Below are 56,759 nucleotides of genomic sequence, written 5' to 3'. Positions count from 1 at the left end.
CTTCGTCTGACGGGCCTACACCGACGCGAACAGCGCCTTGAACTTCTCCAGTGACTGGTGGATGTCGGACCGCAGTGCAGCCGCCACCACCATGCCGATGGGGCCGAACAGGGCCGGGCCACCGAGGTGGATGTCGAACGCCACGTTCGAACCGTCGCCGGCCGGCGTGATCTTGGCCATCAACTTGACCCTGACGCCACCCTTACCGACGCCGTTGAGGGTCAACGATCCCGGCGGGTTGTAGTGCACGATGGTCCAGTCGACCCGGTTCAGCATGCCCTTGACCTCGACGACGGACGAGATCTGCGTGCCCTTCCCCAGGGTCTCGGGCAACGGGCTGCGCCACATCCGGTGGATGGACAGCCAGTCGTCATACCGGGAGAGGTCCGACGCTGCCTCCCAGGCCTTTTCGGGCGACAGCGGTACTTCGATGGAACTTGCGAGTTTTGCCATGACTACTGCTGTTCTTGCGTCCCCTCGGCAGGAGCCTCAGCAGCAGGCTGGTCTCCTGCGACGGCCTTCTTCGCCGCTTCCTGGGCGCTGTCGACAGCGCCCTTGAACTTGCCTTCGGTCTTCTCGTCGACGATGTCGCCGACCTTCTCGATAGCGGCCTCGACCTTGTCGGCGTTCTGCGCCGCCAGGTCCTTCACCTTGTCCAGAAATCCCATGATTCCCACCCTATCTATTGCCGGATTGTCCGGTGAACGTGCTCATTCTTCATTGCTCTTCGGTTCGCCACAACCGTCGCGGCTCGCCCAGCCAGCGGCCCTGCAGCCACCACAACACCTCGATCGCACCGGCGCCCACCAGCCCGATTCCGACGGCCGCCGAGGTCAGCGCCAGGTTCGACGGGTCGAGCATGAACTGTTGCTGCGCCCAGGGAATCGAAAAAATCACCACATATGCCAACGCCGACGCGGCGACCAGCGCGACACGCCACCACTGGTACGGCCGTGCCACCACCGCCAGCACCCACACCGCCGACACCAGCAGCGTGATCAGCGCCGCGGTGGACGCCTGGTTCTGCTCGACCGCGTCCGCGTACTTCCCGTGATAGGCCAGCAGGTAGGAGGCGAACGTCGCGGCACCCACCACCAGGCCCGACGGCAGCGCGGCCGTCATCACCCGGCGCACGAAACCATGGTGTGCGCGTTCATTGTTCGGCGCCAGCGACAGGATGAACGCCGGAATGCCGATGGTGAACCACGCCGCGATGGTGACGTGAATGGGCTGGAACGGATACAGCACGGGCTCGGTGCCGAAGAACCTGGCGGACAGACCCGCCAGGCCCACCAGAACCGCCAACAGCACCGAGTAGACCGTCTTGGTGAGGAACAGGTTCGAGACGCGCTCGATGTTGCCGATCACCCGGCGGCCCTCCCCCACCACATACGGCAGGGTGGCGAACTTGTTGTCCAGCAACACGATCTGCGCGACGGCCCGCGTCGCCGAGCTGCCCGATCCCATCGCGACACCGATGTCGGCGTCCTTGAGGGCCAGCACGTCGTTGACGCCGTCGCCGGTCATCGCGACGGTGTGGCCACGCGACTGCAGGGCATGCACCATGGCGCGCTTCTGGTCCGGCCGGACCCGGCCGAACGTGGTGTATTCACTGACGGTTTCGGCCAACTGTTCCGGATCGTCCGGGAGCCGACGGGCGTCGAGGGTCTCGCCGTCCAGCCCCAGCGAACCGGCCACCGCACCCACCGACACCGCGTTGTCGCCCGAGATCACCTTGACCGAGACATGTTGCTGCGCAAAGTAGTCCAGCGTTTCACCGGCATCGGGACGGACACGCTGCTCCAGTGTCACCAGCGCCGCGGGAGTGACGGCACCGGGCGCGTCGGGGGCGTCGACGGAGCGGTCCGAGGAGCCGAGCAGCAACACCCGCAGGCCCTGCGCGCCGATCTGTTCGGCCTGCTCGGCTTCGGGGGAACCGGCCTCGAGCAGGACGTCGGGCGCGCCGAGCACCCAGTTGCCGTGCTCGCCGTAGGACACCCCGCTCCATTTGGTCGCCGATTTGAACGGCGCGCTGGCGGTCTGCGTCCAGCCCGGCGGCAGCTTGTACGCCTCGGCGATGGCGGCCATGCTGGCGTTGGGCCGTACGTCGTCGGCCGCCATCTGCGCGAGTACCGACGCGGCGTCGTCCGTGGTGAAGGTGCTGAGATCGCTTACCCGCATACCGTTTTCGGTCAGGGTCCCGGTCTTGTCGGCGCACACCACGTCGACGCGGGCCAGACCTTCGATGGCCGGCAGCTCCTGCACCAGGCACTGCCGCCGGCCCAGGCGGACCACGCCGACGGCGAACGCCAGCGACGTCATCAGCACCAGGCCTTCGGGCACCATCGGCACCAGGGCGCCGACCGTCCGCAGCACCGACTCCTTCCAGCCCACGCCCGTGACGGTGAACAGCTGGGTGTAGATGATGAGCGCCCCAGCCGGCCAGAGCAGGTAGGTGATGAACCGCAGAATGGTGTTGATACCGCTGCGCAGCTCGGACTTGACGAGAGTGAATTTGCTTGCCTCGGCGGCCAATTGGGCTGCGTATGCCGCGCGTCCGACCTTCGTGGCGCGGTAGGAACCGCTACCGGCGACGACGAAGCTGCCCGACATGACGGTGTCGCCGGTGCCCTTGTCGATGGCGTCGGCCTCACCGGTGAGCAGTGACTCGTCGACCTCGAGGTTGGCCGCTTCCAGCACGACGCCGTCGACCACGATCTGGTCGCCCGGGCCGAGCTCGATGACGTCGTCGAGCACCACCTCGCCCGCGGGTCGTTCCTGGGTACCGGACTGCCTGCGTACCAACGGTTTTGCCTGCCCGACGATGGCCAGCCGGTCGAGGGTCTGCTTGGCCCGCAGCTCCTGGATGATGCCGATGGCGCTGTTGGCGACGATCAGCAACCCGAACAGCCCGTTGATGACCGAGCCCGTCGCCAGGACGATCAGGAACAGCGTGCCGAGAATCGCGTTGATTCGCGTGAAGACGTTGGCGCGGATGATCTCCGAGACACTGCGGGCCGCCCGCGTCGGGACGTCGTTGGTCTGGCCGGCGGCGACGCGCTGGGCGACGTCGGCATCCGACAGACCGGCGAGATCCGTCGTGACGCTGCGTTCCGGATCGTCGACAGTCACCCGTCATCCCCCTTTTACGTCGGGATTTGTGCACGAAAATCCGCGGCAGGCGCGGAAAATCGTGCACAAATCGCTATTGAGACGGCCGCCACCACTCATCAAGGCCCGGCAACCGCGCCGGCTCCACCCGTTGGCCCGGCATCGGGACGGCCACGTCCACCGATTCGTCACGGGCGGCGATGATCATCCGCTCGACCGGCTCGGACCACGGGTGTGGCGCCAGGCGGAACGTCGCCCAGTGGATCGGCACCAGCAGGCCGCTGTCGGTCACGTCGCGATGCGCCCGCACCGCGAACTCGGGATTCATGTGGATGTCCGGCCAGCCCGGGTGGTACGCGCCGATGGGCATGAGGGTCAGGTCGAACGGCCCGTGGTCGGCGCCGATGTCCCCGAAGCTCTTGGTGTAGCCGGTGTCGCCGCCGAAGAACGCCCGGTGCTGCGGGCCGATCAACGCCCACGACGCCCACAGCGTGGTGTTGCGCGTCAGGAACCGTCCCGAGAAGTGCCGGGCCGGGGTGCAGACCAGGGTCAGCTCGCCGAGCGTGGCGCTCTGGTTCCAGTCGAGTTCGACGATGCGCGCGGCCGGGATGCCCCAGAACCGCAGATGCGCGCCGATCCCCAGCGGCACGAAGAACTTGGCCCGCTGCATGCCGGCCAGTTGTGTGACGGTGTCGATGTCGAGGTGGTCGTAGTGGTCGTGGCTGATGATCACCGCGTCGACGGCCGGCAGTGCCTCCAGCGGCGCCGGCACCTCGTGGAGCCGCTGCGGACCCACCCGGCGCGACGGCGAGCAGCGTCGGCTCCACACCGGGTCCGCCAGCACGCGGTAGCCGTCGATCTCGATCAGCGCCGAGGAGTGCCCGTACCAGGTAACCGCGAGGTCCCCGGCGGGGAGCCCGGGATCGGGCACCACCAGCGGGATGGGCATCGGCGGACGCTGGACCGCGCTGCTGGTCAGCAGTTCACGGACCAGGCCGGCCTGCTGTTCGCGCGTCAGCTCGGTACCGGACGGCGGCTCGAGGTTGACGAACACGCCGTCGTGATAATTGGGCGAATCGGCGGCCACCGCGTTGATGTCCGCGGGGCCGGCGCCGAGTGCGGCCGGCGTGCCGTTGAGCGCCCGCAAGACCCAGCCACCGGCTGCCAGCGCCGCCGTTCCCCACATCAGCCGCAGTGCCCGTCGTAGCATCAGGCGCCCTGGAACCGCGGCGCCCGCTTCTCGAACCGGGCCACCTGCGCCTCGATCACATCCGGGCTGGCCCAGGCCTTGTTGAACATGCGGGTGTGTTCGCCGCGCACGTTGTCGTAGGCACCGTCGTCGTTCAGCACGCGCTTGGAGTGCGCCAGCGACAGCGGCGCGTAGCCGGCGATCTCGGCGGCCCAGGCCTGGGCGTCGGCCAGCGTGCCGGTGCGGTTGACCATGCCGGTCTGCAGCGCGGTCTCCAGTTCGAGACGCTCGGCGGCGAGCAGCATGGCGCGGGCGCGGCCGTGGCCGACCAGGGACGTCAGCCGGCGGATGCTCCAGTTGTCCAGGGCCAGACCGTATTTGGCGATGGGGAACTGGAAGAACACGCCCGGCGCGGCAACCCGCAGGTCGCAGATCATGGCGAGAATGACGCCGGCGCCGATCGCAGGGCCGTTGAGCGCCGCGATGATCGGGATCGGGCTCGCGTCGATCGCCAGGTTCAGGGCCAGGGCCTTGTCCGGCAGTTCCTTGGCCACGCCCTCGGCATCGGACAGGTCGGCGCCCGCGCTGAACACGGTGCCCTGCCCGGTCAGCACGATCGCGCGGGTATCCGACGGCGAGGCCTTCTCGATTTCTTCGCGGACGCCGTCGACGAGCGCGGCGTTCAGCGCGTTGCGCCGCTCCGGGCGCTGCATTTCCAGGGTCAGGACATTGCCGTCCCGCGTCACTCCGATCATTGGGCCAGCCTATGCGGTGCCACGATCGAGCGCCGAGCCGCGTTGCGGAGTGCCGCCGGTGTTCAGGTGCGACGATGGGGCGCGTGCCGCCCACTGCGCCCGAACAACCCAGGGCGAATCAGTTCGCTCATCTGTTGACGCTCGTCGCGGCCAACGCGATTCCCGCGGTCGGCTGGTTCACGCAGGAGTGGTCCGCGGCGACGACGTTGATCGTCTACTGGTTCGAGACCGTCGCCGGGTTGCTGTTCATCTACGCCCGCGGCGTCCTGCAGCAGCGGTGGAACCCGCGCCGCGGCCATTTCCGGTACGAAGCGCCGCAGTCGAAGGGGCCCGTGCGGACGCGAGGAGCAATCGAGTCACGAGCCAAGCCCGGTTCCTTCATCAAGGGGTTCTTCTTCATCAACGCGGTGTTCTGTGCGGCGCACGGCGTCTTCATCGCCGTGATCCTGTTGATCCTCACGCACAACGGGAACGCCGAGCTGGTGGGCCTCGACTGGCGCAGCGCGGGCATCGGCTGCCTGCAGATGCTCGTCATCGTCGCGGTCGATTTCCTCGTGGATGTGCCGTACCTGCGGCGCTGGTCGTTCGGTCTGCTCGAGCAGACCGCCAACCGCAGCTTCGGGCGGGTCGGCGTGGTGCATCTCGCGCTGATCTTCGGCATCTTCGCCGCCGCGGTGACCAACTCACCGGCCCGCATGTTCGGGGTGTTCGTCGTGCTGAAGACGCTGTACTCCCTGGCCTCGGCACTGCCGATGTACGAGCCGGCCACCCCGCCGAAGTGGCTGAGCGGGGCGATGAACCGGATCCGGCGCGAGCCCGAGGGACAGCGGTTCGAAGACATGTGGGTGAAGGATCAGGCCGCCGAGGTCAGGCGCCGGACACGAAACGACGAAGTGTGGACCGGGGCCGGACGGTAGCCGACTAGCCTGACCCGGGTGAGTCGGACCGGAGCCCGTCAGTTCTTCGACGCCATCCTCGACGACGGATCGTTCCGCAGCTGGGACGGACCGCCCCTGGAGGTGGCCGTCACCGACGATTACCGCGCCGAACTGGCCGACGCGACGCTGCGCACCGGACTGGACGAGTCCGTCCTGACCGGCGAGGGCACCGTCTCCGGCCGGCGGGTGGCCGTGGTGGCCTGCGAATTCGACTTTCTGGCCGGCTCGATCGGGGTGGCCGCGGCCGAGCGGATCACCGCTTCCGTGCAGCGCGCGACGGCGCTCGGATTGCCGCTGATCGCCTCGCCGTCGTCGGGTGGGACGCGCATGCAGGAAGGCACCGTCGCGTTCCTGCAGATGGTGAAGATCGCCGCGGCCGTCGAGCTGCACAAGAAAGCGCACCTGCCGTACCTGGTGTATCTACGGCACCCGACGACCGGCGGGGTGTTCGCGTCCTGGGGATCGCTCGGGCACCTCACCGCCGCCGAGCCGGGCGCGCTCGTCGGGTTCCTCGGGCCGCGGGTGTACGAGCACCTCTACGGCGAGCCGTTCCCCGAAGGGGTGCAGACCGCCGAACACCTCTTCGCCCACGGTGTCATCGACAGCGTCGTGCCGCTCGAGAAGCTGCGCGGTGTCGTCAATCGCGTGCTGACGGTGGTCGCCGACCCGCCCGACCCAGGGATTTGTGCACGAAAATCCGCGGTGGGCGCGGAAAATCGTGCACAAATCCCTGAGGTGCCGGCGTGGGAGTCGGTGGCGGCGTCGCGGCGCGCGGACCGGCCCGGCGTGGACTACCTGCTGGCGCACGGGGCCACGGACCGGGTGCTGTTGTCCGGGACCGGGCGCGGCGAATCGGGGACGACGCTGCTGGCGCTGGCCCGGTTCGGCGGGCAGCCCGCCGTGGTGGTCGGTCAGCGTCGCGTGATCGGCGGCCTCGTCGGGCCGCGCGCGCTGCGGGAGGCCCGCCGCGGCATGGCGCTGGCGGCCGGCTTGCAACTGCCGCTGGTGCTCGTGATCGACACCGCCGGCCCCGCACTGTCGCAGCAGGCCGAGGAGGACGGGCTCGCCGGGGAGATCGCGCTGTGCCTCGCCGAACTCGTCACGCTCGATACGCCGACGGTGTCGGTGCTGCTGGGTCAGGGCAGCGGTGGCCCGGCGCTGGCGATGGTGCCGGCCGACCGGGTGCTGGCCGCCCAGCACGGCTGGCTGGCTCCGCTGCCACCGGAAGGCGCCAGCGCCATCGTCTACCGCGACGTCGACCATGCCCCGGAACTTGCTGCCGCCCAAGGGGTTCGGTCGGCCGATCTGCTCAAGACCGGCATCGTCGACGTCATCGTGTCCGAGGAAGTCGACGCCGCCGACGACCCGGCCGGGTTCACGGAGCGGATGTCTGCCGCCATCGCCGCCGAACTGCATGCGCTGCACACCGTGCCCGCGGCCCAGCGGCTCGGGGTGCGGCTGCAGCGCTACCGGCGGATCGGCGTCCCCGACAGCTGATCAGGCCTCGTCGAGATAGCGCTGCAGCGTCGGTGCGAGCCAGTGGACGAGGTCGTCGTCACTCATCGCGACGATGGGTGGCAGCTTCAGCACGAAGCGGCACATCGCCATGCCGAGCACCTGCGTGGCGATCAGCCCGGCGCAGCGTGCGGGATCGGTGGGCCTGAGCCGCGCAATGGCGGGGCGCAACTGGTCGGCGAAGATGCTCTGCATGCGCTGCGCCGCATCGGCATTCGTGGTCGAGGAGCGCAGCAGCACGATCAGTCCCTCGTCCTGCGTCCAGCGGTCGAGGAAATGCGCGACCAGCGCGGCCCCGAGTTCGGTCTTCGGGACGTTGGACAGGTCGGGGAAGCGCAGGTCGAATTCGGCTGCGGCGGCGAACAATTGGTCCTTGTTGCCGAAGTACCGCATCACCATCGACGGGTCGATGTGCGCGTCGGCGGCGATGGCCCTGATGGTCGCCGCCTGGTAACCGGTCGTGGCGAACCGCTCCCGGGCGGCGGCCAGGATCACGGCCTTGGTCTCTTCTGACGATCTGCGCATGCCAACAACTGTATGCCAACACATGTTGACTTCGGTGCCGAAACGCGTAACCATGGTTATGCCAACAACTGTTGGCATACGCGGAAGGAGACGCAGATGACCGACACCGATGTCCTGATCGTCGGAGCAGGCCCCACCGGACTGGCCCTTGCCGCCGCGCTGCAGGCCCGCGGTGTCGACGCCCTGGTGGTCGACCGCCTGGCCGCGGGCGCCAACACGTCACGCGCCGCAGTGGTGAACGCCCGCACGCTGGAGGTGCTCGAAGAACTGGCCGTCTCCGAACGCCTGGTTGAGCTGGGCATTCCGGCTCCGCGGTTCACCATCCGCGATGGCCACCGGACCCTGATCCCGGTCGACTTCAGCACGCTGCCGACCCGCTACCCCTACAGCCTGATGGTGCCGCAGTGCACCACCGAGCAGGTGCTGCTCGACCGCCTGGCCGAGCTCGGCGGCAAGGTGATCCGGCCGAAGACGCTGACCGGCGTGACGCAGGACGCCCGCGGCGTCACGGCGCAGTTCGAGGACGGCGACGTCATCCGGGCGCGGTACCTCGTCGGCGCCGACGGCATGCACAGCGTCGTGCGGGAGCAGGCTGGAATCGGGTTCAGCGGCGGGCAGTACGGGCAGTCGTTCGCCCTGGCCGACGTCCGCCTCAGCGGCGACGTCACCGACGACGAGGTGATCCTGTTCTGGGCGTCCACCGGGCTGACGGTCGTCGCGCCGCTACCCGGCGGCACGTACCGGATCGTGGCGCCCGTCGACTCGGCGCCCGAGGAACCGTCGGTCGCCTTCGTCCAGAACCTGCTCGACACCCGCGCCTTCGGGCCCGGCCGGGTGACGGTGACCGGCGTCGAGTGGGGCTCCCGGTTCCGGGTGCACCACCGGGTCGCCGACAGCTACCGGGCCGGCCGGGTACTGCTCGCCGGCGACGCCGCCCACGTCCACAGCCCCGCCGGCGGCCAGGGCATGAACCTGGGTATCCAGGACGCGCTCGCGTTGAGTGCAGCCCTGGCAACTGCTTTGGCGACGGGACGCGACGCGGTACTCGACGACTACAGCGCGGCCCGACGCCCCCTGGCGCAGCAAGTCGTGACGCTGACCGACCGCCTGACCCGGCTGGCCACCTTGCCCGCACCGGTCCGCCCCATCCGGAACCTGGCGATCGGGCTGGCGGGCCGCGTTCCTGCCGTGCGAAATCAGTTGGCGTGGCGGCTTTCCGGGCTCTCCAACCGCTGAGCGGTCCCCGACAGCGGAAAGCCGGGCCTGGTCTTCGGGGGTGACCAGGCCCGGCAGCTCATTTCCCGCTCAGCCGTTGCAGCAGTGCGACTTCTTCGGTGACGGCGGCACATTCAGCGCCGGATTGCGATCGAAGAAGCTGACCGGCTTGAGCTTGAATCCGGCGTAGTCCACCGGCATCACGGGCCAGTCCTCGGGCCGCGGGAAGTGCGTCAGCCCGAAGGTGTGCCACACCACGATGTCCTCGCCCTCGATGTTGCGGTCCTGCGCGACGTACGACGGCAAGCCGGCATCGCCCGGGTGCTGGTTGACGAACTGACCGGCCGGATACCGCTCTGCCGGATCGTATTTCGTCACCCACAGGTGCTTGGTCGCGAAGGCCGCGCGCTTGGCGATGGAGCTCGACGGATCGGCCAGCAAGGTGGGCTGCCCCTCGGGATGCAGCGCATAGCCGACGTTCTGGCCCAGCCGGTTCTGCTTGGTCGGGTTCGTGATGTGCCAGACCCGGGCCTTGAGGTTGTCGGCGGTGCGCATGGCTTCGAGCTCGTGCGTCAGCTTGGTCTTCTGCGGGCGGAAGGCGTTGCCCCACGGGTTCTCCGGTCCCATCGGGACACCGACGGCGTCCACTTCCTCGACAGTGTTGGTCAGTCCGTCGACCGCCATGTCCAACCGTGCCGAGAACATGTGCTGATGGAACGGCGCGCCCAGGCCCGGCGCCATCTCGGTGGAAAAGCCCTCCGGCCCACGGTAAGCCGATGCGAACACGATGCCGGTGGCCTTGGCCTCCAACTCGATGGTGCCGTCGAGGTAGAGGTACCAGTAGAAGCCGTAGTCGTAGTTGCCGATGGTCAGAAAGAACGAGATCACCAGACGCCGCGACCGCCGGACCTCGGCCATGCCGTTGAACATGTCGGTGTGCTTCCACAGCACGCCGTAGTCCTCCTCATGCAGGCAGATCGCGTTCTTCATCAGCTTGGGCTCGCCGTTCTCGTCGGCGATGGTGACGTCGAAGTACTTGATCTCGCCGAGGCAGTCGCAGCCCAGTTCGAGGGCATTGGTGTACCGGCCGAACAGGTACTCCCCCTGGTCGAAGTAGTTCTGCCAGTAGCGGACCGGTGACGGATCGGCATACGGCACCACCATCTCGGCGATGGACGCGCGGTACACCACCGGCCGCCCGTCGATCGACAGCTGGTGCAGCGTCAGGCCCTCACGCACATCGAAGCCGAAGCGGAAAGACCAATCGGCCCAAGTGATCTGGTTGCCGTCGACGGTGAAGCTCGCGCCCTCGGGCTGGGTGATCTCGATGGGCTTGAGGTCGGTGCGGGCCGGGACGGCATGCGGCGCGGCATCCCACTCGCCGCGTTCGGTGGGCAGCGGCAGCTCGATCTCGTCGATCACCTTGACGACCTTGCGGCCCGTGAGGTCCACGTAGGCGACGACGCCGTCGATCGGGTGCGCCCACGGCAGGTCGGCGGCGTCGTACTGGTAGAACGCCAGCACCCGGACGATGCGCCGGCCGACCTCGTCCTCGTGACCGAAGACGCCGGCCGACAGCGGAACCGCCCGCACGTCAGCCGGATTCAGCTTGCGTTTGGTCATGGCCTCGATCCATTCGGGACAGTCGAGCAGGAACGCCTCGATGTCCTCGAACTCCTGGTCCAGGATCGGCACATGGCCGTCGCAGGTGCTGTCGATCGCCACCTCACTGACGACGCGGCCCTCGGTCACCGACACCACCAGATCGGAGCCCTGGCCGGTGGCGCGGTCCAGCAGCAGCACCCGGGCGCGGCGGTCCATGGCGGCACCGGGGCGGAAGGCCAGCACCTCGCTCTTGTGCGGCTCCTCCAGTGCGACGAACACGAAGCGGACGCTGTCACCGAGCAGGCCGTGCGCGTCGACGATGCGGCGTGCGGCGCGGATCTCGTCGGCGCTCAGCGGGGTGAGCGGGTGGTCCGGAACTGTGGTCACCTGCGGTTCAATAGTGGCAGTCATCGTGCGATCTCCTTTGCGATATCAGGGTTTTCGTTCTGTTGAGCTCCGGCGTGCGGTCGCATCACCGCGACCGCGATGCCGCCGGCGAAGGCACCGACCAGCAGGACGCCGATGATCGCGGCCAAGGTTCCGGAACCACCGACCAGCAGCGGCAGGTTGACCGCGGTCATCACCGACAGCACTGCCAGACCGGCGAAGCCGAGGCTCGGCGCGATCACGGTGTGCCACGGCCGGGTGTCGAGTCGGGTGCGGCGGAAGTAGACGACGACGGCCGCGGATGTCAGGGTCATCAGCACGACGATCCCCACCGACGCGGCGCCCACGAACCACGTGAACACCTGGGTCACCGGGTCCAGGCCGGCCAGGACCGAGGCCGCGACCAGCACCAGCGCCGAGAGGGTCTGGGCGAACGAGGCGACGTGCGGGGAATCGTGCCGCGGGTGGGAGCGGCCGCAGCGCCCGGGCAGTGCCCGGCTGTTGCCGAGCGAGAAGATGTAGCGGGCCAGCACATTGTGGAAGGACAGCAGCGCCGCGAAAAGGCTGGTGATCAAGAAGATCTGGACCAGGTCGCCGGCCACCGCACCGACGTAGTGGGTCGCGGTCTCGGTGAGCATGGTCGCGGGATTCTTCGTCGCCTCGTCGACCGCGCCGGCGTCACCCCACGCGCTGACGAGCGCCCAGCTGCTGAGCGCGTAGAAGCCACCGATCAGCAGCAGCGCGGCGTACGTCGCCCGCGGGATGGTCCGCACCGGGTCACGGGCCTCGTCGCGGAACACCGCCGTCGCCTCGAAACCGATGTAGCCGGCCAGCGCGAAGATCAGGGCGATGCCCGGCGCCCCGGAGAAGAAGTTGCCCGAGTGCAGCACGGCCGTCGAAAGCCCTTGTGCGCCGCCATGTCCGATGACCGCGGCGTTGATCACCAGCACGATGCCGACCTCGCAGACCAGGAGGACACCGAGCACCTTGCCCGACAGCTCGATGTGCCGGTAACCCAGGAATCCGGTGACCGCCATCATCAGCAGCGCGTAGAGATACCACGGCACGACGGGTCCGCCGTGGGCGGTGACGAGCTCGTTGATGGACGCACCGATGTAGCCGTACACCCCGACCTGGACCGCGGTGTAGGAGAGCAGCGCCAGGAACGCGGCACCGAGCCCGGCATGCCGGCCGAAGCCGTGCGCGATGTAGGTGTAGAACGCGCCGGCGCCCGAGATGTGGCGGGCCATGGCGGTGAACCCGACCGCGAACAGCAGCAGCACCGCGGTGCAGACGACGTACGAACCCGGGTAGGCCGCCCCGTTGCCGGCGGCGATGCCGATCGGGAAGGTGCCGGCGACGACGGTCAGCGGAGCGGCGGCGGCGACGACCATGAACACGATCGCCACCGGGCCGAGCCGGCCCGTCAATCGATTGGGCTGAGCACCGGTGCTTCGACCGGCATCGAGAACTGCGTCAGTTGTCATGACAGCACCTTCGCTGGAATTGAATGTAAATTGGTTGCGGTGCGGTAAGGCTTGAGTGAGTTCAAATGAGAATTGCCGAATGGGCGAATTCTCATTTGGCACCCGAATTCACAGCGCGATGTTGATGGCCTTCGTCTGGGTGTATTCGGCAATGGCGCCCTCACCGAGTTCACGGCCCCAGCCCGATTGTTTGTAGCCGCCGAACGGCAGCGCCGTATCGAACGCGTTGTGGCAGTTGACCCACACCGTGCCGGCCTTGATCTGCTGCGCCACCCGGTGCGCGGTCGAGACGTCGCGCGTCCACACGCTGGCGGCCAGCCCGTAGGGGGTGTCGTTGGCGGCTTCGCGCACGCCGCGGTCGCGGTTGAAGGGCACGGCCACGGCGACCGGCCCGAAGATCTCCTCCTGGTAGACGTTGAAGTCGCGGTGCACGTCGACCAGCAGCGTGGGCTGCACGTAGAAGCCGCTCTCGCCGTGCCGGCCGCCGCCGGCCAGGGCCCGTGCGCCCTGCGCGATGCCGTCGTCGAGGTAGCCGGTGACCTTGGTGAGCTGCTCGCGCGAGACCAGCGGGCCGATGTCGTTGGTGGGGTCCAGCCCGGGCCCGATCCGCAGGCCGGCCGCGTGCTCGGCGACGCCCTGGGTGAACTCGTCGAAGATGGCGTCCTCGACCAGCAGCCGGGTGCCGGCCGTGCAGGTCTGGCCGTGGTTGAACAGGAAGCCGCCGGCCACGCCGGGAATCGCGGCTTCGAGATCGGCGTCGGCGAACACCACCTGCGGGCTCTTGCCGCCCAGTTCCAGCGAGACCTTCTTGAGGTTGCCCGAGGCGGCGTTGACGATCTTCTTGCCCACCTCGGTGGAGCCGGTGAAGGCCACCTTGTCGACGCCGTCGTGTGCCGAGAGTGCCGCGCCGACGTCACCGAAGCCGGTCAGCAGGTTGAACACCCCGGCCGGGACGCCGGCCTCGGCGATGACCTCGGCAAGCAGCACCGCGGTCAGCGGGGTCTGCTCGGCGGGCTTGAGGATGACGGTGTTCCCGCAGGCCAGGGCCGGTGCGACTTTGAACGCGGCCATGACCAGCGGGAAGTTCCATGGGGTGATCTGGGCGCAGACGCCGACGGGCTCACGCAGCGTGAAGGCGTGGAACTTGGCGCCCGGCGCCCACGGCACCGATACCGGCACGGTGCGGCCCTCGATCTTGGTGGCCCAGCCGGCGTAGTAGTAGAAGATCTCCGCGGCCCAGGTGACATCGACGGCTTTCGCGACGGCGACGGACTTGCCGTTGTCGATGCTCTCGAGTTCGGCGAACTGATCGGCCCGGGCCGTGATGCCCTCGGCGATGCGCCAGATCATGCGCTGCCGCTCGGCGGGCGTCATGGTCGGCCACGGGCCGTCCTCGAAAGCCCGGCGTGCCGCCCGCACTGCCCGCTCGACGTCTTCGGCGTCGCTGTGCGGGACCGTCGTGATGACCTGCTCGGTGGCGGGGTCGACGGTGTCGAACCGCCGGCCGGACGCCGATTCGACCCACTGTCCGTCGACGTACATCTGCTGCGGACGGGAAATGAAATCGGCGGTCCGCGGGTCCAGATAGGTACTGAGCGTGGCTGTCATGGAAATCATGTTTACGCACTGATGTGGTGCGCGTCACCACTAATTCCGAATGGGTATTTCGCGAATTCGGATTCTCATTTGAAATGGCTCCGGCATTCTCATTCGGGCCGCTCGATAATCGCAGTTCGTGTCGATTTCCGGACCCGCTGTCGGCCGCACCGAGGCCGGCCGGGCCTCCGATTCTCATTTGAAGATTTTCGATGTTTACCCGACAACGCTGCCGAGGTCGGCGGCCATCGGCTACCTTCCGACAAATGGGCCCCACCCGAACCATCCGGAGCCGCTCGCCGGTCGCCGGGCTTCAGCGCGCGCAGCTGACGTTCACCCAGGTTCTCGGGCAGTCGGTGTCGGCGGTGGCGCCGTCGGCCGTGATGGTCACGCTGCCCGCGCTGGTCCTGCCGGCGGCCGGCCACACCACGATCGCGGTGTTCATCCTGACCGCGCTCATGATGACCGCGGTCGGGTACTGCATCACGCAGTTCTCCACGCGCATGGTCGCGGTGAGCGGGCTGTACAGCTACACCGTCAAGGGCCTCGGCCCGGTTCCCGGTGTCGCGGCGGGCTGGTCGCTGGTCGTCGGCTACGCCGCGGCCGCGATGGCGAGCGCGCTCGGCGCGGCCGGCTACCTGGCGACGCTCTTGGGCCGCGTCGGGGTGCCGGCAGGCAAACCCGTCATCGCCGGCCTGACCGTACTGGTCGGCGCCGCGGCACTGATCCTCATGGTGCGGGGCATCAGGCTGTCGGCGCGCATCTCGCTCGCCGTCGAGCTGTTCGCGATCGTGGTCGCCGGGGTGGTGTTGATGATCGCCTTCGGCGGGGCCGTGACCGGTAGCTCCGCATCACCGAAAGCCGTTGCGGATGCGCCACATTCCGCGCTGGGGTTCGCGCTGCTGCTCGCGATCACCTCGTACGTGGGCTTCGAGAGCGCCAGTACCGTGGCCCGCGAGGCGCAGCGCCCGTTCGTCACCGTCAGCCGGGCCATCCGTTGGACGCCGCTGGCCCTGGGGGCGCTGTACACGTTCGCCGCCGTCCTGCAGACCACCGGCACGATCCAGACCCGCACCGGGTCGACACCCATCGTGCTCTCCCTCCCCGACTCGGCCGACACCTTGGCCGGCGCGCTGTCCGTCGCGATGGAAGTCGGCATCACCGCGTCCTGGATCGCATGCGTGATCGGCTCCACCACCGCGCTGTCCCGGACGCTGTTCGCGATGGGACGCGAGGGCCTGCTGCCGGACGCCCTCGGCCACGCTCACCCGCGCTATCGCACCCCGCACGTCGCGCTCACCGTCGCGATGCCGGTGATCGTCGCGGTGCCGGTCGCCTATCTGTTCGCCGCAGAGTCCAGCCGTGACGTCCTCGTCGGGCTGCTGGCGGTGTCGGCCCACGGCTACATCGTGGCGTATCTGCTGGTGTGTCTGGCCACTCCGGCATTTCTGCGCCGGATCGGCGAGCTCACCACCGTGCCACTGGTCGTCGGACTGGCCACCGCCGCCACCATGATCGCGATCATCGTCTGGGCCGCGCTGACCGTGGCATCGCCGGTGTGGATCGCCACCGCCGTCTACTCCGCGCTGCTGGCACTGGGTTTGGCGGCATTCCTGGCCCGCCGCCGCCAGATTCCCGATCTCGCCGAACGGGTCGGGGTGTTCGACGAAACGGTCGCCGGTGACGTCTTCGCCGACTACAACCCGTGGGAGGTGCGCCGGTGAGCCCCGCCGACGGTGCGCTGTCGGGTCGCCAGCCCAAGGCCGTCCAGAGCGCCCTTCAGGTGCTCGAGGCCGTGGCGCTGGCGGGCACCGGGGTCACCGCGAAAGACATCGCCGAGCACCTGTCCATGCCGTCGGCCACCACCTACCGGCTGCTGAATCTCCTTGTCGCCGACGGCTACATCGTTCGGCTGCCGGACCTGTCGGGGTTCGCGCTGGGCCCGCGGATGGGCCTGCTGATCGATGCCGCGGTCTCCCCCACCGTGTGCACCAAGGCCCGCGAGACGCTGGCCGAGCTGCGGCTGTCGGTGCGCTTCGGGGTGCACCTGTTCTACTTCACGAACACCTCGGTGCGCCTCGCCGACGCCGACGGCGAATACCCGCCGCCCGCAGACGAATCGGTGCTCAACCGGCACCTGCACGCCAGTGCCGTCGGCAAGCTGCTGCTCGCGGAGAAGCACGATGCCGAGACGCTGCTCGCCCTCAACCCGGCGACGCTCACCGACCGCACCATCACCTCGAAATCCGCTCTGGCCGAACAGCTCGCCGAGGTCCGGGAGCGCGGCTACGCCGTCCAGACCGGGGAGCTGCGGGCCGATTCGGCGTGTGTCGCGGTGCCGGTCCGGTCGACCACCGCCACCTTGGTGGCCGCGGTGGCCATGTCGGGACGGGCCGAGCAGGAGCAGCTCCTGCGGAAGCAGATTCCGGTGTTGCAGGACTGCGCAACCCAATTGGCGCCGCTGCTGGCGTGAGGCCGATCAGAAAGGAATCGCGGCGATCATCGCCCCGGCCCCGGTGACCAGGCTGTCCTTCTTCAGCGTCGTGCCGAAGTACTTCGCGTGCGGGTCGACCACCACCCGCTGGTCGTCATGATGCAGCGCCAGCACCTCCCGGGCCATCCGGGAGAACGGGATCTTCTCTGGTCCACCGATATTGATCACATGGTTGCGCGGCGGCTCGATCGCGACCTCGGCCAGGTAGGCCGCCACCTCGTCGGCCGCGATCGGTTGAATCAGCGCATCCGGCACCCGCACATCGTGCTCGTCGCCCTCATCGGTGTCGATCTCGACGACCATCGACTCGACGATCGCCTTCGCGAACTCATGGAACTGCGTGGCACGGACGATCGTGTAGGGCAACCCGGACGCCTCGATGATCCGCTCTTGCGCGACCTTCGCCCGCATGTAGCCGCTGTCCGGCAGGGCGTCGACGCCCACGATCGACAGTGCGACATAGTGGCCGACCCCCGCCGCCTGTGCCGCGGCCACCAGATTGGTGGTCGACCGGACGAAGAAATCCATCACGTCCTCGTCGGCGAAGGACGGCGAGTTCGTGACGTCGACGAGGGCGTCGGCGCCCGCCAAGGCCTTGGCGAGGCCTGCCCCGCTGAGCACATCGACACCGGAGCGCCGGGATGCGGCGACCACGTCCTCGCCTTCCCGCGTCAGGAGATCGACGAGCAGGGTCCCGATGAGGCCACTGGCCCCGATCACTGTCACCTTCACTGTGCCAACACCTTTCGCCGTCGCCACGCCGACACGGGAGCCGGACCTGTCAGCCTACGTCGCATGCCGTGCCGCAGGTTGTGAAACCGGCATCCGGGGACATCTCGGCGGTCTGCGCGCTGGGCACGGCGCGGATCCGCCACCGCTGCGGCCGGCTCCCGTATTGCGGAACGACGCAACACAATTGGTGCCCCCGCTCATGTGACAGCGCCCGGCACCGGCTGCGAGGCCACACCTGAGCGTTTGCGGTATTGACGCACGCGTCGGTACTGTGCGACAGTCGGCGAGGACGAATCGGGATACGCACAGCAATGCAATGCATCGGACGGTCAGCGTGGTAAATCGGCTGTTTACAGTGCATCAATTGGTCGTTCTGCTGCAGTCCGCAAATCAAGTCGAGTTGCTGCTCACCGCGGCGGCGGGGACGGCGTCGATCGTCACGGCGGTACGCGGCCCGGCGGACGATGTTGCTGGCATCGCTCCGGAACGTCGGCACACGGCCTTGTGTACCTGCAAGGACGGCGACACCTCGCACTGCCCCGCACGCGATTCACTGTGAGCCGTAGGTGGGCGCGGCACCACCGGCACCGCGCCCACTTCTGTCAGCCGCTGATCGCCTCGGCGACCTTCACCCCGACCAGCACCACAGCCACCAGCAGGTAACCGCGCAATGCGACCATGCCGGCCACCCGCAGCGGCGACCAGGCGGGCCGGTCCAGGGTGTCCAGCGCGGGCGTGCGGAAGCTGTCCCGCTCCTGGTTCCGCAGCGCCTTCCGGACGGTGCGGTCGTCGGGTTGGTCGTCCAGATCCTCCACCTGCTCCGGGTCCAGACCGCCCAGCTCCGCGGCCACGTCGACAGCGGCCTGCTTCCGTTGCCGGTGCCGCGACCGCGCCGTCGCACCGGCGATGACCCCGCCGCCGAGCATGCCGACGCCGACTCCGACCCCGAAGCCCCACTCGAGTTGCGCGGCAGTCAGATTCGGGAAGAACGTCGCCGCCGTCAGGGCCAGCGACAGCAGCACCAGCGCCCACACGATCACGCCGGCCATGATGTTCTGCCGCATGGTGTTGACCCACGGGCCCAGCACCGCCTTGTCGTTGCACAACAGCACCAGGAACACCGTCGCCGACGGCAGCAGCACCCCGGCCAGCGCCTGCACACCCTGGGTCAGCAGACCCAGCACGTGATCCGGGCTGAACGACACCGCGGCCGCCACCGCGAGCAGTGCCGCGTAGCCCAGATAGAAGGCCGGCGCCTCGCTGACTTTCCAGTGCAGCGAGTGCCGCTTGCCCATGGTGTCGCCCAGGGCGTAGGTGGTGGCGAGGCCGACGGCATTGGCCCCGATGAGCGAGGCGTCCAGCAGCAGGATGGCGAAAAGCGCACCCGCGGTGGGCGACACGTGCCGGCCCAGCTGAGTTGCCACGTCACCGGCGTCGGTGAAGTTGCCGGCCGCGGCACTGCCGGCGAGCCCGAACGCGGCGGCGGCCATGATCGCGACCGCACCCACCATCACCACGACGATGCCGATCCACAGATCGATCCGCTCGTAGCGAATCCACTTGGGGGTCAACCGCTTGTCGACGATGTTGGACTGCTGGAAGAACAGCTGCCACGGCGCGACGGTGGTGCCGACGATGGCCACGATCAGCAGCAAGAGCGTCGAGTTGAGGCCGCCCGGGAATGACGGGATCAGGCCCTTCGCGGTTTCGGTCGCGGACGGGTGCACGATGAACGCCAGCGGGAAGATCACGATGTTGATCGCGATCAACGCGAAAATGAAACGCTCCCAACGGCGGAACGAACCACCGGCCACCACGGCGAACAGCAGCACCGCCGCGAGCGGCACCGAGATCGCCTTGGGCAGCCCGAAGTAGTTCAACGCCATGGACACCCCGACGAATTCGGTGACGATGGTCAACGCGTTGACGATGAACAGATCGCCGACGCTGAAGGCGCCCCAGAACTTGCCGAACCGCGCGAAGATCAGGCGGGCGTGCCCCACCCCGGCGACGGCGCCGAGCCGGACCACCATCTCCTGGTTGACGTACAGCACCGGAATCAGCAGCGCCAGTGTCCACATGAGGGCCATGCCGTAGTTCTGGCCGGCCTGTGCGTAGGTCGCGACGCCGCCGGCGTCGTTGTCGCCGACCATGACGATGAGGCCGGGTCCCATCACCACGAGCAGCATCTTCAACCGCTGCAGGCGGCCGCGACCGGTCGCGGTCTCGTCGGTGCGGATGGTGCCGAGGGCGCCGACGATGTCGCCGACGTGCGCGGTGTCGAGCACCGCGGTGCTCGGTGAATCACGTTGCCGCGCTGACGTTTCGCCGGCGGGCCGCGGGGTACGGGCAAACAGGGCCATGTCGAGATTCCTCCCGGGAAAATGGCAGCACAACAGGGGTCCGCCCACCGGAATCGGTGGGCGGACCGTGCGGCCGAACGGATCAGAAGTTGGGGTGCGCCCCGAGAGACGCCGAGATCACCGCGAGCGGCGTGTGCGACAACTGCAGGTTGTGCCGTTCCTGCGGGGTCAGGTGCGTGCGGCTGTGCACCAGCCGGGCAATGCGGCGGACGGTGCGGTTGCGGAATACGGTCATGACAGAGCTCCTGTCGGGATCGGACTCCCGTGGCCTGTCGGTCAGGCGGAACCGGCCGGTCGGCAGGATAACGGGAGTGCTCGGATGCTGGTGTCTACGTGGTGTTTTCGTCCCAAACTGGAACTGTCGCCATCGCCAGATCTCACGTCGTACCTCACCTCCTAGCCGTCGGGCCCACCTCGGGGCAGCTATCCCATGACAACACAAAAGGGAGATGGCAGCGAACCTATACCCATTAAAAGGCTGTTAAAACCATGCGCTGCCGCACCCCTCTCGTCAGAGCTTCGGCACTGGACGACGTAATCCACCGCGGTGGATAGCCACTTTGGGTAACCCCTTAATCCGGGGAGACCTGTCCTGACCCTGGGCGTCTCTCGACGTCGTCGGATCAGTGGCTTCTGTTCGTCCAGGAGCCTCGCCTAGCGAGGTGCTGACGTAGCCAAGGTAACCCGGGCGCGTAGACCCGTCAACTCGATTGTTCGGACCATTCCCCGCGAGCGTGCCAAGAGATCGCCAAATTTGCCGGGAACAGGGCTGCCTGCACATTCGCGGCGAGAAAACCTCGCGCTAAGGCTGCTCGAGACCGAAGATGCGGATGCTCTCGGCGCGCATGTCGACCTTGCGGACCTTGCCGGTGATGGTCATCGGGAACTCGTCGACGATGTGTACGTAGCGCGGAATCTTGAAGTGCGCCAGCCGATCCGCGGTGAATTCGCGGATGGCGGCGGCGTCCAGCGGCGCCGCGCCGGGCCGCAGCCGCAGCCACGCGCAGATCTCCTCGCCGTAGCGGGCGTCGGGCACGCCGATCACCTGGGCATCCTCGATGTCGGGGTGCGTGTACAGGAACTCCTCGATCTCGCGCGGGTACACATTCTCCCCACCGCGGATCACCATGTCCTTGATGCGGCCGACGATGGCGCAGTAGCCGTCGGCCCGCATCACCGCGAGATCACCGGTGTGCATCCAGCCCTCGGAATCGATGGCCTCCCGGGTCTTTTCGTCGTTGTTCCAGTAGCCCAACATGACCGAATAGCCGCGCGTGCAGAACTCCCCCGGCTCGCCGCGCTCCACCGTCTCGCCGGTTTCCGGGTTGACGACCTTGACCTCGAGATGCGGATGCGCCCGGCCGATGGTCGCGGTGCGGCGGTCCAGGTCGTCGTCGATCAGCGTCTGGCACGACACCGGCGACGTCTCCGTCATGCCGTAGCAGATCGCGACCTCGGCCATGTGCATGTCGGAGACGCAGTGCTTCATCACCTCGACGGGGCACACCGATCCGGCCATGATGCCGGTACGCAGGCTCGACAGGTCCCGCCCGGCGAACGACGGATGGTTCTGCATCGCGATGAACATCGTCGGCACGCCGTAGACGCCGGCGCACTGCTCGGCCTCGATGGCATCGAGGGTGGCCGCCGGGTCGAACCCGGGGGCCGGGATCACCACGGCCGCACCATGACTCATGCAGCCGAGCACCCCCATCACCATGCCGAAGCAGTGGTAGAACGGCACCGGGACACACAGCCGCTCCCCCGCCCGCAGGTTGATGCCCTCCGTGGTGAAGTAGCCGTTGTTCAGGATGTTGCGGTGCGACAGCGTCGCACCTTTCGGGAACCCGGTTGTGCCCGAGGTGTATTGGATGTTGATCGGGTCGGTGTTGGACAGTGCGGCATGCCGGGCCGCCAAGGCGTCGGCCCCGACCGCCGCGCTGTCGGCACGCAACCGCTCCCAGTCCGGGCCGTCCAGGAAGACGACGTCAGTGAGGTCTGGAACCTGCGGACGGACCTCGTCGATCATCGCCGCGTAGTCGGACGTCTTGAACGACGCCGCCGAGATCAGCATCCGCATCCCGGATTGGTTGAGCGCGTAGGCAAGTTCGTGCACCCGGTACGCCGGATTCACGTTGACCAGGATGGCGCCGATCTTGGCTGTCGCGAGCTGCGTCACGATCCACTGCGCACAGTTGGGCGACCAGACACCGACCCGGTCGCCCTTCTCGATGCCGCGGGCCATCAGGCCGCGGGCGATCAGGTCGACCTCGGCGTTGAGTTCGGCGTACGTGTACCGCAGTCCTTGCCCGCGGTCGACCAACGCGAGCGTGTCCGGATGGGCCGCGACGGTGCGCTCGAAGTTGGCCCCGATGGTCTCCTCCAGGATCGGGGTGTCGGTGGGGCCCGCGTCGTAGCTCAGCATCAGTTCACCAAATCCTCATAGCGGTATTCCGATGCGATCGGGGTGCCGGCCGCATGCGATTGATCTTCGCGCTTGCGCAGGTCAACGCGCCGGATCTTGCCGGAAATGGTCTTGGGCAGATCGAAGAATTCCACCCGCCGAACCTTGAGGTACGGCGCCAGGTGGTCCCGCGCGAATTCCATGATCGCCCGTGCGGTGTCCGCATCGGCACTCCAGCCGTCTGCCAGGCAGACGTACGCCTTCGGCACGGCGAGCCGGGTGTCGTCGGGCTGCGGCACCACCGCGGCTTCCACCACCGCGGGATGCTCGATGAGCACGCTCTCCAATTCGAAGGGCGACACCTTGTAATCCGACGACTTGAACACGTCATCGGTGCGGCCGATGTACGTGATGTAGCCGTCGTCGTCGCGGGAGGCCACGTCACCGGTGTGGTAGTAACCGCCCGCCATGACGGCCGCATTGCGTTGCGGGTCAGCGAGATAACCCGTCATCAGGTTGAGCGGCCGCGCGCCCAGCTCGAGGCAGATCTCGCCCTCGTCGGCCGGCTCGCCGGTCACCGGGTCGACCAACACCACGGGCACACCCGGCATCGGCCGGCCCATCGATCCGGCCTTGACAGGCTGGCCTGGAGTGTTGCCGACCAGCAGAGTGGTCTCGGTCTGGCCGAAGCCGTCCCGGATGGTCAGGCCCCAGGCGTCCTGCACCTTGGCGATGACATCGGGGTTCAGCGGTTCACCGGCGCCCAGAATCTCGCGCAGCCCTTCGGGTTTGGTGCCGAGGTCGGCCTGGATCAACATCCGCCACACGGTCGGCGGCGCGCAGAAGGTGTTGACGCCGGCGCGGCGCAGCTGTGCCATGAGCGCGGCGGCGTCGAAGCGGCCGTAGTTGTAGACGAAGATCGTCGCCTCGGCGATCCACGGCGCGAACACACAACTCCAGGCGTGCTTGGCCCAGCCCGGCGAACTGATCGCCAGATGGACGTCGCCGGGCGTCACCCCGATCCAGGCCATCGTGGACAGGTGGCCGACGGGATACGAAATCTGCGAGTGCTCAACGAGTTTGGGCTTGCTGGTGGTGCCCGAGGTGAAGTAGACCAGCAGCGGGTCGTCGACGTCGGTGACCTCGCGGAACGGACCGGCCGAAACCGCTTGGTACGCATCAGCGTAGCGGTGCCAGCCGGGCACCGAATCCCCGACGACGATGCCGGTGTACTGCCCGTCGACGGACGCGAACTTGTCCGCGTCCGTGGCATTGGTCACCACGAAGCCCGCGCCGCCGCGGGTGATCCGGTCGGCCAGGTCGGCCGGGCCCAGTGCCCCGGTCGTCGGCATCACCACCGCGCCGAGCTTGGCCACCGCCAGCATCGACTCCCACAGCTCGACCTGGTTGCCCAGCATGACGATGACGCGGTCGCCCTTTCCCACGCCCAGCGACTGCAGCCACGTCGCGACCTGGTCAGACCGGTCGGCCATCTCGGCGAACGTGTAGCGCTGCTCGTCACCGCCTTCTTCGGTGATCCAGAGCGCCGTCTGCCCGGCCCGTTCGGGGCTGCGGGCGATGACGTCGAACCAGTCGGTGGCCCAGTTGAACGTGCCGGTCAGCCGCGGCCAGCTGAACGAATCGACGGCCTGCGAGTAGTCACCGATCGACGCCACGAGCCGGTCCCGGGCCGCTCGGTACTGCTCGGTGTTGGTGGTGATCACAGCCTCTGTCGCCATGAACGTAGGATCTACGTCACACCCATCCGCCCGCTACCCCCGAAAGAGGGTACTGACCGTGACGACCGGCCCGTCTCTGCTGCGCCCGCGTGATACCGACGCGGTCCGCGCTGAGCTGCGACGTCTCGGCTCCGAGGGTGCGGTGCCGGTGATGTTCGGCGGCGAGGTGCACGACGACGCGCTGCTGATCACGGAGTTCTACGGCACCCGCGGCGGCGGTCTCCGCGGGTTGACGGTGCGCTCGATGTGCGGGCTCGGCGGGGCCAGCATGGTCTCGGGTCAGCCGCTCGCGGTGACCGACTACCGGCACGCACCGTCCATCACCCACGACTACGACATGCCCGTGCTGTCGGAGGGCATCCGGTCGGTGCTGGCGGTACCGGTCGTGGTCGATGGCCGGGCCCGGGCGGTGCTCTACGGCGCCTACCGGTCCAGCGCACCTTTCGGCGGGCGGACCGTCGACCTGATCATGGCGTCGGCGCAGCGCCTGTCGGACGAACTGACGATCCGCGACGAAGTGGACCGCCGGCTGCGGCTGCAGCAGGCCGCGGCCGCCGACACGGCGGTCAACACCGAACACATCCGCCAAGTGCACGCCGAGCTGCGACGGCTGGCGGCCGGAAACGCGCCCGTCGCACCGAGCGATCTCGGCGGCCTCGCCGACCGGCTGGCCGAGGCACTGGCCGGTGGGCCCGCACCGGCCGGTCCGCTCAGCCCGCGTGAACTCGACGTGCTGGCGCAGATCGCACTGGGCTGCACCAATACCGAAGCCGCCCAGCGGCTTTCCCTCAAACCCGAGACCGTCAAGAGCTATCTGCGCAGTGCCGCGACGAAACTCGGCACCCACAGCCGGCACGAGGCGGTGTCGAAGGCGCGGCAGCTGCGGCTGATTCCCTGACCGGTCAGGCCAGCGAGTCGATCCAGGCGCGGTGCAGCGCCGCGTACCGCCCGTTCTGCGCGACCAGGTCGTCGGGCGGACCGTCTTCGACGATGCGGCCGCCGTCGAGGACCAGGACCCGGTCCGCGGACTGCACGGTGGAGAGCCGGTGCGCGATCACGAGCGCGGTCCGCCCGGCCAGCACGGTCGCCAGCGCGCGCTGCACCAGGCGCTCGGTCGGGATGTCCAGCGACGACGTCGCCTCGTCGAGGATCAGCACCTTGGGGTCGGCCAGGAACGCGCGGGCGAACGCGACCAACTGGCGCTGCCCCGCCGACAGCCGTCCACCCCGATTGGCGACGTCGGTGTCGTAACCGTCCGGCAGATTGTCGATGAACCGGTCCGCGCCAACGGCTTCCGCGGCCGCGCGGACCTCGTCGTCGGTGGCGTCGGGGCGCCCGAACCGGATGTTGTCGGCGACGGTGCCGGCGAACATGAAGTTCTCCTGCGTCACCATCACGACGTGCTGACGCAGCTCGGTCTGGGCGATGGACCGCAGGTCGATGCCGTCGAGGGTGACGGTGCCGGTCACCGGATCGTAGAAACGCGCGATGAGCTTGGCGATGGTGGTCTTGCCCGCGCCGGTGGCACCGACGAGGGCGACGGTCTGCCCGGCGGGCACCGTCAGATTCAGTTCGGGCAGCACCGGACGCTGCGGGGTGTAGCCGAAGCTGACACCCCGAAAAGCGATGTCCCCCTTGACCGTCGCCAGCGCGACAGGGTCGGCGGGGTCCATGATGGCGGGCTGCTGCGCGAGCACCCCGGCCAGCTTCTCGAGCGCCGACGCCGCCGACTGGAAGGTGTTGAAGAACTGCGAAATCTCCTGCATCGGTTCGAAGAACATGCGCAGGTACAGCAGGAAGGCCGTCAGCGTGCCGATCGTCATGCGGCCGTGCAGCACCAGGTAGCCGCCGTACAGCAGCACCACCGAGGTGGTGACGTTGCCGATGAGTTTGACCGCGGGCATGAACACCGCGAGCAGGGTCATGGTGCGTTCGTTGATGACGCGGTAGTCGTCGACGACGTCGTCGAAGATCTCCTGGTTGCGCGGCTCGCGCCGGTAGGCCTGCACCGCTTTGATGCCCGTCATGGTTTCGACGAACTGGACGATCACCAGCGCCGCGCGTTCCCGGACGGTGCGGTACGTCTTCGATGATTCGCGCCGGAACCAGGCGACCAGCAGCACCAGGAGCGGGAAGGCACCCAGGCACATCAGGCCCAGCCGCACGTCGAGCGTGACGAGCAGGACCGCGGTGCCGCCCAGGGTGAGCACGGCGGTGATGAGGCTGTCGAAACCCGTCGACAGCATGGTCTGGATGGCTTCGATGTCGTTGGTGGACCGGCTCACCACGCGGCCCGAGGTGTAGCGGTCGTGGAAGGCGACGTCGAGGCGCTGGAACTGCCGGAACACCCGGCGCCGCAGCTCCAGCAGCACCTTCTGCCCGATGCGGCCCGACCGGTTCAGGAAGAACAGCCGGAACGTGGCCTGCAGCACCACGACGCCACACAGGGCCGCGACGATCTGCAGCAGTTCACGGGCCGGCCCGCCCTGCAGGATCGGCGGGATGCCGTGGTCGATGCCGCGCTGCACGAGCAGCGGAACCGACAGGCGCGCACCGTTTTCGACGACGACGACCAGCGCCAGCAGCAGGACCGCGAACCGGTACGGCTTCAGCAACGAGCCCAGCAGGGACCGTGCCTCGCGACGCCGCGAGACGTTCTCGTCGATGGGCAGGTCCTCGACCTTGTCGACCGTCTGGCCGCGCCAGCTCTCGGTGCTCATCGCCTCCGCACCTCTTCGGACTCGTCCGTCTGCTCCAGATACAGCTGCTCGAGCCGTTCGCGTTCGGCGTCCTGCTCCCAGTCGCAACTGCGCTCGCAACCGTCGTCGAGCTCGTCGTCGGCGGACAGCAGGTATCGGTATTCCGGTGCCTGCTCGAGCAATTCGGCGTGTGTGCCGATGCGGGTGATGGTGCCGTCCTGCAGCAGCGCCACCCGGTCGGCCAGCAGCACGGTGGACGCACGGTGCGCCACCACGATGCCCGTCACCGACGTCAGCACCCGCCGCAGCGCGACGGTGACCTCCGCTTCGGTGTGCATGTCCAGGGCCGACAGGGTGTCGTCGAGCACCAGCAGTGACGGCGCGGCCAGGATGGCCCGGGCCAGCGAAAGACGTTGCCGCTGACCACCGGACAGGCTCATGCCCTGCTCACCGATACGGGTGTCGAGCCCGAACGGCAGGTCGTAGACGAACTGGGCGGCGGCGATGTCGATCGCCTCGCGAATCTCGTCGTCGGTCGCCGGGTTGTCGGCGCCGCGACCGAGGGTGAGGTTCTCGACGACCGACATCGAGAACAGCGTCGGGTCCTCGAAGGCAGTGGCCACGGCGGTCCGCAAGGCGGGCAGCGACAGTTCGCGGATGTCTCGTCCGTCGAGCAGGATCGCGCCCTCGGTGACGTCGTACAGCCGTGAGAACAGTGCGGCGAGAACCGATTTGCCGGAGCCGGTGGCGCCGACGAGCGCCAATGTCTGCCCCGGCTCGACCGTCACCGACACGTGGCGCAGCGCCCAGTCGTCAGGTTCGGCGTCGGGGAAACGGAAGCCGACGTCACGCAGTTCCAGGTGCCCGCCACGTGGCACGGTGTCGACCGGTCCGTCGCTGATATCCACTGGCGCGTCGAAGATCTCGGCGACCCGATTGGCGGCCGTCATGGACTCCTGCATCATCGACAGCAGGAAGCCCAGCGACGCGATGGGCCACACCAGCGACAGCATCATGGTGATGAACGCGACGAGCGTGCCCATGGTGACCTGACCGTGGCCGGCCGCGTACGCACCGAACCCGAGCACGAAGATCAGCGTCAGGTTGGGGATGACCTCGAGCAGCGTCCAGAAGCGCGCCGACACCGCCACCTTGCCGACCTCGGCGTCGTACAGGGCCGTCGCCCGCTCGTCGAACCGCCGGTAGACGTAGTCCTCGCGGCCGAACGACTTGATCACCCGCAGGCCCAGGGCCGACTCCTCGACATGCGTTGCGACATGGCCGGATTGGTCCTGCGCCTGCCGCGACAGCACGGTGAACTGCCGCTCGAACCGGAAGATCGTGACGGACACCGGCAGCACCGACGCCAGCACCACCACACCCAGCGGCCAGTACATGGTCAGCAGGATGCCGGTCACCACGATGATCTGAATCGTGTTGAGCACCAAGAACAGCAGGCCGAAGCCGAGGAATTGGCGAATGGTGCCAAGGTCGTTCATCACCCGCGACAGCAATTGCCCGGACTGCCACTGCCGGTGGAACGACATGGGCAGGATCTGCAGGCGCGCGTACAGCTCCTTGCGGATGTCGGCCTCGACGCCCATGGTCGCGCGGGCCCCGAGCCAGCGCCGGATGAACCACAGCACCGCCTCGACGAGCCCCAACGTCAGCGCGGCCGAACCGAGCACCCACAGGCCCGGCTGGTCCTGGTGCCGCACCGGGCCGTCGATCACGGCCTTGGTCACCAATGGGATGGACACCGTCACGCCCAGACCGGCGAACGCCGTGAGCAGCATGGCGGCCCAGCGTCCGCGGTACGGCCGCAGATACGGCAGCAGGCGCAGCAGGTCCACCGACGCACGTCGGCGCTGCGGCACCGGAGCGATCGCCGGAGCCGACTGCAGGGGCTGGGCTACATCAGACACAACAACTTCCATGCTCGCACGTGCCACCGACATACCCGGTGCGCGGCGGCACGACCAGGTCAGATGAAACCCAGGTACCCGACCAGACCGGCCGCGGCGACGACGATCAGCGGATTCAGCTTGGTGCGCATGAAGATCACGGTGCACACCGCGGTGACGGTGTAGGCGCGCCAGTCGTGGTCCGCGGCACGGCTCATGACCAGCGACGCCGCCAGGATGAGGCCGACCGTGAGCGGGGCGAAACCCTTCTCGACCGCGCGGCGCAGTTTGGAGCGTTCGGCCTTCTGCCAGATCAACGTGATGACGTACACGAAGCCCGCGGCCGGCACCACCATCGCGACCATCGACACGACGCCGCCGATGATCGCGCCGGGAATGCCGCCCTCTTTCAGACCGGCGCCGTAGCCGACCATCGACACGATCAGGATGCTCGGGCCCGGCGCGGTCTGCGAGATCGAGAACAGGTCGGCGAACTGGTTGTCGGACAGCCAGTGCCTGCCGTTGACGGCGTTGATGTGCATTTCCGGCAGCACGACGTTGCCGCCGCCGATGGACAGCAGCGACAGCATGCCGAACAGCCCGATGAGCTGGATGTAGGTGGAAAGCGCCGCGGTACTCATCGTGGGGTGCTCACGCTGCTGTGGCGCGATCCCGCGGCCCTGGGTCGTTGCCGCGCTCGCGCGGCCACGCCCACAGCAGGCTCAGCGGCGCCAGGATCGCGAGCGTCCCCAGCAGCGGGAACCGCAGCACGCCGTTGAGCACGAATGCGCCGGCGAACAGCAGGACCGGCACCGCGCCCGTCAGGCACTTCTGGCCCGTCTTGAGCACCATCGTCAGGGTCAGGGCCACCGCGGCCGCCGACGCCCCGTGCAGCACGCCCTTGACGGCGGGCACCTCCTTGAACCGGAAGTAGGCGAACGACAACGCCAGCACGATGACCAGCGGCATGGCGCACAAGCCGAACACCGCGGCGGCCGCGCCGGGGAAGCCACGCATCTTGGTGCCGGCGAATACCGCCATGTTGACCTGGTTGGCACCGGGCAGGATGCGGCACATCGTTGTGGCCGAGAGGAACTCGGCGTCCCCGAGCCAGCCCTTCTCCACCACCAGCACCTCACGCGACCAGGCCGACAGCCCACCGCCGAACGACGCCAGCGCGATGTGGTTGAACGTCAGGACCAACTCGAACAACGAAACCCGTTGGGCCGTCGAGTCGATCTGCTCACTCATGGACCAGCTCGGGGTCGTGCGGGAAGTCGTCTTCGTGATGCTGCGACGAGTCCAGCGGATCCGGCGGCTCGTAGTGGTGCGAGGTCTCCCAGTCGGCGTCGAACACCTGCGACAGCTGCGCGACGGCATCCGGGTCCTTGACCATCACACCCAGTTCGCGGCGCAGGTCGAAGGCGCTGCGGTCGATGTTCATCGAACCCACGAGGGCTTCGTGGTCGTCGACGATGACCAGCTTGGCGTGCACGCGCAGGTTCTTCTGCTTGCGCACCTTCGCGCCGAACCGGCGCAGGGTCCGCAGCGAGGCGAACGTGTCGAGGATGTCCCAGTCGCTGATGCCGTGCTTGCCACCGCACAGCACATGGACATTCACGCCACGGCCCACCGCGGCCGCGATGTGGTCGAGAATGACGGCGTCGACGTACTTGGGGTGCTGGATGCGCAGCCGGTGCTCGGCGGTGTCGATGAACTTCGCCATGTGGTACCGCGAATTCGAGTTGCTCCACAGCAGGCCGTGATACTGCGACGGCTCCCAATCGGTGTGGGACCAGTCGGCGTCGAACACCTCGACGATCTGCGCGACGTGGTCCGGCTCGGTGGTGATGAAGCCGTAGTCCCGCGTGAGGGTGAAGTACTTCTCGCACAGGTTGAACGTGGCCACGAGCGCCGCCGTCTCGTCGACGACGATCGACTTCTCGTGCGTCACGTAGAACGTCGGGTTGGACCACTGGACGTTGACGCCGGCATCCGAGAACTGTTCGAAGGTCTCGTCATTGGCGCGGTCGCCGCCCGAGCGGGCCGGGTTCAGCATGACGCGCACGTCGACACCCGCCTGGTGGCGCTCGATCACCGCCGCCACGAGCGACGGTTCGGTGAACGTGAATTGCTTGATGAGCAACGACTTCTGCGCCGACGCGAGGAAATCCCGCACCGGCTGCACGCCATCATCGGGTTGGACGATGACTCGCGGCGACACAGGCCCCATAAGCGCCGGATGCTAGCACCGAATAGCGGCTGCCAGACGTGCCTCCGTCAATAACAATGGGCCATCGGGCAAGATGAGGCATATGGATAGCGGAAGCGCCTCCCCCCGCCTGCTCGTAGTCGACGACGACCCGGACGTGCTGGCCTCATTGGAGCGTGGCCTGCGGCTGTCCGGCTTCGAGGTGTCGACCGCGGTCGACGGCGCCGAGGCCCTGCGCAGTGCCACCGAATTCCGGCCGGACGCCATCATTCTGGACATCAACATGCCGGTGCTCGACGGCGTCAGCGTCGTCACCGCGCTGCGCGCCATGGACAACGACGTGCCGGTGTGTGTGCTCTCGGCCCGCAGCTCGGTCGACGACCGGGTGGCGGGGCTGGAAGCCGGCGCCGACGACTACCTGGTCAAGCCGTTCGTGCTGGCCGAGCTCGTGGCGCGCGTCAAGGCGCTGCTGCGCCGCCGCGGCGCGACGGCGACGTTCTCGTCGGAGACCATCTCGGTCGGACCGCTCGAGGTGGACATCCCGGGCCGGCGGGCCCGCGTCAACGGCGCCGACGTCGACCTGACCAAACGCGAGTTCGACCTGCTGGCCGTGCTGGCCGAGCACAAGACCGCCGTGCTGTCCCGTGCCCAGCTGCTGGAGCTGGTGTGGGGCTATGACTTCGCCGCCGACACCAACGTCGTCGACGTGTTCATCGGCTACCTGCGCCGCAAGCTGGAGGCCAACGGCGCGCCGCGACTGTTGCACACGGTCCGCGGCGTGGGGTTCGTGCTCAGGCAGCAGTGATGAGCGCCTGCGCGAAGAACCGAGTGCGCTGATGAGCGCCTGCGCGAAGAACCGAGTGCGCTGATGAGCGTCTGCGCGAAGAACCGAGTGCACTGATGAGCGCCTGCGCGAAGAACCGGCAGCGGTAGCCCGTGAACATCCTGGCGCGCGTCTTCCGTCGCACTCCGTCGCTGCAGTCGCGCGTCGCGTTCGCCACCGGTATCGCCGCGGCCATCGTGGTCGGGATCGTCGGCACCATCGTGTGGATCGGCATCACCAACGACCGCAAGGAACGCCTGGACCGCCGCCTCGACGAGGCCGCCGGCTTCGCGATCCCGTTCCTGCCGCGCGGGCTCGACGAGATTCCGCGGCCACCGCACGACGAGAACGTCGTCATCACCGCACGCCGGAACGGCCAGGTCAGCTCGAACTCGAATGTCGTGCTGCCCGAGCTGCCCGTCGGCTACGCCGATACCCAGGTCAACGGGGTCCGGTACCGGGTGCGGACGGTGCAGATCCACATGCCGGACCCGATGCTGGTGGCGGTCGGCGCCACGTACGACGCGACGATCGTCGACACCAACAATCTGCACCGCCGGGTGATCGCGTTGTGCGCGTTCGCCATTGGCGCGGCCGCCGTCGCGGGCTGGGCGCTGGCCGCGTTCGCGGTGCGTCCCCTCAAACGGCTGGCGCAGCAGACGCGCGACATCGATCCGGAGGGCCAGGACGGGCAGGCCCCGCACATCGACGTCCGCGGCGCGACCGAGGCCGTCGAAATCGCTGACGCCGTCAAGGGTCTGGTGGACCGCGTGTGGGAGGAGAAGGGCCGGACGAAGGCCGCGCTGGCGTCGGCGCGGGACTTCGCGGCCGTGTCGGCGCACGAGCTGCGCACCCCGCTCACCGCGATGCGCACCAACGTCGAAATCCTGAGCACGCTCGACCTGCCCGACGAGCAGCGCAAGGAAGTGCTGAGCGACATCGTGCGCACGCAGTCGCGCATCGAGACCACACTGTGGGCGCTGGAGCGGCTGGCGCAGGGCGAGCTGTCCACCGTCGATGACCATGTGCCCGTGGACATCACCGAACTCCTGGACCGCGCCGCGCACGACGCCATGCGCGTGTACCCGGACCTGGAGGTGTCGCTGGTGCCGGCGCCGACCATCATCATCGTGGGACTGCCTGCCGGACTGCGGCTTTCAGTCGACAACGCGATCGCCAACGCCGTCAAGCACGGCGGTGCGTCGAAAGTTCAGCTGTCGGCGGTCAGTTCGCGCGCCGGGGTCGAGATCGCCGTCGACGACGACGGCTGCGGCGTGCCCGAAGAGGAACGCCTGAAGGTCTTCGGACGGTTCAACCGGGGTTCCACGGCGTCGCACTCGGGCTCCGGGCTGGGCCTGGCGCTCGTGGCCCAGCAGGCCGAATTGCACGGCGGGACGGCGACATTGGAGACCAGTCCACTCGGCGGGACGCGGCTGCTGCTACGGCTGCCCGGGCATCACTAGCCCGCCGCGAATGTGCAGCCGGCTCGCAATCCTCCGAAAATTGCCGATCGGTGTGCACGCTCGCGGCGCGGTGAACGCCGGCGCCGCTCAGCCGACGGTGATCTCGACCCGCCGGTTCTTCGCGCGGCCTTCTTCGGTGCCGTTGTCGGCGATCGGGTTGGCGGAGCCGGCGCCGCGGGCCGTCATCTTCGCCGCCAGCACACCGTTCGAAACCAGCGCGGCGGCAACGGCTTTGGCCCGGGTGTCACTCAGCTTGAGGTTGACGGCGTCGCTGCCCTGGTTGTCGGTGTAGCCGATCACGGTGACCGCACCGTTCGGGCAGCCGGCCCGGATCTTGTCGGCGACCTGCACCAGCAGCCGGCGGGACTCCCCCGTCATCTGCGATCCGCCGGTGACGAAACTGATCGGGGTGCGCAGCAGTTCGGTGACGTCGGCCTGCACCTTCGCGCACGGGCCACCGGCCGGGGCCGGAGCGGGGGCGGACGTGGGCGCGGGAGCCGACGAGGGTGCCTGCGCGGGCGGCGCCACCGGACCACCCGGCGCCGGAATCTGAATGTTGTTGGCCAGCTTCGCTCCTGGGAACGACAGCGCTGCGGCGCTCTGCACCTCGCCGGCGACGTCGAGATTGGGCGCCGTCCCCATCAGCGTGATGGTGGCGCCGTCGATGGACAGCCCGAAATCGGCGATGGCATCGGCCGCGGAGAGCACGTTGCCGATGGCCGCCATGTCCGGGGTGCCGGCGCCGTCGACGACGGTCGTCTTGTCGTTGAAGGTGGCGTTCAGCCACTGCGCTTTCACCGCGGCGGCCAGTTCGGACTTCGACCGGGTGTTGGCGAGGCTGCCCGTCAGCGTGACGGTGTTGCCGTCGCGGGTCAGCGCGAACGGCGCGGAGGTCAACTCGGGCTGTTGTGCCGGTGTCGGTACCGCCGAGGCCGCGATGGAACTCGGGGCCCGGTGCTCGTCGGAGGTGCCGAACACCACCCAGCCGACGGCGGCGACGACGGCCACCACCACAGCCAGCGCCGCCACCCTGCCGCGCGTGCCGAGGCGACGGACGCTGCCGGACGGCTCGATGACGTCAGCTGTGTCCGGCATTGCAAAACCCTCCCTGAAACACATTCGAGCCTAGAGCCCGACAGCTGTGGGGACGGCACGTTGCCGCCATGACACGCCACAACCGCCGGGCTCTAAGCCCGACAGAAAGTCGATCAGGTCAGCGGACGCCGACGAGGTCGATGACGAAGATCAGCGTCTTGCCGGACAGGCGGTGCCCACCACCGGCGGGGCCGTAGGCCTGTGCGGGCGGGATGGTCAGCTTGCGCCGGCCGCCCACGCGCATCCCGGGGATGCCGTCCTGCCAGCCCTGGATCAGGCCGCGCAGGGGGAATTCGATGGTCTCGCCGCGGTTCCAGGAGCTGTCGAACTCCTCACCGGTGTCGTACTCGACGCCGACATAGTGGACCGTGACGTTGCCGCCGGGCACCGCCTCGGCACCGTCGCCGACGATGACGTCCTCGATCACCAACGTCTCGGGTGCCGGGCCGTCCGGGAATTCGATCTCAGGTTTCGTGTTTGCCACGGGACCACCGTAGTCGGGCACCTGCCGCGGGTGGACAGGAACCGCACCCCTAGTGGCGGCGCAGCCGGCTCAGCAGGTCACGGAGCGTGGCGAGCTCGTCGGCGTCCAACGTGGCAAAGACGGGCGGCGCCGGGTCATCGATCTGGCCGATGCCGCGCAGCACCGCGCCACCGGCGTCCGTCAGCGACACCAGTTTGCAGCGCCGGTTCTCCGGATCCGGTTGGCGCACAACCAGTCCGCGCTCTTCGAGATCGTTGATCGCGACGGTGGTGGCCGGCGCGTCCATGCCGGTCGCGGCGGCGATCTCTTTGGCCGTCATGGCCTTGGCATCCAGCCGGCGCAGAATCCGGGCCCGGCTGAAGGGCAGTCCGGTCTGCTCGACCACCGCGCGTTTCCAGCTGTCGCGGTTCTCGACCACGACGGCGGCCATGGTCTGCCAGACCTCGTCGGCCAGCGGGTCAGTGGACACCGGCCGGCTCCGGCTCACGCGATCCCTCGATCAGTGGCGCCAGCCGCTCCGCGGAGCGCAGTGCACGCGGCGAGGTCGAAAAGAAGCCGAGGACGGCGACCGCGACGCCGATCGCGACGCACATCCACCACAGCGGCCGGGCCTGCGTGGCGAAGTCGACGCCGCTGCCGGCCAGGGCCGAGCCGGCGATCGAACCGCACAGTGCCACACCGATACTCACGCCCACCTGGCGGCTGGTGGACGTCACCGCCGCCGCGGCGCCGGCGCGCTCCACCGGCATGCCGCTCACCGCGGCGTTGGTCACTGGAGCATTCATCATCGCGAACCCTATGCCGTACACCGCGAAAATGACGACCACTCGCCACATGGGCGTCGTCGCCGTCAGCGTCGTCAGTATGAGGGCGGCCGAGGCCATCAGGACACCGGCGACCATCAGTGACGGCCGGGCACCGTAGCGTCCGACGATCCGTCCGGACAACGGCGAAAAGACCAGGGCACCAATGGCGATGGGCAGATAGATGATGCCGGTGTGCATGGCCGAGTAGTGCCGTTCGTTCTGCAGGTAGAACGACATCATGAACAGGAACGCGCCCCAGCCGGTCAGCGCCATCACGGCCGTGACGGTGGCGCCGGCGAACGGGATGCTGCGGAAGAACCGCAGATCGATGAACGGGTCGTGGCGCCGGCGCTCGTAGCGCAGGAAGCCCACGAGGGCGACTGCGGCCAGCACCGCGATGGCCACGGTGCGGGGGTGGCCCCAACCCATCCCCGGCCCCTCGATCAGGGTGAAGACCAGGCTGAACAGGAACACCACCGCGAGCCCCTGGCCGATCGGGTCGACATCGCGCATGGTGCCCGACTTGCTCTCGGGGACGAAGATCGCGGTCAGCACGATGGCGGCCAGACAGATCGGCAGGTTGATCCAGAACACCGACCGCCAGCCGACGGCGTGGATCAGCAGGCCACCGACGGTCGGGCCCAGAGCCATCGAGATGCCGACGACCGCGCCCCAGAAACCGAGTGCCCGGGCCCGCTCCACCCGGTCGGTGAAGACCTGCGAAATGATCGACAAGGCAACAGGATTGAGCATCGAGCCACCGATGCCCTGGACCAGGCGGGCGGCGATCAACGCGTCCGCGGTCGGCGCGAGGCTGCACAGCAGGGAACCGAACGCGAAGATCGTCAGGCCGATCTGGAACACCCGCCGCCGGCCGAACCGGTCACCGGCGGCGCCGGAGAGCATCAGCAGCGACGCCAGCACCAGCGTGTAGACGTCGACGACCCATTGCATCTGGGCGGCGCTCGCGCCGAGGTCGCGGCGCATCGACGGGATCGCGACGTTCACGATGGTGGAGTCCATCGACACGATCAGCAGACTCAGGCAGCAGGAGATCAGGATGATCGTCTTGCGCCGTGAGGTGAGCGCGTCGATAGTTGTATTCACACAACCATTGTGAAACTACAACCGTTGCCGAGGCAACGGAATTTCGGCGTGACATTGGCGACATGGGCAGGACGCGCACGCTCGGCGCCCGCGAGCGGCCTCGAATTGCACGCAAAAGGCGGCGTGTTGCCGTACAAACACGGCCGCTCGCGGGAAAAGAGAACGCGGCAAGCTCGCGGGAAAAGAGCGGGAAAGAGAACGGCCCCTCGCGCACTGTGCGCAAGGGGCCGTCTCGGTGAAACTCAGTGGTTGGGGTAATCCCGCTCGGTGTAGCCGGTGTAAATCTGGCGCGGGCGGCCGATCTTGGTGCCCGGGTCGGCGCTCATCTCGCGCCAGTGCGCGATCCAGCCCGGCAGGCGGCCGAGCGCGAACAGCACGGTGAACATGCGGGTCGGGAAGCCCATGGCCCGGTAGATCACGCCGGTGTAGTAGTCGACGTTCGGGTACAGCTTGCGCTCGACGAAGAAGTCGTCGGTGAGGGCGATCTCCTCGAGCGACTTGGCGATGTCCAGCAGCTCGTCGTCGCCGCCCAGCTTGCCGAGAATCTTGTCGGCCTGCTCCTTGACGATGCGCGCCCGCGGGTCGTAGTTCTTGTAGACCCGGTGGCCGAAGCCCATGAGCTTGACGCCGTCTTCGCGGTTCTTGACCTTCTTGACGAAGTCGCGGACGTCGCCGTGCTCGCTGCGGATCTTCTCCAGCATCTCCAGCACCGCCTGGTTGGCGCCGCCGTGCAGCGGGCCCCACAGCGCGTTGATGCCGCCGGAGATCGAGGTGAACAGGTTGGCCTGCGACGAGCCGACCAGGCGCACCGTCGACGTCGAGCAGTTCTGCTCATGGTCGGCGTGGAGGATGAACAGCATGTCCAGGGCGCGGACCAGCTCCGGGTCCACCTGGTACGGCTCGGCCGGCAGGCCGAACGTCATGCGCAGGAAGTTCTCGACCAGGTTCAGCGAGTTGTCCGGGTACAGGAACGGCTGACCGACCGACTTCTTGTAGGCGTAGGCCGCGATGGTCGGCAGCTTGGCCAACAGGCGGATGGTCGACAGCTCGACCTGCTCGGGATCCTTCGGATCGAGCGAGTCCTGGTAGTAGGCGCTCAGCGCGTTGGCCGCCGACGACAGCACCGGCATCGGGTGCGCGTTGCGCGGGAAGCCGTCGAAGAACCGCTTGAGGTCCTCGTGCAGCAGGGTGTGCCGCTGGATCTTGGTGGTGAAGGCCTCGAGTTCGGCGGCCGTCGGCAGCTCCCCGTAGATCAGCAGGTAGCTGACCTCGATGAAGTTCGACTTCTCGGCGAGCTGCTCGATCGGGTACCCGCGGTAGCGCAGGATGCCGGCGTCACCGTCGATGTAGGTGATGGCGCTCTTGGTGGCCGAGGTATTGACGAAACCACCGTCGTACGTGGTGTAGCCGGTCTTGGACAGCAGCGAGCCCAGCTCGATGCCGTCCGATCCCTCGGTGGCGCGCACGATCTTGAGATCGACCTCGCCCCCGGGATACCGGAGGTTGGCTACGTCGTCAGAGCTGGAGGTGTCGGCCACTTGAACCCCTTTTGCGGTGTCGACTTGCAGTGTCGGCAGGTGAAACGTCCGGGACTAGACGGTAGTCGTTAAGAGAACTATGTGCTTGCTCGGGTCGCCATAACCCCGCTGTCAAGCATCAGTTGCGAGCCACCGAATAGCGCACGAACGCCGGCACCACCACGACCGAGATGATGACGCCGACCACCACCAGGACGCCGCCTCCGGTCGCGGCCACCGTGGTCCCCACCACCGCGGCTGCCGCGCCGTGCACCGCATCAGCAATCCGCGGACCGCCCGCGACCACCACGGTGAAGACGCCCTGCAAACGGCCCCGCAGCTCGTCGGAGGCGGCTTCCTGCAGGATGGTGCTCCGGAACACCGCCGAGACCATGTCCGCGGCACCGCCGACGGCCAGCAGCACCAGGGCGATCCAGAGGAAGCCGTCCGGCCGGCCGGTCGCGTGGCCGACGGCCAGCCCGAAACCGGCCATCGCCGCGCCCCACACGACGATCGAGACGACCACCGCGAGGCCCTGCCTGCGGACCCGGGGCAGCCATCCCGAGAAGACTCCGCCGGCCACCGCGCCGACCGCCATGGCCGCCGACAACAGCGCCATCGCGGTTCCGCCTGCGACCGGCCCGCCGAAGTTCTCGTGGGCCATCTGCGGGAACAGCGCCCGCGGCATGCCGAGGATCATCGCGATGAGATCGACCACAAAAGACATCAAGACGACGCGGTTGCCCGACAGGTAGCGGAAACCGTCGAGCACGGCGGCGAAGCCCCAGCGTGAGGTGTCGTCGTCGGGCGAGTGCTCCGGTGGCATCGGCGTGAGCCGGAACGTGGCCCAGATCGGCGCGATCGTGGTGAGGGCGTCGATGAAGTACAGCGTCGACAGGTCCACCCAGCGCAGCAGCACGCCGGCCAGCAGCGGACCGATGATCGCGCCCGCCTGGAACACCGTCATGTTGAGCGAGTTGGCGGCCGGCAGCTGCTCGGCAGGCAGCATCCGCGGGATGGCGGCCGAGCGGGTCGGCGAGTTGATGGCATAGAACGCCTGCTGCACCGACAGCAGGCACAGCACCAGCCAGACGTTGTTCAGCCCGGCGGCGGCCTGCACCCACAGCAGCACCGACGCGACCGCCAGCCCGCAGGACGCGATGATCAGCAGCCGCCGGCGGTCCATCGCGTCGGCCCAGGCGCCGCCCCACAGGCCGAACACGATCAGCGGCACCACACTGAACACGCCCGCCAGGCCGACGTACGCCGAGTTCTGCGTCAGCGCGTACAGCTGGACGGGCACTGCGAAGATCGTCAGGTTGGCGCCGATCACCGTGACGACGCTGGACCCCCACAGGCGGCGGTAGTCGGGGTTGCGCAGTGGTGTGGTGTCGGCGATCAGACCTTTCAGGGCTGGAGCCGTTCGATCCGGTCGCCGGTGATGCGAATTCTGTTGTGCACGCGGTTCTCTCGGCCCTGCCAGAACTCGATCACTTCCGGGGCGATGAGGTAGCCGCCCCAGTTCGGCGGCACCGGCACCTCCGGCACGTCGGCGAATCGCTCGGTCACGTCACGCAACTGTTCCAGCAGCGCCGCCCGCGAGGCAATCGATTTTGACTGGTGCGACGCCCACGCGCCCAGCTGCGAACCGCGCGGCCGCTTCGACCAGTACTCGGCCGTGTGCGCCGCGTCGACCCTCGTCACCGTGCCGCGGATATGGATCTGACGGCCCAGCAGGTACCAGGGGAACGTCGCCGACGCGTAGGGCACCGCCGCCAGCTGCTCGCCCTTGTCGGAGTCGTAGTTGGTGTAGAAGGAGATGCCCGTCTCTTCGATGGATTTGCACAGCACCGAACGGGTGACCGGGTGGCCCTGCGCATCGACGGTGCCCAGCACCATCGCGTTCGGTTCGGAGACCCCGGCCTGCACCGCGTCGGACATCCAGTCGCGGAACAACGCCAGCCAGCCCCGGTCCAGCCAGTCGACGTCGAGGTCGACACTGCCGTCCTTCTCTGTCGAGCCGTATTCGACCCGCATCCGGGCCAGATGATCTGCCGACTGCTCCACGTGATCGGATGCCATGATCGGCGACGGTACGCCCATACGGTGACACAATGCAGACATGGCGCCCGACGCACCCCCGGACCATTCAGTATTCGTCTCGGCGGCAACAGCTTTCGCGGACCTGGTGGCACAGATCCCGGCCACGGCGTGGGACGGTCCGGGACTCGGTGACTGGGACCTGCGGGCGCTGGTCGGGCACACCTCACGGTCACTGATCACCGTCAGCAGCTACCTGCGCACACCCGCCGACCGGGAGGACGTGACCGGACCGGCGCAGTACTACGCGCTGATGCGCGCCTACGCCGCCGGCAGCCCCGACATCGTCGAACGCGGGCGGGAGGCCGGGCGCAATCTTGGGACGGATCCCGCGGCCACAGTCGCCGACCTGCTGGCCCGGGTGCGGACCGACCTGGACGGGGCGGGCGACCCGCTGATCGCCGTGATCGGCGGCCTAGGCATCCGGCTGAGCAACTACCTGCCGACCCGGGTGTTCGAGCTGACGGTGCACAGCCTCGACATCACGCGGGCCACCGGCATCGATTTCACGCTGCCCGACGAGGTACTGCGCGACGCCACCGTGCTGGCGGCGCAGATCGCGGCGCTGACCGGTCAGGCCGCCACAGTGCTGCCCGCGCTCACCGGACGCGACGCTCTACCTGCCGGTTTCTCCGTCGTCTGACCGTTTGTTACCGGCCGGTAGCCATCGGTCCACGGGCTAGTGGAACAATTTCGGCATGACAGAGGCAACGTCAGTGTCGACGCCGCAGATCCCCGAGAACTTCGTCGCCGGCCTGGAAGGCGTCGTCGCCTTCACGACCGAGATCGCCGAACCGGACAAGGACGGCGGCGCCCTGCGCTACCGCGGCGTCGACATCGAGGATCTGGTGAGCCACCGCGTCACCTTCGGTGACGTCTGGGCGCTGCTGGTCGACGGCGAGTTCGGCCGGGGTCTGCCGGCCGCCGAACCCTTCCCGCTGCACGTGCACTCGGGCGATGTCCGCGTCGACGTCCAGGCCGCGCTGCCCACCCTCGCCCCGCTGTGGGGCTTCCAGCCGCTGCTCGACATCGACGACGACACCGCCCGCGAGCAGCTGGCGCTGACGTCGGTGACGGCGCTGTCGTTCGTCGCGCAGTCGGCCCGCGGCATCTACCGGCCCGCGGTGCCGCAGCGCATCGTCGACGAATGCCCCACGGTGACAGCACGTTTCATGACCCGCTGGCAGGGCGAGCCGGACCCGCGGCACATCGAGGCCATCGACGCCTACTGGGTCAGCGCCGCCGAGCACGGCATGAATGCGTCCACGTTCACCGCGCGCGTCATCGCGTCCACCGGGGCCGACGTGCCCGCGTCACTGTCGGGCGCGATCGGCGCCATGAGCGGCCCGCTGCACGGCGGCGCCCCCGCCCGCGTGCTGCCGATGATCGAGGAGACCGAGCGCACCGGCGACGCCCGGGCCGTGGTCAAGGGCATCCTGGACCGCAAGGAAAAGCTGATGGGCTTCGGGCACCGGGTCTACCGCGCCGAGGACCCGCGGGCCCGCGTGCTGCGCGCCACGGCCAAGCGCCTGGACGCACCGCGCTTCGAGGCCGCCGCCGCGCTGGAGCAGGCCGCCCTCGCCGAGCTGCGTGAGCGCCGTCCCGACCGTGCCATCGAGACCAACGTCGAGTTCTGGGCCGCCGTGATCCTGGACTTCGCCCAGGTGCCCAGCGCGATGATGCCCGCCATGTTCACCTGCGGCCGCACCGCGGGCTGGTGCGCCCACATCCTGGAGCAGAAGCGGCTGGGCAAGCTGGTCCGTCCCGCGGCCATCTATGTCGGCCCGCAGCCGCGCCCCGCGGACTCGGTGGCCGGCTGGGACAGCATCGCGCACAGCTGACACTTCAGACCCGTTTTCTTGTCACCGATGAGAAGTAGCGTTGGAGATGGTCATAACGAATGACCCCAATCCACGCAGTACCGCTCTGAGGAGAACACGATGACCGAGTCCCAGACCTTCCTCGCCCCGCACCTCGTCGTCGGCGACGGCGCCGCTGCAATCGACTTCTACGTCAAGGCTTTTGGCGCCACCGAGCTCGGCCGGGTGCCCGGGCCCGACGGCAAGCTCATGCACGCCGCACTGACCATCAACGGGTCGAACGTCTACCTCAACGACGACTTCCCGGAAATGTGTGGCGGCAAGTCGCAGACCCCGACGGCCTTCGGCGGCACTCCCGTCACCATCCACCTGCAGGTGCCCGACGTCGACGCGGCCTACCAGCGCGCCATCGACGCCGGCGCACGCGAACTGATGGCCCCGCAGGACATGTTCTGGGGTGACCGCTACAGCCAGGTGGAGGACCCGTTCGGCCACCACTGGTCGCTGGCGCAGACCGTGCGCGTCGTCAGCCCGGAGGAGATCGCCGAGGCGATGGCGGCCCAGCAGGGCTAGCGATCAGCGATTTGTGCACGATTTTCCGCGGTGACCGCGGAAAATCGTGCACGAACCACTCAGGAGAAGGCGCCGAGGAGCCGCTGACGCAGCGTCGGCTTGGGCGCGCTCGCGGCAGCGGCCAGCATGTCGGACACGTCGATGAACTTGTCCCGCGGCCGGTCGGCGCCGCCGCGCGCGATCTCTGCCGCGTCGATGGCCCGCCACCCCGCCATGTCGACGACGTCGGGCCGGCGGTCGCGGATGAGCTGTTGCAGCGCACCGCTTTTCGCGGTCGGCTCACGAAGCCGGCTGGCGTTGTAGTCGGCGACCAGCCGGTCGACGGTGTGTGCCGCGCACGACTTGTTGGTGCCGATGAAGCCCGTCGGACCACGCTTGATCCAGCCCGCGACGTAGCTGCCGCGGACGGGTTCACCGGTGGCCGGATCGATGACGCGGCCCTCGTCGTTGGGGACCACGCCGGCGGCATCGTCGAACGGCAGACCACGAATTGCCTTGCCGTGGTAGCCGATTGACGTCAGCACCAGGCCGGCGTCGAGCTGACGGACCTCGTCGGTGCCGGTGACGGTGAACTCGATGCCGGTGACCTTGTCCGAGCCGAGCACGCGGGCCGGAGTCAGCTCGTAGGCCAGCCGGATCCGCGGCCGCATCGCCGGGGCCGAGCTGTCGGGCAGCTTGGTGAGGATCTCGAGCTTGTGACGCGTCAGTGCGTCCGTCTCGGCTTCCAGACCCCGACGAACCAGCTCGTGGTCCGCGGCGTCGAGCACCACGTCGCACGTCGACGTCAGGCCGATGAGCTCCGGCAGGGTGAACGCCGAGTGGATGGGCCCACGCCGGGCCACGATGACCACCTCGCGCACCTTCGAGTCGCGCAGTGCGGCCAGCGCATGGTCCGAAATGTCGGTGCGCGCCAACGCATCCGGATCGGTGGTCAGGATGCGGGCGACGTCGAACGCGACGTTGCCGTTTCCGATGATCACCGCCCGCTCGTGCCCCAGGTCGACCGGCAGATGCGAGAACTCGGGGTGCCCGTTGTACCAGGCCACCACCTCGGTGGCGGTTCCGGTTCCGGGCAGCTCCATGCCCTCGATGTCGAGGCGCTTGTCGTTGGGCGCACCGACCGCGTACAGCACGGCGTGGTGGTGCTCCAGCAGCTCGGCGTGCGTGACGTCCCGACCCACCTCGACGTTGAGGAAGAAGTCGAGCCCGCGGCGCTTCGTGATCTGGTCGAACAAGCGCGTCACACCCTTGGTGCTCTGATGGTCGGGGGCGACCCCGGCGCGCACCAGCCCGTAGGGCGTCGGCAGCTTCTCGAAGATGTTGACCCGGACCCCGCGCTGGGTCAGCAACTCGTCAGCGGCGTACATGGCGGCCGGCCCGGAGCCGACGATCGCGACCCGCAGCGGGCCGTGCGGCCGCTGGTCGACCGCCGGGGCGTCGGGCACCGGCGCCAGCTTGGACGTCGGCGGCAGCTTGCCCTCGTACTTCGGGTAGAAGGACGCGTTGAGCTCGATGAATGGCAGCTGCGCTTCGGTCAGCTTGGTGTCCGGCTTGATCGCGCCGACCGGGCAGGCCGTGATGCAGGCACCACAGTCCACGCAGGCGGCGGGATCGATGAACAGCATTTCGGCGGTAGCGAAACCCGGCTCGTCCGGGGACGGGTGAATGCAGTTCACCGGGCATGCGAAGACGCATGAACCATCGCTACAGCACGACTGGGTAATGACGTGCGGCATGAGTTATCTAAATGCTCAGGCGGCGACCACGACGTGCTGACGCTGCGGCTCGCTGCGGTACCGGCTCGGCGGGCCGTCGATCTTGCAGATCTTCCACATGAGCTTGGCCAGCGGGTTCATCAGACCGGTGTCGTACGACAGCATGCGGACGTCGGAGAACATGTTGCGCAGGAACATGCGCGACTCCGGAGCGTCGAAGAACAGCTCGCTGCGGACCGACTTCGGGATGTCGAACTTCTTCCAGAAGGCGCGCGGCGGCACGACGATCGCCGAGCACAGGATGCGCATGGTGACCGGGACGAACAGCGACAGCCAGAACTTCTTCCAGCGGGTCAGCTCCGGCACGCGCTTGTGCAGGTACTCATGCGCGAACGAGATGTGCCGGGCCTCCTCGGCCACGTGGATGGCCATGACCCGCTCCATGATCGGGTGCAGCTCGGTGCCCTCACGCAGGATGTTCTTCTGGGTGTGGTCGATGGGCTCCTCGCCGGCGAGGACACCGAAGAAGAACGGGATGGGCGCCGGGCCGGCAGCCAGCGGGATGAGCGGCTGAATCCACTTGAGCAGCTTGGGCATGCCCGGGACGTCGACCCCCATGTGGTTGACCATCTCCTGGAACATCAGGGTGTGGTTGCCCTCTTCGATGGCCTCGTGCGTGCAGTAGCGGAACTCCGGCGACCCGTTGGGCACCCAGAACGCGTACTCCATCAGGCCGCGGATGAGGATGTTCTCGAAGTGCAGGCCGACCTTGGCGACGTTGGCCTGGCGCCACATGCCGATCTCGATCTGGCGTTCCTGCGACTGCGACTGGTACCACGGGTGGCCACCGAGCGGGTCGGTGTCCGGGAGGATCCAGCGCGGGTCGTTGGGCACGACCGCAAACTCGGGAGAGTCCCAGGCGATGTCCTGGTACGGGTTGAAGTTGCGCCGCACCGACCCCTCGGACAGCGTGGCAAGCTTCTCCACGTAGACAGTGTCATCCAGCACGTCCATGTTCCGGCGCCAACGACGGATCATCCGGGTACGAGCCATTTCGAGCCTCCCAAGGCTTTTCTGTCAGCTTTACAATCGGCTGTCTTGTGTCGAACGGTACCGGAGGTACCACCTAAAAACTAGTGCCCGCCGTCACACATCTGGACACCTATTGTGACCGTCATCACACTTGCATGCGGAGCAGCTGGGCGAGCAGCCGGATCCCCACGTCACCGGCCGTCGACCTGCAACTACGCTGAGGGCCATGGCTGAGCTCACCATCCCCGCCGACATCAAGCCCGCCGACGGACGCTTCGGCTGCGGCCCGTCCAAGGTTCGCCCCGAGCAGCTGACCGCACTGGCGGCCGCCGGCGACCTGTTCGGCACTTCGCATCGCCAGGCCCCGGTCAAGAACCTGGTCGGGCGCGTACGCGACGGCATCAAGCAACTGTTCTCCACCCCCGACGGCTACGAGGTCATCCTCGGCAACGGCGGCTCGACCGCGTTCTGGGACGCCGCCGCGTTCGGCCTGATCGACAAGCGCTCGCTGCACCTCACCTACGGCGAGTTCAGCAGCAAGTTCGCGTCGTGCGTCGCCAAGAACCCGTTCGTCGGCGACCCGATCATCATCAAGGCCGACGCCGGCAGCGCGCCCGCCGTGCAGTCGGACCCTGATGTCGACGTCGTGGCGTGGGCCCACAACGAGACCTCGACGGGTGTCGCGGTGCCGATCCAGCGTCCCGCCGGTGATGCCCTCGTCGCGATCGACGCCACCTCGGCCGCCGGCGGCCTGCCGGTCAACATCGCCGACACCGACGCCTACTACTTCGCGCCGCAGAAGAACTTCGCCTCCGACGGTGGCCTCTGGATCGCCGTGATGAGCCCCGCCGCGCTGGCCCGCGTCGAGCAGATCGCCGCCACCGACCGCTGGGTGCCCGACTTCCTGTCGCTGCCCATCGCGGTCGAGAACAGCCTCAAGAACCAGACCTACAACACCCCGGCGATCGCGACGCTGATCCTGCTCGCCGAGCAACTGGATTGGCTCAACGGCAACGGCGGTCTGGACTGGGCCGTGAAGCGCACCGCCGACTCGTCGCAGCGCCTGTACTCGTGGGCCGAGTCGCGTCCGTTCACCACGCCGTTCGTCGCCGACCCGGCGCTGCGGTCGCAGGTCGTCGGCACCATCGACTTCAACGACGACGTCGACGCCGCCGCGGTCGCAAAGGTGTTGCGCGCCAACGGGATCGTCGACACCGAGCCGTACCGCAAGCTGGGCCGCAACCAGCTGCGCGTGGCCATGTTCCCGGCCGTCGACCCCGACGACATCAGCGCCCTCACGGCGTGCGTCGACTGGGTTGTGGAACGTCTCTGAGCACCACCTGACACGTAACCGAGGCGCGCAGTCCATGAAGGGCTGCGCGCCTCGGTGTGTCAGCACGGTTACGAGTCGATAACGCGCTAGGGTGAGCCGTTAAGCCGCGTCCTAGGAGGTCACCAATGAGGGAACTCAAGGTCGTCGGACTCGACGCCGACGGCAAGCGCATCATCTGCGAAGCCCCCAACGGTTCGGCCACCGCCGAGAAGTTCGTGGTGCGCGTCGACAATCGACTGAAGGCCGCCGTCCGCGGCGACCGGGCCGCCATGAATCAGACGGAGATCGAAGTCGAGGTCGAGGTGCCCAACTCCCTGCGCCCCCGTGACATCCAGTCCCGCATCCGGGCCGGCGCCTCCGTCGAGCAGCTCGCCGCAGCCGCGGGCGTGAGCCCGGAGCGCATCATGCGCTTCGCCCACCCGGTACTGCTGGAGCGCTCCCGCGCCGCTGAACTCGCCAGCGCGTCGCACCCGATCCTGCCCGACGGCCCGTCGGTGCTGACCCTGCTCGAGACGGTGACCGGAGCCCTGATCTCCCGCGGCCTCGACCCCGAAGCCACCAAGTGGGACGCCTGGCGCAACGAGGACAGCCGCTGGACCGTGCAGTTCGGCTGGAAGGCCGGGCGTTCCGACAACGTCGCACACTTCCGGTTCAGCCCAGGCGCCCACGGCGGCACCACCACGGCGTTCGACGACGCCGCGACCGAGCTGATCGACCCGAACTACACCCGCCCGGCCCTGCGGTCGGTCGCGCCGCTCGCACAGCTGCATTTCGAGGAATCGGTCGCCGAGATCCCGATGCCCGCACATCAGCCGGAACCTGCGCCTGCGCCTGCGCCGGAGCCCGCGCCCGCCCCCGTCGTCGTCATGACGCCGCCCCCGGCCGCTCCCCCGGTGCCCGCCGCGCCGGTGGCCCCGCCGGCACCCGAGCCCATCCCGGCGCCGGAGCCGGCGGCCGTCGTGGAGACCCCCGAGCCGGCCGCTCCCGCGGCGCGTCCGCGCAAGAAGAAGCCCGAGATTCCGGCGTGGGAAGACGTCCTGCTCGGCGTGCGGGCCAACGGCCAGCGCTGACGCTGCGGTTCTCACGTTGACCCTGTACTGAGGGTCTCCCCTACTCGCACTTCTGCGCCATAGCTACAGACTCAACGACAGCGTCAGCCGACCTCACGTTGACCCTGCACTGAGGGTCTCCCCTACTCGCACTTCTGCGCCGTAGTTACAGAGTCAACGGCGGGGCGGGGCTAACGGCCCAGGGCGATCGCGAGCGTCGCGATCCAGCCCAGCGCCACACCGGCACCGGCGCCCCAGACGAACCAGCGCCACACCGGGCGCACGCGCCAGGCCCACACCGTCGGGGCCAGGCCACCGACCGCGACGGCGTTCAACCCGACCGCGAGCAGCGGATGCACCCGCAGCAGCCCCAGGGACAGGACGATGATGGCGGCGGCCGTCACGGCAGCGACGAACGCCGACACCGTCAGTCCGGTGCCCCACGGCGTCTGCGACGGTGTCGTCATCTGAGCCAATCTAGCCCGCCGTTCGGGCGCGCTCGTAGAACGCCAGCGCGGCGGCCGTGGCGACGTTCAGCGAATCGGTGCCCCGCGACATCGGGATGCGCGCCCGCACCTCGCAGGCCCGCATGGTGTGTTCGGTCAGCCCCGGGCCTTCCGCCCCGACGAGCACCCCGACCTTCTCCCCGGCCAGCGGTGCCAGGGCATCGGCCAGCGGCACCGAACCCTCCCCCGGCGTCATGGCGATCAGGTGAAAGCCGTTGTCCTGCATCAATTTCAGATCACCTGGCCAGGACTCCGCGCGGGCGTAGGGCACCAGCAGGGCATGGCCCATCGACACCCGGACCGCGCGGCGGTACAACGGGTCGGCGCACCCGGCGCCGAACACCACCGCGTCGACGTCGAGGCCGGCGGCGTTGCGGAAGATCGAGCCCAGGTTCTCGTGGTCGTTGACACCCTCGAGCACCGCGACGGTCCGGGCATCCCGCAGCACGTCGGACACCGTCAGTTCGACGGGCCGGGGCGCGGCGGCGAGTACGCCGCGGTTGAGGTGGAAGCCGACGACCTCGGCCATCACCTCGGCGCTGGCGCGGTAGTAGGGCACGCCGCAGCCGGCCAGGTCGCCGGACAGTTCGCGGAGCCGGCGATCGGTGCCAAGGAACGCACGCGGGCTGAACCGCGACGCCAGCATGCGCTGCGCCACCAACACGCCCTCGGCGATCACCAGCCCCTTGCCCGACGGCAGGTCGGGCCGGCGGTCCACGCTGTTGAGGTCGCGGAAATCGTCGAGCCGCGGATCGGCGGGGTCGGTGACGTCGACAACGATGACGTCGTCCATCGCGTCGAGTTCTGCGGCAGCGCTCACTGGGCTTCGTCGATGATCGCGAACATCAGGTCAGCGGCGGCCAGCAGGATGCCGCGATCCTGGCCCGACAGCTTCTCGAGCCGGCCTTGCAGCCATTCCATGCCGGCCCGGCGCTCGGCCTCGAACAGTTCCTCACCGGCCGGGGACACCGCGACCAGCACCTGACGCCGATCGTCGGGATGAGAACTGCGTTCGACCAGCCCGAGTTCGACCAGCGAGGCGATGACGCGCGTCATCGACGGCGGCCGCACGCGCTCCCGGGTGGCCAGCGCGCCCGGCGTCATCGGGCCGTCCTTCGCGAGCGTGGCCAGGGCCGACAACTGTGTCAGGGACACCGGGGAATCGGGACGACGGAATCGCAACTGCCGCGCCAGCCGCACGACGGCCAGCGACAGGTCATTGGCCAAGCGGTCATCGGCGTCCGTCACGAGCAGATAGCGTACCGATCGATCGACTAGCGTTAGAGGAGATGGCCACGCCCGCGCACGAACATCCGGCGGAACCCGTTCCGCCGGCTCTCCCCGACCGCCTCCTCGACCCGGTTCCGGTGATCGTGGTGATCGCGGCCGGCTGGCTGGTGGCGGTGGTGCTGGCTTTCACCGTCGCGGCCCTGCACGGCTGGCGGCCGGTGACCGTCGCGGGCCTCGGTGTCGGCGTACTGGGGACCTCTATATTTCTGTGGCAACGCAGCGCGGCCCGGCGCGGCGCACGAGGTGCCCAACGCGGCCTGCGCTGACATTCACATCTCGACAAGGGAGAGTCCGATGGCTGGAGAAACACCTCTGCTGCAGGCAGACATCACCATCAACGCGCCGGTGGCCAAGGTCTGGGCTTTGATCTCCGATCTCGACAACATGCCCAAGTGGAGCCCGCAGTGTCGGGTGATGAAGGCCGTCGGCGCCGTCAAGGTCGGCACCAAGACCGTCAACCTCAACCGTCGGGGCGCGCTCTTCTGGCCGACGACCTCGACCATCACCGCGGTCGACCCGCAGAAGAAGCTGTCGTTCCGGGTCAACACCAACAACACCCAGTGGACCTACGACCTCGAGCCCGCGGGCACCGGCACCAAGCTGACCGTGAGCCGGCATGCCGAAGCCGTCAAGCCGATCTCCAGCACGCTGATCAACCGGTTCATGGGCGGCGTGCCCAACTTCGAAGTGGAGCTGGTCGAGGGCATGAATACCTCGCTCAGCCGGATCAAGGCGGCAGCCGAAGGCGCTTAGCCGACGTCGAGCACGCCGTCGTCGAAAGGCTCGAAGGCCGGTGAGCCGATGGGCTCCGGCGGCGGCGTGTCCGAGTGGGCGCCACAGCCGTACTCCGCCGACACCACGCGTCCGTCGGCGGACAATTCGTTGGCGCAGACGCCGAACACCAGGCCGAGCGATCCGGACAGCGGCACGTAGAAGCCGCAGCCGCGACAGGTCCGGCGGGTGGCGCGGGCCATGGCGGCGTTCGGGCCGTAGTCGCCGTCCTGCCAGCGCTGCGCGGCATCCGTCCGGCCCCAGTCGCTGAGCACCTGCTTGCGGCCGAACCCGACCTCGGCAGCCACCTCGTCCCACTCGGGATCACCGGATGCCAGATAGCCGGGCACCAGCCGGGGATCGTTGGGCGGCGGCGCCAGCAGATCACCCGGGCTGAGATCACCCGGCTTGACGCGCTCATGCCACGGCACCCATTCCGGGGCCAGCAGTGCATCCGGCCCGGGCACCAGGACCACTTCGCTGACGGTGGTGTGGTCGGCGCCCGGGTAGGTCGCCAGCACCACGGCCCACTGCCAGCCGTGGTAGCCGGACATCGAAGCGAGGAAGCGATGGGTCACCGACGCCGGGTCGTCGAAGCTGGCGCCCAGGTAGTCACCGACGACGCCCTCGCCACTGAACTCGACGATCGCGGCGCGGGCCTGATCGACGGCGCCCATGAGGATCGGGGTCAGGTCGGGTAGCTCGGCTTCTTCTTCGACAACTGCTTCGGCCGCGGGGGCGTCGTCAGCGGCCGCTTCGGCCGGGGTCTCGTCGTCGGTCTCGACAGCCGGGTCCTCGTCGACGGCGGCCTGCGGCTGCGGCTCGTCGACGGTCTCGGGCACCTCGGCGGACTCCGGCGCCGCGGCGGGAGCGTCGACGGCTTCGGCGGCTTCGGCGGATTCCGCGGTGACTTCAGGGGTCGGCACCTCGACCGGCGCCTCGGTCGGCGTCGACTCGTCCGGCGTCACGGCTGCCGATTCGGTGTCATTGGGCATGTCCATCGTGATCAATACTGCCTGACCACCCAGGACAAGGCCACACCGCCTGCCTGCGCGCCGCCGTCGGCAGCATGGGGAACAATCGTGCTCATGAGTGGACCGCGGGACGCCGGGAGGTCGGAAGATCCCCGCTACTACCCGCCGCGCCCACCGCGCCGCCCTGACGAAGAGCATCCGGGCATGGCCAACTACCCGAGCGATCCTGGTCAGGCCCGCCGCCGGCCGCCGCCGCGCGGGTCGTCGGCGCACAGCGACAACCGGTGGCTGCCGCCGCTCGACGACGATCACCCGGGCGGTCACGGCTACGACCGCGGATACGACGACTACGACGACCGGCGCCGCGATCACGACGACCGGCGGCGCGGCCCCGCCGGCGGCGAGAAGATCACCGTCACCCGTGCCGCCGCCCAACGCAGCCGGGAGATGGGCACCAAGGTGTACGGGCTGGTGCATCGGGCCGCGACCGCCGACGGCGCCGACAAATCCGGCCTGACGGCCCTGACCTGGCCCGTCGTCGCGAACAACGCGCTCGACGCGGCGATGGGCATCGCGCTGGCCAACACCCTGTTCTTCGCGGCCGCCTCGGGCGAGTCCAAGAGCAAGGTGGCGCTCTACCTGCTCATCACCATCGCGCCGTTCGCGGTGATCGCCCCGCTGATCGGGCCGGCGCTGGACCGCGTGCAGCACGGCCGGCGCGTCGCGCTCGCCGTGTCGTTCGCACTGCGCGTCGTGCTCGCGCTGGTGCTGATCGGCAACTACGACGGTGCGACGGGCAGCTATCCGCCCTGGGTGCTGTACCCGTGCGCGCTGGGCATGATGGTGCTGTCGAAGTCGTTCAGCGTGCTGCGCAGCGCCGTGACGCCGCGGGTGCTGCCCCCGACGATCGACCTCGTCCGGGTCAACTCCCGGCTCACCATGTTCGGGTTGCTGGGCGGTACCGGGCTGGGCGGCGGTCTCGCCGCGGCCTTCGAGTACACCTTCGGCCTGATACACCTGCCGGGCGCGCTGTACGTCGTCGCCGTCGTCGCCGTCGCGGGTGCCGTCCTGACCATGCGGATTCCGAAGTGGGTCGAAGTCACCGAGGGTGAGGTGCCGGCGACGCTGTCGTACCACGCGCCGACCGAGCAGCTGCGGCATCCGCATCACGACAAGTCCCCGCGACAGCCGTTGGGCCGCAACATCATCACGTCGCTGTGGGGCAACTGCACCATCAAGGTGCTCGTCGGGTTCCTGTTCCTGTATCCCGCGTTCGTCGCCAAGTCGCATGACGCCGGGGCGTGGGAGCAGCTCAAGATCCTCGGGCTCATCGGCGCCGCCGCGGGTATCGGGAACTTCGCCGGCAACATCGCCAGCGCCCGGCTCAAACTGGGGCACCCCGCCCAGGTGGTGGTGCGCGCGACGGTCATCGTCACGGCCTCGGCCATCGCCGCCGCGGTGGCCGGCAATCTGATGGTTGCCGCGGCCGCCGCACTCATCACCTCGGCCGCCACCGCGATCTCCAAGGCATCGCTCGACGCCTCGCTGCAGCATGACCTGCCCGAGGCGTCCCGGGCGTCGGCCTTCGGCCGGTCCGAGTCGGTGCTGCAGTTGGCCTGGGTGGTCGGCGGTGCCGTCGGTGTGCTGATCTATACCGACCTCTGGGTCGGGTTCACCGCGGTCAGCGCCCTGCTGATCCCCGGGTTGGCCCAGACCCTGGTGAGCTACAACGGTGGCTCACTGATCCCGGGCTTCGGCGGCAACCGGCCCGTACTAGCCGAGCAGGAAGGACCACGGCCCGATCCCGCGGCAATGCCCGGGGTGCGCCAAGGATGGATATGAAACGAGTTCTCGCGCTGCTGGCCGTGGTCGCGGTGCTGTCGGCGACGGCCACGGGTGTCCTGGTCTGGCGGCTGACGCGGCACCAGGGCCCCAACTTTCCCGAGATCAGCGCCTTCACGGACGGCCAGCTGGCCCGCGTCGGGCCGTACCGCTACTGCGACGTCCACCTGAAGGCGTGCGACGTCCCCGCCACCACGGGCGAACTGCACGTGACGGCGCGGCACCCCATTCAGTTGTCGGTGCCGCAGCCGGTCGCCCGGGCGCCGTGGGTGCTGCTGCTCGCATACGAGGACGGCGGTTCCACGGTCAGCGAGTTCCGGCCGAACCAGCGGCTGGCCGTCACCATCCCGACCGTCGACCCGCATCACGGCAAGGTGCTCGGGCTCGCCGTCCAACTGCCCACTCTGGCAAGGGATTCCGACGGCAACGAGTTCCCGTTACCCCACGCCGAATGGTCGGTGCGGACCGTCTGGCCGTAGCTCGCCAGGCCTACACCGCTCCGTGGCCGGCCGGCACCTGCTCGCCGTCGCGGACCGGGCCGGGCGGTGTCCCGTCACCAAAAGGCCTGCCGCCCAACGCTTCGCGGCCGTGCGGCGTCAGCCAGTTGGCCAAGTCGGGGCCCTTCGGCACGATCTGCGTCGGATTGATGTCGGCGTGCACGATGTAGTAGTGCTGCTTGATCTGCACGAAGTCGACGGTGTCGCCGAAGCCGGGCGTCTGGAACAGGTCCCGGGCGTACGCCCACAACACCGGCATCTCGGTGAGCTTGGACCGGTTGCACTTGAAGTGCCCGTGATAGACCGGGTCGAACCGGGCCAGCGTGGTGAACAGCCGCACGTCGGCCTCGGTGATGGTGTCCCCCACCAGATACCTTTGGCTGCTGAGCCTTTCGGTCAACCAATCGAGCGCGGTGAACAGCCGGTCGTAGGCGGCGTCGTACGACTCCTGTGACCCCGAGAACCCACAGCGGTAGACGCCGTTGTTGACCTCGGTGTAGACGCGCTTGGCGACGGTGTCGATTTCGTCGCGCAGGTGCTCCGGGTACAGCTGCGGCGCACCTTCGCGGTGATACGCCGTCCATTCGGTGGACAGGTCCAGCGTCAGCTGCGGGAAGTCGTTGGTCGCGACCGCGCCGGTGGGTACGTCGACGATCGCCGGCACCGTGATGCCCTTGGGATAGTTCGGGTCGCGCTTGAAGTACGCGTCCTGCAGCCGCGGGATTTTCAGCACCGGGTCGACGCCGCCGGGGTCGAGGTCGAACGTCCAGCTGCGCTGATCGTGCGTCGGACCGCAAAAGCCAATGGACAGAACGTCTTCCAGCCCCAGCAGCCGGCGGACGATGATCGCCCGGTTGGCCCAGGGACAGGCCCGGGCAACGATCAGCCGGTACCGGCCGGGTTCCACGGGATATCCGTCACGACCGTCGGCCGTGATCCGGGTGCTGATGTAGTTGGTGTCGCGGGTGTACTCAGAACCTGGCTTGACGTAGGTCACGTCCCCAGTCTGCCCGCGAACAGTTGGCTTGGGTACGAGAAATCAGCCGGCTCTCGAACACAAGCCAACGTTCGGCGCGTGGATCAGGCGTCGAGTTCGCGCGCGACGGCCTTGACCACCTCGGACACCTTGCGTCGGAGACAAGTTCAAGCGCGTAGGTCCCGACGGCGAGGTGGTCGTGGGCACCGTGGACAGCAGGTGGACCGGTGCGTCGGCGCGGGCGCTACTGCTCGCGCCACGGAACGCCGGGTTGCGCGAGTACCGGGGTCAGGTGGTGTTGGAGAAGGACGAAGACGGCAATGTCACCGGCCAAGCCGAAGAAGGGCACCTGGCCCGCCATCGTCAAACCGGGGGTGTGGGATCAGGCAGCACGGAAGTTGCAGGAGACGGGTCGCGTCACCAACTCGCCACGGGTGCGAAAGTACCTACTCTCGGACCTGATCTTCTGTGGCCGCGAGGGTGCGGTGCGCCAATGAACTCCGCCAAGAGCAGCCGCGGCCAGCGTCAGTCGATGCGAGAGGTTGAGCCGCGACGGGGTCAAGCTGGACGGCTCATCGTGGAGACGGTTGTGGCACGGCTTAGCCGAGAAGACGCCGTTGACCTACTGCGCTCCCCGGTCGAGGAATCCGACGCCGCGTTCGCCAACCCAATCGGCCAGCTCATGCCCAGCCAGAGCCTCGGGTCCGCGCGGCCGAGTTCTGAGCCAAGTGTTGCTAACTGCTGTAGCCTTCAGTGATTGCGGTGAGCCCAAGAGGGGTATCCACAGAGAACGGACCAGGTCAGACGGCATTTCGCAGTGGGGAGCGTCACAACCGGGGTTGTTAGGAAACTGGAACACAACGGGCGTGTTCGTCGTTGAAAAGTGCGAGCAAATGAGGGAGAGTATCGACATGACCACATGGGAAGAGAAGGACGAGTTCTAGAGTCCACGCGCGTACTTCGCGAGAGGCCGCAGCCGAACTTGGCTGCGGCCTCTTTTTATGTGATCAACTATCTGGGCTTATGCGCGTCTATACGCGTCGAGCCGTGCTTGGTCGGACGACGCTCTACTGCCTCGCAGTAACTGCGACAGTAAAGATGGCTCGATCATTTGATAGAGGACAGAGAGCTCAGTAAACGCTCGGGTCTGGCGCTTCTCGACATCCTCCGCCTCTCTTGTAGCGATTATGTAAGGCAGGAACCGCTGGTACGTCCGTTCGATGATCGTCCCACCCCTGATGCGAAAGACTGCGTCGCTATAGACGCCAAGTACGGCTCCCGCTCCCAGTCTCTCAAGACCGTTCAGGATGTCCGTGATGTCACGGTCGACCGCAAGACACTGTTCTTCGGTCAAGTCGTTGCCGTCTTTGTCCACGAGTGTGCCATCACCTAACAGCGCTTTCCCCTGCTTCATGGTGAGGTTCTTCTCGCCAAGAACGTCAGTCACGCGGCGACGCGCTGCGCGAGTAGAGTCCGACCACTCTGTCCAAGCTTCGAGACTGTCCTTTTTCCTCATTCGGGAGCTGGAGTTGAAAGCACTGTAAGCGGTGACGAATAGGGCTCCGACTGCAATTGTTGCAGCGGCAGCTGGAAAGACCGATTCCTTATTCAAGTCGGCGTAGTACATGGCAGCGCAGCCTGCGGCGAGGAGAAGAATAACGCCCAGGGTCACCTTCGCTCCCGGTGACCACAGCCTCCAAGATTTCAACCTCAACCCGATACTCTTCTCTATGCTGAGTGTCTTTGAGGACGCATACATTACTCGCCGAAGGCAGACATTTGAGTGGATCGTCTGTTAGGCCCCGATGTTTAGCCGCACCTTCTACCGGCCAGCCGACCGGCACCGGTGGCAACTGGCGAGAAGTGCGGGTCACGGCGCACCGCCATTAGGGTTCCAAATGCACCGCGACGCCTGTTAGCAGGTGACCCCTCGAATCAGCGCCGGTTCCACCAGGAGAAGGTCGCCGCACCTCGGCTAGTTGACCGCGGGATTCGTACAGCGCGGGGTCGTCCGGCGGTCTCTTGCCGTCCTGGACTCGGCGGGGAGGGCAGCGGTGCGACCACGGAGCGTGTTTTGTTGGGGGTCGGCCGAAACCATCGGGAGTCGCCACGGAGT

The 56,759-nt window shown here is 68.1% G+C and carries 53 protein-coding genes and 1 riboswitch; of the genes, 19 read left to right on the top strand and 34 right to left on the bottom strand.

The window, feature by feature from the left end:
* Positions 1–15 precede the first annotated feature (15 nt).
* From VXD91_RS04820 to VXD91_RS04800, 5 genes are all read right to left on the bottom strand, one after another.
* On the bottom strand, positions 16–453 hold the full coding sequence (locus VXD91_RS04820) for an SRPBCC family protein (protein WP_212813148.1): 438 nt from the start codon (positions 451–453) through the stop codon (positions 16–18).
* A 2-nt stretch (positions 454–455) separates the two neighbouring features.
* Positions 456–668: an antitoxin gene (locus tag VXD91_RS04815; protein ID WP_212813150.1), complete on the bottom strand. Its 213-nt coding sequence runs from the start codon at positions 666–668 to the stop codon at positions 456–458.
* Between the two features lie 49 nt (positions 669–717).
* Positions 718–3,132 (bottom strand): HAD-IC family P-type ATPase, encoded by a 2,415-nt coding sequence (locus tag VXD91_RS04810; RefSeq protein WP_318986760.1) that lies wholly within the window; start codon positions 3,130–3,132, stop codon positions 718–720.
* 73 nt (positions 3,133–3,205) lie between these two features.
* Positions 3,206–4,321, bottom strand: a complete 1,116-nt coding sequence (locus VXD91_RS04805) for an MBL fold metallo-hydrolase (protein ID WP_318986761.1) — start codon at positions 4,319–4,321, stop codon at positions 3,206–3,208.
* Positions 4,321–5,055, bottom strand: coding sequence for an enoyl-CoA hydratase (locus VXD91_RS04800; protein WP_226520662.1), 735 nt, complete (start codon positions 5,053–5,055; stop codon positions 4,321–4,323). Before VXD91_RS04800 ends, VXD91_RS04805 begins: the two co-directional genes overlap by 1 nt.
* 74 nt (positions 5,056–5,129) lie before the next feature.
* Here VXD91_RS04800 and VXD91_RS04795 point away from each other — a divergent pair, with 74 nt between their 5' ends.
* Positions 5,130–5,972 (top strand): DUF6498-containing protein, encoded by an 843-nt coding sequence (locus VXD91_RS04795; protein ID WP_346414800.1) that lies wholly within the window; start codon positions 5,130–5,132, stop codon positions 5,970–5,972.
* 18 nt (positions 5,973–5,990) lie between these two features.
* On the top strand, positions 5,991–7,490 hold the full coding sequence (locus VXD91_RS04790) for a carboxyl transferase domain-containing protein (protein WP_346414799.1): 1,500 nt from the start codon (positions 5,991–5,993) through the stop codon (positions 7,488–7,490).
* Here VXD91_RS04790 and VXD91_RS04785 read toward each other — a convergent pair whose 3' ends face one another.
* The gene (locus VXD91_RS04785) at positions 7,491–8,033 is read right to left on the bottom strand and encodes a TetR family transcriptional regulator (RefSeq protein WP_346414798.1); all 543 of its coding nucleotides are present in this window, start codon (positions 8,031–8,033) and stop codon (positions 7,491–7,493) included.
* Positions 8,034–8,129: 96 nt separating this feature from the next.
* Here VXD91_RS04785 and VXD91_RS04780 point away from each other — a divergent pair, with 96 nt between their 5' ends.
* Positions 8,130–9,269 carry an FAD-dependent monooxygenase gene (locus tag VXD91_RS04780; RefSeq protein ID WP_346414797.1) on the top strand — a complete coding sequence of 380 codons (1,140 nt, stop codon included), beginning with the start codon at positions 8,130–8,132 and terminating at the stop codon, positions 9,267–9,269.
* A gap of 69 nt (positions 9,270–9,338) precedes the next feature.
* On the opposite strand, the gene VXD91_RS04775 is transcribed toward VXD91_RS04780, so the two are convergent.
* From VXD91_RS04775 to VXD91_RS04765, 3 genes are all read right to left on the bottom strand, one after another.
* Complete coding sequence (locus VXD91_RS04775) at positions 9,339–11,264, bottom strand: primary-amine oxidase (RefSeq protein ID WP_346414796.1); 1,926 nt, start codon at positions 11,262–11,264, stop codon at positions 9,339–9,341.
* The gene (locus tag VXD91_RS04770; protein WP_346414795.1) at positions 11,261–12,727 is read right to left on the bottom strand and encodes an APC family permease; all 1,467 of its coding nucleotides are present in this window, start codon (positions 12,725–12,727) and stop codon (positions 11,261–11,263) included. The genes VXD91_RS04775 and VXD91_RS04770 overlap by 4 nt, the downstream gene beginning before the upstream one ends.
* A 108-nt stretch (positions 12,728–12,835) precedes the next feature.
* Positions 12,836–14,335 (bottom strand): aldehyde dehydrogenase family protein, encoded by a 1,500-nt coding sequence (locus VXD91_RS04765; protein ID WP_346414794.1) that lies wholly within the window; start codon positions 14,333–14,335, stop codon positions 12,836–12,838.
* 254 nt (positions 14,336–14,589) lie between these two features.
* On the opposite strand from VXD91_RS04765, the gene VXD91_RS04760 reads away from it, so the two are divergent.
* Positions 14,590–16,047 (top strand): APC family permease, encoded by a 1,458-nt coding sequence (locus VXD91_RS04760; RefSeq protein WP_346414793.1) that lies wholly within the window; start codon positions 14,590–14,592, stop codon positions 16,045–16,047.
* Complete coding sequence (locus tag VXD91_RS04755) at positions 16,044–16,796, top strand: IclR family transcriptional regulator C-terminal domain-containing protein (RefSeq protein ID WP_226520654.1); 753 nt, start codon at positions 16,044–16,046, stop codon at positions 16,794–16,796. Before VXD91_RS04760 ends, VXD91_RS04755 begins: the two co-directional genes overlap by 4 nt.
* A gap of 6 nt (positions 16,797–16,802) precedes the next feature.
* Here the strand turns inward: VXD91_RS04755 and VXD91_RS04750 are convergent, their stop codons facing one another.
* On the bottom strand, positions 16,803–17,549 hold the full coding sequence (locus tag VXD91_RS04750) for an SDR family oxidoreductase (protein WP_346414792.1): 747 nt from the start codon (positions 17,547–17,549) through the stop codon (positions 16,803–16,805).
* A gap of 364 nt (positions 17,550–17,913) precedes the next feature.
* On the opposite strand from VXD91_RS04750, the gene VXD91_RS04745 reads away from it, so the two are divergent.
* Positions 17,914–18,108 (top strand): hypothetical protein, encoded by a 195-nt coding sequence (locus VXD91_RS04745; protein WP_226520652.1) that lies wholly within the window; start codon positions 17,914–17,916, stop codon positions 18,106–18,108.
* A 43-nt stretch (positions 18,109–18,151) separates the two neighbouring features.
* On the opposite strand, the gene VXD91_RS04740 is transcribed toward VXD91_RS04745, so the two are convergent.
* From VXD91_RS04740 to VXD91_RS04725, 4 genes are all read right to left on the bottom strand, one after another.
* Complete coding sequence (locus tag VXD91_RS04740) at positions 18,152–19,912, bottom strand: NRAMP family divalent metal transporter (RefSeq protein ID WP_346414791.1); 1,761 nt, start codon at positions 19,910–19,912, stop codon at positions 18,152–18,154.
* Positions 19,913–19,994: 82 nt separating this feature from the next.
* A complete protein-coding gene (locus VXD91_RS04735) occupies positions 19,995–20,147 on the bottom strand; it encodes a hypothetical protein (RefSeq protein WP_346414790.1) in 153 nt (50 codons plus the stop codon).
* 261 nt (positions 20,148–20,408) lie between these two features.
* A riboswitch (M-box (ykoK) riboswitch) is annotated at positions 20,409–20,581 on the bottom strand.
* Positions 20,582–20,714: 133 nt separating this feature from the next.
* Complete coding sequence (locus VXD91_RS04730; RefSeq protein WP_346414789.1) at positions 20,715–22,337, bottom strand: AMP-binding protein; 1,623 nt, start codon at positions 22,335–22,337, stop codon at positions 20,715–20,717.
* Positions 22,337–24,037, bottom strand: a complete 1,701-nt coding sequence (locus VXD91_RS04725) for an AMP-binding protein (protein WP_346414809.1) — start codon at positions 24,035–24,037, stop codon at positions 22,337–22,339. The genes VXD91_RS04730 and VXD91_RS04725 overlap by 1 nt, the downstream gene beginning before the upstream one ends.
* A 76-nt stretch (positions 24,038–24,113) precedes the next feature.
* Here VXD91_RS04725 and VXD91_RS04720 point away from each other — a divergent pair, with 76 nt between their 5' ends.
* The gene (locus tag VXD91_RS04720; protein WP_346414788.1) at positions 24,114–24,953 is read left to right on the top strand and encodes a LuxR C-terminal-related transcriptional regulator; all 840 of its coding nucleotides are present in this window, start codon (positions 24,114–24,116) and stop codon (positions 24,951–24,953) included.
* A 4-nt stretch (positions 24,954–24,957) separates the two neighbouring features.
* Here the strand turns inward: VXD91_RS04720 and VXD91_RS04715 are convergent, their stop codons facing one another.
* From VXD91_RS04715 to VXD91_RS04695, 5 genes are read right to left on the bottom strand one after another with little or no spacing between them, the layout of a single operon-like run.
* On the bottom strand, positions 24,958–26,775 hold the full coding sequence (locus tag VXD91_RS04715) for an ABC transporter ATP-binding protein (protein ID WP_346414787.1): 1,818 nt from the start codon (positions 26,773–26,775) through the stop codon (positions 24,958–24,960).
* Positions 26,772–28,691: an ABC transporter ATP-binding protein gene (locus VXD91_RS04710; protein WP_346414786.1), complete on the bottom strand. Its 1,920-nt coding sequence runs from the start codon at positions 28,689–28,691 to the stop codon at positions 26,772–26,774. The genes VXD91_RS04715 and VXD91_RS04710 overlap by 4 nt, the downstream gene beginning before the upstream one ends.
* Positions 28,692–28,738: 47 nt before the next feature.
* Positions 28,739–29,299 carry a chromate transporter gene (locus VXD91_RS04705; RefSeq protein ID WP_346414785.1) on the bottom strand — a complete coding sequence of 187 codons (561 nt, stop codon included), beginning with the start codon at positions 29,297–29,299 and terminating at the stop codon, positions 28,739–28,741.
* A gap of 10 nt (positions 29,300–29,309) precedes the next feature.
* Positions 29,310–29,909, bottom strand: coding sequence for a chromate transporter (locus VXD91_RS04700; protein ID WP_346414784.1), 600 nt, complete (start codon positions 29,907–29,909; stop codon positions 29,310–29,312).
* Positions 29,902–30,891: a phospholipase D-like domain-containing protein gene (locus tag VXD91_RS04695; protein WP_226520643.1), complete on the bottom strand. Its 990-nt coding sequence runs from the start codon at positions 30,889–30,891 to the stop codon at positions 29,902–29,904. Before VXD91_RS04695 ends, VXD91_RS04700 begins: the two co-directional genes overlap by 8 nt.
* A 73-nt stretch (positions 30,892–30,964) precedes the next feature.
* Between VXD91_RS04695 and VXD91_RS04690 the strand changes: the two genes are divergently transcribed.
* Together VXD91_RS04690 and VXD91_RS04685 are read left to right on the top strand one after the other, a co-directional pair.
* A complete protein-coding gene (locus tag VXD91_RS04690; protein ID WP_029104649.1) occupies positions 30,965–31,675 on the top strand; it encodes a response regulator transcription factor in 711 nt (236 codons plus the stop codon).
* Between the two features lie 131 nt (positions 31,676–31,806).
* The gene (locus tag VXD91_RS04685) at positions 31,807–33,156 is read left to right on the top strand and encodes a HAMP domain-containing sensor histidine kinase (RefSeq protein WP_226520642.1); all 1,350 of its coding nucleotides are present in this window, start codon (positions 31,807–31,809) and stop codon (positions 33,154–33,156) included.
* An 87-nt stretch (positions 33,157–33,243) separates the two neighbouring features.
* Here the strand turns inward: VXD91_RS04685 and VXD91_RS04680 are convergent, their stop codons facing one another.
* From VXD91_RS04680 to pdxH, 7 genes are all read right to left on the bottom strand, one after another.
* Positions 33,244–34,251 (bottom strand): OmpA family protein, encoded by a 1,008-nt coding sequence (locus VXD91_RS04680; RefSeq protein WP_346414783.1) that lies wholly within the window; start codon positions 34,249–34,251, stop codon positions 33,244–33,246.
* A 118-nt stretch (positions 34,252–34,369) separates the two neighbouring features.
* Positions 34,370–34,735: an FKBP-type peptidyl-prolyl cis-trans isomerase gene (locus tag VXD91_RS04675; protein ID WP_036419981.1), complete on the bottom strand. Its 366-nt coding sequence runs from the start codon at positions 34,733–34,735 to the stop codon at positions 34,370–34,372.
* A 49-nt stretch (positions 34,736–34,784) separates the two neighbouring features.
* A complete protein-coding gene (locus VXD91_RS04670) occupies positions 34,785–35,204 on the bottom strand; it encodes a MarR family transcriptional regulator (protein ID WP_053856484.1) in 420 nt (139 codons plus the stop codon).
* On the bottom strand, positions 35,194–36,648 hold the full coding sequence (locus VXD91_RS04665) for an MFS transporter (protein WP_346414782.1): 1,455 nt from the start codon (positions 36,646–36,648) through the stop codon (positions 35,194–35,196). The genes VXD91_RS04670 and VXD91_RS04665 overlap by 11 nt, the downstream gene beginning before the upstream one ends.
* A 242-nt stretch (positions 36,649–36,890) precedes the next feature.
* The gene (locus tag VXD91_RS04660; protein ID WP_226520639.1) at positions 36,891–38,186 is read right to left on the bottom strand and encodes a citrate synthase; all 1,296 of its coding nucleotides are present in this window, start codon (positions 38,184–38,186) and stop codon (positions 36,891–36,893) included.
* A gap of 118 nt (positions 38,187–38,304) precedes the next feature.
* Positions 38,305–39,576, bottom strand: coding sequence for an MFS transporter (locus VXD91_RS04655; protein WP_346414808.1), 1,272 nt, complete (start codon positions 39,574–39,576; stop codon positions 38,305–38,307).
* Positions 39,573–40,247, bottom strand: coding sequence for a pyridoxamine 5'-phosphate oxidase (gene pdxH, locus VXD91_RS04650; protein WP_346414781.1), 675 nt, complete (start codon positions 40,245–40,247; stop codon positions 39,573–39,575). The genes VXD91_RS04655 and pdxH overlap by 4 nt, the downstream gene beginning before the upstream one ends.
* Positions 40,248–40,287: 40 nt before the next feature.
* On the opposite strand from pdxH, the gene VXD91_RS04645 reads away from it, so the two are divergent.
* From VXD91_RS04645 to VXD91_RS04635, 3 genes are all read left to right on the top strand, one after another.
* On the top strand, positions 40,288–40,908 hold the full coding sequence (locus VXD91_RS04645; RefSeq protein ID WP_346414780.1) for a maleylpyruvate isomerase N-terminal domain-containing protein: 621 nt from the start codon (positions 40,288–40,290) through the stop codon (positions 40,906–40,908).
* Positions 40,909–40,963: 55 nt separating this feature from the next.
* On the top strand, positions 40,964–42,106 hold the full coding sequence (locus tag VXD91_RS04640; RefSeq protein WP_346414778.1) for a citrate synthase 2: 1,143 nt from the start codon (positions 40,964–40,966) through the stop codon (positions 42,104–42,106).
* Between the two features lie 99 nt (positions 42,107–42,205).
* Positions 42,206–42,658 carry a VOC family protein gene (locus VXD91_RS04635; protein WP_020098902.1) on the top strand — a complete coding sequence of 151 codons (453 nt, stop codon included), beginning with the start codon at positions 42,206–42,208 and terminating at the stop codon, positions 42,656–42,658.
* A gap of 59 nt (positions 42,659–42,717) precedes the next feature.
* On the opposite strand, the gene VXD91_RS04630 is transcribed toward VXD91_RS04635, so the two are convergent.
* Together VXD91_RS04630 and VXD91_RS04625 are read right to left on the bottom strand one after the other, a co-directional pair.
* Complete coding sequence (locus VXD91_RS04630; protein ID WP_346414777.1) at positions 42,718–44,394, bottom strand: FAD-dependent oxidoreductase; 1,677 nt, start codon at positions 44,392–44,394, stop codon at positions 42,718–42,720.
* A gap of 15 nt (positions 44,395–44,409) precedes the next feature.
* Positions 44,410–45,426, bottom strand: coding sequence for a diiron oxygenase (locus VXD91_RS04625; protein WP_029120319.1), 1,017 nt, complete (start codon positions 45,424–45,426; stop codon positions 44,410–44,412).
* A 205-nt stretch (positions 45,427–45,631) separates the two neighbouring features.
* On the opposite strand from VXD91_RS04625, the gene serC reads away from it, so the two are divergent.
* Both serC and sepH read left to right on the top strand, forming a co-directional pair.
* Positions 45,632–46,738: a phosphoserine transaminase gene (gene serC / locus VXD91_RS04620; RefSeq protein ID WP_020098899.1), complete on the top strand. Its 1,107-nt coding sequence runs from the start codon at positions 45,632–45,634 to the stop codon at positions 46,736–46,738.
* A gap of 125 nt (positions 46,739–46,863) precedes the next feature.
* Entirely contained in the window at positions 46,864–47,808 is a 945-nt protein-coding gene (gene sepH, locus VXD91_RS04615) for a septation protein SepH (RefSeq protein ID WP_346414776.1), read from the top strand.
* A 170-nt stretch (positions 47,809–47,978) separates the two neighbouring features.
* Here sepH and VXD91_RS04610 read toward each other — a convergent pair whose 3' ends face one another.
* Genes VXD91_RS04610 through VXD91_RS04600 form a run of 3 tightly spaced genes read right to left on the bottom strand, consistent with a single transcriptional unit; the run spans position 47,979 to position 49,541 of the window.
* Entirely contained in the window at positions 47,979–48,254 is a 276-nt protein-coding gene (locus VXD91_RS04610; RefSeq protein WP_212813194.1) for a DUF2537 domain-containing protein, read from the bottom strand.
* A gap of 10 nt (positions 48,255–48,264) precedes the next feature.
* Positions 48,265–49,086, bottom strand: coding sequence for an RNA methyltransferase (locus VXD91_RS04605; RefSeq protein WP_346414807.1), 822 nt, complete (start codon positions 49,084–49,086; stop codon positions 48,265–48,267).
* Between the two features lie 23 nt (positions 49,087–49,109).
* Positions 49,110–49,541: a MarR family transcriptional regulator gene (locus VXD91_RS04600; RefSeq protein WP_212813196.1), complete on the bottom strand. Its 432-nt coding sequence runs from the start codon at positions 49,539–49,541 to the stop codon at positions 49,110–49,112.
* A gap of 41 nt (positions 49,542–49,582) precedes the next feature.
* Here VXD91_RS04600 and VXD91_RS04595 point away from each other — a divergent pair, with 41 nt between their 5' ends.
* Both VXD91_RS04595 and VXD91_RS04590 read left to right on the top strand, forming a co-directional pair.
* Positions 49,583–49,849 (top strand): DUF2530 domain-containing protein, encoded by a 267-nt coding sequence (locus VXD91_RS04595; RefSeq protein ID WP_212813198.1) that lies wholly within the window; start codon positions 49,583–49,585, stop codon positions 49,847–49,849.
* Between the two features lie 28 nt (positions 49,850–49,877).
* The gene (locus VXD91_RS04590) at positions 49,878–50,336 is read left to right on the top strand and encodes an SRPBCC family protein (RefSeq protein WP_346414775.1); all 459 of its coding nucleotides are present in this window, start codon (positions 49,878–49,880) and stop codon (positions 50,334–50,336) included.
* Here the strand turns inward: VXD91_RS04590 and VXD91_RS04585 are convergent.
* Positions 50,333–51,031 (bottom strand): DUF3027 domain-containing protein, encoded by a 699-nt coding sequence (locus VXD91_RS04585; RefSeq protein ID WP_244872986.1) that lies wholly within the window; start codon positions 51,029–51,031, stop codon positions 50,333–50,335. The two genes, VXD91_RS04590 and VXD91_RS04585, sit on opposite strands and share 4 nt — an antisense overlap.
* A 501-nt stretch (positions 51,032–51,532) precedes the next feature.
* Here VXD91_RS04585 and VXD91_RS04580 point away from each other — a divergent pair.
* Together VXD91_RS04580 and VXD91_RS04575 are read left to right on the top strand one after the other, a co-directional pair.
* Positions 51,533–53,170 carry an MFS transporter gene (locus VXD91_RS04580; RefSeq protein WP_346414806.1) on the top strand — a complete coding sequence of 546 codons (1,638 nt, stop codon included), beginning with the start codon at positions 51,533–51,535 and terminating at the stop codon, positions 53,168–53,170.
* Positions 53,167–53,649, top strand: coding sequence for a DUF2771 domain-containing protein (locus VXD91_RS04575; protein WP_212813206.1), 483 nt, complete (start codon positions 53,167–53,169; stop codon positions 53,647–53,649). The genes VXD91_RS04580 and VXD91_RS04575 overlap by 4 nt, the downstream gene beginning before the upstream one ends.
* A 10-nt stretch (positions 53,650–53,659) precedes the next feature.
* On the opposite strand, the gene VXD91_RS04570 is transcribed toward VXD91_RS04575, so the two are convergent.
* Positions 53,660–54,664 (bottom strand): glutathione S-transferase C-terminal domain-containing protein, encoded by a 1,005-nt coding sequence (locus tag VXD91_RS04570; RefSeq protein ID WP_212813208.1) that lies wholly within the window; start codon positions 54,662–54,664, stop codon positions 53,660–53,662.
* 299 nt (positions 54,665–54,963) lie between these two features.
* On the opposite strand from VXD91_RS04570, the gene VXD91_RS04565 reads away from it, so the two are divergent.
* Positions 54,964–55,140, top strand: coding sequence for a hypothetical protein (locus VXD91_RS04565; RefSeq protein ID WP_346414774.1), 177 nt, complete (start codon positions 54,964–54,966; stop codon positions 55,138–55,140).
* Between the two features lie 524 nt (positions 55,141–55,664).
* Here the strand turns inward: VXD91_RS04565 and VXD91_RS04560 are convergent.
* Complete coding sequence (locus VXD91_RS04560; protein ID WP_346414773.1) at positions 55,665–56,315, bottom strand: hypothetical protein; 651 nt, start codon at positions 56,313–56,315, stop codon at positions 55,665–55,667.
* Between the last annotated feature and the right edge of the window lie 444 nt (positions 56,316–56,759).

This window comes from Mycobacterium sp. SM3041 (assembly GCF_039668335.1).
Lineage (GTDB): Bacteria > Actinomycetota > Actinomycetes > Mycobacteriales > Mycobacteriaceae > Mycobacterium.
The sequence above is the reverse complement of the archived record's forward strand: the minus strand, read 5'-3'. Positions and strand labels throughout refer to the sequence as shown.

Excerpts from the sequence above, each read along its gene's own strand:
- VXD91_RS04795 (WP_346414800.1), top strand. The coding sequence starts at position 5,130 with ATGGGGCGCGTGCCGCCCACTGCGCCCGAACAACCCAGGGCGAATCAG.
- VXD91_RS04805 (WP_318986761.1), bottom strand. The coding sequence starts at position 4,321 with ATGCTACGACGGGCACTGCGGCTGATGTGGGGAACGGCGGCGCTGGCA.
- VXD91_RS04610 (WP_212813194.1), bottom strand. The coding sequence starts at position 48,254 with ATGACGACACCGTCGCAGACGCCGTGGGGCACCGGACTGACGGTGTCG.
- VXD91_RS04645 (WP_346414780.1), top strand. The coding sequence starts at position 40,288 with ATGGCGCCCGACGCACCCCCGGACCATTCAGTATTCGTCTCGGCGGCA.
- VXD91_RS04590 (WP_346414775.1), top strand. The coding sequence starts at position 49,878 with ATGGCTGGAGAAACACCTCTGCTGCAGGCAGACATCACCATCAACGCG.
- VXD91_RS04635 (WP_020098902.1), top strand. The coding sequence starts at position 42,206 with ATGACCGAGTCCCAGACCTTCCTCGCCCCGCACCTCGTCGTCGGCGAC.
- VXD91_RS04625 (WP_029120319.1), bottom strand. The coding sequence starts at position 45,426 with ATGGCTCGTACCCGGATGATCCGTCGTTGGCGCCGGAACATGGACGTG.
- VXD91_RS04735 (WP_346414790.1), bottom strand. The coding sequence starts at position 20,147 with ATGACCGTATTCCGCAACCGCACCGTCCGCCGCATTGCCCGGCTGGTG.
- VXD91_RS04785 (WP_346414798.1), bottom strand. The coding sequence starts at position 8,033 with ATGCGCAGATCGTCAGAAGAGACCAAGGCCGTGATCCTGGCCGCCGCC.
- VXD91_RS04585 (WP_244872986.1), bottom strand. The coding sequence starts at position 51,031 with ATGGGCGCCGTCGATCAGGCCCGCGCCGCGATCGTCGAGTTCAGTGGC.
- VXD91_RS04565 (WP_346414774.1), top strand. The coding sequence starts at position 54,964 with ATGTCACCGGCCAAGCCGAAGAAGGGCACCTGGCCCGCCATCGTCAAA.
- VXD91_RS04715 (WP_346414787.1), bottom strand. The coding sequence starts at position 26,775 with ATGAGCACCGAGAGCTGGCGCGGCCAGACGGTCGACAAGGTCGAGGAC.
- VXD91_RS04710 (WP_346414786.1), bottom strand. The coding sequence starts at position 28,691 with ATGGAAGTTGTTGTGTCTGATGTAGCCCAGCCCCTGCAGTCGGCTCCG.
- VXD91_RS04800 (WP_226520662.1), bottom strand. The coding sequence starts at position 5,055 with ATGATCGGAGTGACGCGGGACGGCAATGTCCTGACCCTGGAAATGCAG.
- VXD91_RS04640 (WP_346414778.1), top strand. The coding sequence starts at position 40,964 with ATGACAGAGGCAACGTCAGTGTCGACGCCGCAGATCCCCGAGAACTTC.
- serC (WP_020098899.1), top strand. The coding sequence starts at position 45,632 with ATGGCTGAGCTCACCATCCCCGCCGACATCAAGCCCGCCGACGGACGC.
- VXD91_RS04740 (WP_346414791.1), bottom strand. The coding sequence starts at position 19,912 with ATGGCCCTGTTTGCCCGTACCCCGCGGCCCGCCGGCGAAACGTCAGCG.
- VXD91_RS04780 (WP_346414797.1), top strand. The coding sequence starts at position 8,130 with ATGACCGACACCGATGTCCTGATCGTCGGAGCAGGCCCCACCGGACTG.
- VXD91_RS04770 (WP_346414795.1), bottom strand. The coding sequence starts at position 12,727 with ATGACAACTGACGCAGTTCTCGATGCCGGTCGAAGCACCGGTGCTCAG.
- VXD91_RS04820 (WP_212813148.1), bottom strand. The coding sequence starts at position 453 with ATGGCAAAACTCGCAAGTTCCATCGAAGTACCGCTGTCGCCCGAAAAG.
- VXD91_RS04605 (WP_346414807.1), bottom strand. The coding sequence starts at position 49,086 with ATGGACGACGTCATCGTTGTCGACGTCACCGACCCCGCCGATCCGCGG.
- VXD91_RS04700 (WP_346414784.1), bottom strand. The coding sequence starts at position 29,909 with ATGAGTGAGCAGATCGACTCGACGGCCCAACGGGTTTCGTTGTTCGAG.
- sepH (WP_346414776.1), top strand. The coding sequence starts at position 46,864 with ATGAGGGAACTCAAGGTCGTCGGACTCGACGCCGACGGCAAGCGCATC.
- pdxH (WP_346414781.1), bottom strand. The coding sequence starts at position 40,247 with ATGGCATCCGATCACGTGGAGCAGTCGGCAGATCATCTGGCCCGGATG.
- VXD91_RS04730 (WP_346414789.1), bottom strand. The coding sequence starts at position 22,337 with ATGCTGAGCTACGACGCGGGCCCCACCGACACCCCGATCCTGGAGGAG.
- VXD91_RS04695 (WP_226520643.1), bottom strand. The coding sequence starts at position 30,891 with ATGGGGCCTGTGTCGCCGCGAGTCATCGTCCAACCCGATGATGGCGTG.
- VXD91_RS04690 (WP_029104649.1), top strand. The coding sequence starts at position 30,965 with ATGAGGCATATGGATAGCGGAAGCGCCTCCCCCCGCCTGCTCGTAGTC.
- VXD91_RS04815 (WP_212813150.1), bottom strand. The coding sequence starts at position 668 with ATGGGATTTCTGGACAAGGTGAAGGACCTGGCGGCGCAGAACGCCGAC.
- VXD91_RS04630 (WP_346414777.1), bottom strand. The coding sequence starts at position 44,394 with ATGCCGCACGTCATTACCCAGTCGTGCTGTAGCGATGGTTCATGCGTC.
- VXD91_RS04765 (WP_346414794.1), bottom strand. The coding sequence starts at position 14,335 with ATGACAGCCACGCTCAGTACCTATCTGGACCCGCGGACCGCCGATTTC.
- VXD91_RS04595 (WP_212813198.1), top strand. The coding sequence starts at position 49,583 with ATGGCCACGCCCGCGCACGAACATCCGGCGGAACCCGTTCCGCCGGCT.
- VXD91_RS04775 (WP_346414796.1), bottom strand. The coding sequence starts at position 11,264 with ATGACTGCCACTATTGAACCGCAGGTGACCACAGTTCCGGACCACCCG.
- VXD91_RS04680 (WP_346414783.1), bottom strand. The coding sequence starts at position 34,251 with ATGCCGGACACAGCTGACGTCATCGAGCCGTCCGGCAGCGTCCGTCGC.
- VXD91_RS04575 (WP_212813206.1), top strand. The coding sequence starts at position 53,167 with ATGAAACGAGTTCTCGCGCTGCTGGCCGTGGTCGCGGTGCTGTCGGCG.
- VXD91_RS04705 (WP_346414785.1), bottom strand. The coding sequence starts at position 29,299 with ATGAGTACCGCGGCGCTTTCCACCTACATCCAGCTCATCGGGCTGTTC.
- VXD91_RS04760 (WP_346414793.1), top strand. The coding sequence starts at position 14,590 with ATGGGCCCCACCCGAACCATCCGGAGCCGCTCGCCGGTCGCCGGGCTT.
- VXD91_RS04580 (WP_346414806.1), top strand. The coding sequence starts at position 51,533 with ATGGCCAACTACCCGAGCGATCCTGGTCAGGCCCGCCGCCGGCCGCCG.